The 57671-nt window shown below is 70.9% G+C and carries 49 protein-coding genes and 2 pseudogenes; 12 read left to right on the top strand and 39 right to left on the bottom strand.

All coding sequences use genetic code 11. The features are described 5' to 3' along the window. Positions 1–38 precede the first annotated feature (38 nt). Together ACQPY0_RS02105 and ACQPY0_RS02100 are read right to left on the bottom strand one after the other, a co-directional pair. A complete protein-coding gene (locus ACQPY0_RS02105; protein WP_432983746.1) occupies positions 39–338 on the bottom strand; it encodes a WXG100 family type VII secretion target in 300 nt (99 codons plus the stop codon). Positions 339–352: 14 nt separating this feature from the next. Beyond that, positions 353–676, bottom strand: coding sequence for a WXG100 family type VII secretion target (locus ACQPY0_RS02100; protein WP_432983743.1), 324 nt, complete (start codon positions 674–676; stop codon positions 353–355). Positions 677–800: 124 nt separating this feature from the next. Between ACQPY0_RS02100 and ACQPY0_RS02095 the strand changes: the two genes are divergently transcribed. Then, positions 801–1598 (top strand): DNA adenine methylase, encoded by a 798-nt coding sequence (locus ACQPY0_RS02095; protein WP_432983740.1) that lies wholly within the window; start codon positions 801–803, stop codon positions 1596–1598. On the opposite strand, the gene eccB is transcribed toward ACQPY0_RS02095, so the two are convergent. Beyond that, complete coding sequence (eccB, locus tag ACQPY0_RS02090) at positions 1592–2938, bottom strand: type VII secretion protein EccB (protein ID WP_432983737.1); 1347 nt, start codon at positions 2936–2938, stop codon at positions 1592–1594. The genes ACQPY0_RS02095 and eccB overlap by 7 nt on opposite strands. Positions 2939–3026: 88 nt before the next feature. Here eccB and eccE point away from each other — a divergent pair, with 88 nt between their 5' ends. From eccE to rarD, 3 genes and pseudogenes are all read left to right on the top strand, one after another. After that, complete coding sequence (gene eccE, locus ACQPY0_RS02085) at positions 3027–4859, top strand: type VII secretion protein EccE (protein ID WP_432983734.1); 1833 nt, start codon at positions 3027–3029, stop codon at positions 4857–4859. A 309-nt stretch (positions 4860–5168) separates the two neighbouring features. Next, positions 5169–5516, top strand: a pseudogene (locus tag ACQPY0_RS02080) (phage holin family protein); the annotation flags it as partial. A 235-nt stretch (positions 5517–5751) separates the two neighbouring features. Beyond that, complete coding sequence (rarD, locus tag ACQPY0_RS02075; RefSeq protein ID WP_432983731.1) at positions 5752–6690, top strand: EamA family transporter RarD; 939 nt, start codon at positions 5752–5754, stop codon at positions 6688–6690. Between the two features lie 9 nt (positions 6691–6699). On the opposite strand, the gene ACQPY0_RS02070 is transcribed toward rarD, so the two are convergent. The 21 genes and pseudogenes from ACQPY0_RS02070 to mqnC all read right to left on the bottom strand — a co-directional run bounded on the left by ACQPY0_RS02070 (position 6700) and on the right by mqnC (position 30222). Continuing rightward, positions 6700–7458, bottom strand: a complete 759-nt coding sequence (locus tag ACQPY0_RS02070; protein WP_432983728.1) for an anti-sigma factor family protein — start codon at positions 7456–7458, stop codon at positions 6700–6702. After that, a complete protein-coding gene (locus tag ACQPY0_RS02065; protein ID WP_432994930.1) occupies positions 7455–7949 on the bottom strand; it encodes a sigma-70 family RNA polymerase sigma factor in 495 nt (164 codons plus the stop codon). Before ACQPY0_RS02065 ends, ACQPY0_RS02070 begins: the two co-directional genes overlap by 4 nt. Positions 7950–8089: 140 nt before the next feature. Continuing rightward, positions 8090–8866 (bottom strand): IclR family transcriptional regulator, encoded by a 777-nt coding sequence (locus ACQPY0_RS02060; protein ID WP_432983725.1) that lies wholly within the window; start codon positions 8864–8866, stop codon positions 8090–8092. Positions 8867–9342: 476 nt separating this feature from the next. Continuing rightward, the gene (locus ACQPY0_RS02055; RefSeq protein ID WP_432983722.1) at positions 9343–10365 is read right to left on the bottom strand and encodes a polyprenyl synthetase family protein; all 1023 of its coding nucleotides are present in this window, start codon (positions 10363–10365) and stop codon (positions 9343–9345) included. A gap of 99 nt (positions 10366–10464) precedes the next feature. Beyond that, positions 10465–11949, bottom strand: coding sequence for an NADH-quinone oxidoreductase subunit NuoN (gene nuoN, locus ACQPY0_RS02050; protein WP_432994928.1), 1485 nt, complete (start codon positions 11947–11949; stop codon positions 10465–10467). A gap of 47 nt (positions 11950–11996) precedes the next feature. Then, positions 11997–13526, bottom strand: coding sequence for an NADH-quinone oxidoreductase subunit M (locus ACQPY0_RS02045; protein ID WP_432983719.1), 1530 nt, complete (start codon positions 13524–13526; stop codon positions 11997–11999). Then, positions 13523–15433 carry an NADH-quinone oxidoreductase subunit L gene (nuoL, locus tag ACQPY0_RS02040; RefSeq protein ID WP_432983716.1) on the bottom strand — a complete coding sequence of 637 codons (1911 nt, stop codon included), beginning with the start codon at positions 15431–15433 and terminating at the stop codon, positions 13523–13525. Before nuoL ends, ACQPY0_RS02045 begins: the two co-directional genes overlap by 4 nt. Before the next feature lie 10 nt (positions 15434–15443). Then, on the bottom strand, positions 15444–15743 hold the full coding sequence (gene nuoK / locus ACQPY0_RS02035) for an NADH-quinone oxidoreductase subunit NuoK (protein ID WP_350546253.1): 300 nt from the start codon (positions 15741–15743) through the stop codon (positions 15444–15446). After that, positions 15740–16507 (bottom strand): NADH-quinone oxidoreductase subunit J, encoded by a 768-nt coding sequence (locus ACQPY0_RS02030; protein WP_432994926.1) that lies wholly within the window; start codon positions 16505–16507, stop codon positions 15740–15742. Before ACQPY0_RS02030 ends, nuoK begins: the two co-directional genes overlap by 4 nt. An 8-nt stretch (positions 16508–16515) precedes the next feature. After that, the gene (gene nuoI, locus ACQPY0_RS02025) at positions 16516–17064 is read right to left on the bottom strand and encodes an NADH-quinone oxidoreductase subunit NuoI (protein ID WP_432983713.1); all 549 of its coding nucleotides are present in this window, start codon (positions 17062–17064) and stop codon (positions 16516–16518) included. Positions 17065–17141: 77 nt separating this feature from the next. Further along, a complete protein-coding gene (gene nuoH / locus ACQPY0_RS02020; protein WP_432983710.1) occupies positions 17142–18488 on the bottom strand; it encodes an NADH-quinone oxidoreductase subunit NuoH in 1347 nt (448 codons plus the stop codon). Then, entirely contained in the window at positions 18485–20953 is a 2469-nt protein-coding gene (locus ACQPY0_RS02015; protein WP_432983707.1) for an NADH-quinone oxidoreductase subunit G, read from the bottom strand. Before ACQPY0_RS02015 ends, nuoH begins: the two co-directional genes overlap by 4 nt. After that, positions 20953–22275, bottom strand: a complete 1323-nt coding sequence (nuoF, locus tag ACQPY0_RS02010) for an NADH-quinone oxidoreductase subunit NuoF (protein WP_432983704.1) — start codon at positions 22273–22275, stop codon at positions 20953–20955. Before nuoF ends, ACQPY0_RS02015 begins: the two co-directional genes overlap by 1 nt. A 5-nt stretch (positions 22276–22280) precedes the next feature. Continuing rightward, positions 22281–22970 (bottom strand): annotated as a pseudogene (gene nuoE / locus ACQPY0_RS02005) (NADH-quinone oxidoreductase subunit NuoE); the annotation flags it as partial. Beyond that, the gene (locus ACQPY0_RS02000; protein WP_432983701.1) at positions 22970–24286 is read right to left on the bottom strand and encodes an NADH-quinone oxidoreductase subunit D; all 1317 of its coding nucleotides are present in this window, start codon (positions 24284–24286) and stop codon (positions 22970–22972) included. The gene ACQPY0_RS02000 and the pseudogene nuoE, both read right to left, overlap by 1 nt. Continuing rightward, entirely contained in the window at positions 24283–24981 is a 699-nt protein-coding gene (locus ACQPY0_RS01995) for an NADH-quinone oxidoreductase subunit C (RefSeq protein ID WP_432983698.1), read from the bottom strand. The genes ACQPY0_RS02000 and ACQPY0_RS01995 overlap by 4 nt, the downstream gene beginning before the upstream one ends. Further along, a complete protein-coding gene (locus tag ACQPY0_RS01990; protein ID WP_432983695.1) occupies positions 24978–25649 on the bottom strand; it encodes a NuoB/complex I 20 kDa subunit family protein in 672 nt (223 codons plus the stop codon). Before ACQPY0_RS01990 ends, ACQPY0_RS01995 begins: the two co-directional genes overlap by 4 nt. A gap of 25 nt (positions 25650–25674) precedes the next feature. Further along, positions 25675–26040, bottom strand: coding sequence for an NADH-quinone oxidoreductase subunit A (locus ACQPY0_RS01985; RefSeq protein WP_432983692.1), 366 nt, complete (start codon positions 26038–26040; stop codon positions 25675–25677). 147 nt (positions 26041–26187) lie between these two features. After that, positions 26188–27456 (bottom strand): geranylgeranyl reductase family protein, encoded by a 1269-nt coding sequence (locus tag ACQPY0_RS01980; protein WP_432994924.1) that lies wholly within the window; start codon positions 27454–27456, stop codon positions 26188–26190. An 829-nt stretch (positions 27457–28285) separates the two neighbouring features. Then, the gene (locus ACQPY0_RS01975; protein ID WP_432983689.1) at positions 28286–28978 is read right to left on the bottom strand and encodes a demethylmenaquinone methyltransferase; all 693 of its coding nucleotides are present in this window, start codon (positions 28976–28978) and stop codon (positions 28286–28288) included. Then, a complete protein-coding gene (gene mqnC, locus ACQPY0_RS01970; protein ID WP_432983686.1) occupies positions 28975–30222 on the bottom strand; it encodes a cyclic dehypoxanthinyl futalosine synthase in 1248 nt (415 codons plus the stop codon). Before mqnC ends, ACQPY0_RS01975 begins: the two co-directional genes overlap by 4 nt. Positions 30223–30289: 67 nt before the next feature. On the opposite strand from mqnC, the gene ACQPY0_RS01965 reads away from it, so the two are divergent. After that, complete coding sequence (locus ACQPY0_RS01965) at positions 30290–31225, top strand: aldo/keto reductase (protein ID WP_432994922.1); 936 nt, start codon at positions 30290–30292, stop codon at positions 31223–31225. Here ACQPY0_RS01965 and ACQPY0_RS01960 read toward each other — a convergent pair. The 7 genes from ACQPY0_RS01960 to paaA form a co-directional block, all read right to left on the bottom strand. After that, entirely contained in the window at positions 31211–31903 is a 693-nt protein-coding gene (locus ACQPY0_RS01960; RefSeq protein WP_432983683.1) for an anti-sigma factor, read from the bottom strand. The two genes, ACQPY0_RS01965 and ACQPY0_RS01960, sit on opposite strands and share 15 nt — an antisense overlap. Then, a complete protein-coding gene (locus ACQPY0_RS01955) occupies positions 31900–32511 on the bottom strand; it encodes a sigma-70 family RNA polymerase sigma factor (RefSeq protein WP_432983680.1) in 612 nt (203 codons plus the stop codon). The genes ACQPY0_RS01960 and ACQPY0_RS01955 overlap by 4 nt, the downstream gene beginning before the upstream one ends. 67 nt (positions 32512–32578) lie before the next feature. Further along, the gene (gene paaE, locus ACQPY0_RS01950) at positions 32579–33703 is read right to left on the bottom strand and encodes a 1,2-phenylacetyl-CoA epoxidase subunit PaaE (RefSeq protein ID WP_432983677.1); all 1125 of its coding nucleotides are present in this window, start codon (positions 33701–33703) and stop codon (positions 32579–32581) included. Between the two features lie 4 nt (positions 33704–33707). Then, entirely contained in the window at positions 33708–34169 is a 462-nt protein-coding gene (gene paaD / locus ACQPY0_RS01945) for a 1,2-phenylacetyl-CoA epoxidase subunit PaaD (protein WP_432994920.1), read from the bottom strand. After that, on the bottom strand, positions 34163–34861 hold the full coding sequence (gene paaC, locus ACQPY0_RS01940) for a 1,2-phenylacetyl-CoA epoxidase subunit PaaC (protein ID WP_432983674.1): 699 nt from the start codon (positions 34859–34861) through the stop codon (positions 34163–34165). Before paaC ends, paaD begins: the two co-directional genes overlap by 7 nt. Then, entirely contained in the window at positions 34858–35136 is a 279-nt protein-coding gene (gene paaB, locus ACQPY0_RS01935) for a 1,2-phenylacetyl-CoA epoxidase subunit PaaB (RefSeq protein ID WP_432983671.1), read from the bottom strand. Before paaB ends, paaC begins: the two co-directional genes overlap by 4 nt. Then, positions 35129–36139 (bottom strand): 1,2-phenylacetyl-CoA epoxidase subunit PaaA, encoded by a 1011-nt coding sequence (gene paaA, locus ACQPY0_RS01930; protein ID WP_432983668.1) that lies wholly within the window; start codon positions 36137–36139, stop codon positions 35129–35131. The genes paaB and paaA overlap by 8 nt, the downstream gene beginning before the upstream one ends. A gap of 288 nt (positions 36140–36427) precedes the next feature. Here paaA and ACQPY0_RS01925 point away from each other — a divergent pair, with 288 nt between their 5' ends. After that, the gene (locus ACQPY0_RS01925; RefSeq protein WP_432983665.1) at positions 36428–37273 is read left to right on the top strand and encodes a hypothetical protein; all 846 of its coding nucleotides are present in this window, start codon (positions 36428–36430) and stop codon (positions 37271–37273) included. Positions 37274–37328: 55 nt separating this feature from the next. Here the strand turns inward: ACQPY0_RS01925 and ACQPY0_RS01920 are convergent, their stop codons facing one another. Continuing rightward, a complete protein-coding gene (locus ACQPY0_RS01920) occupies positions 37329–38177 on the bottom strand; it encodes a menaquinone biosynthetic enzyme MqnA/MqnD family protein (RefSeq protein WP_432983662.1) in 849 nt (282 codons plus the stop codon). Positions 38178–38252: 75 nt separating this feature from the next. On the opposite strand from ACQPY0_RS01920, the gene ACQPY0_RS01915 reads away from it, so the two are divergent. Together ACQPY0_RS01915 and ACQPY0_RS01910 are read left to right on the top strand one after the other, a co-directional pair. After that, entirely contained in the window at positions 38253–39116 is an 864-nt protein-coding gene (locus ACQPY0_RS01915; RefSeq protein WP_432983659.1) for a hypothetical protein, read from the top strand. Between the two features lie 64 nt (positions 39117–39180). Further along, positions 39181–39957, top strand: coding sequence for a VOC family protein (locus tag ACQPY0_RS01910; protein WP_432983656.1), 777 nt, complete (start codon positions 39181–39183; stop codon positions 39955–39957). A 228-nt stretch (positions 39958–40185) separates the two neighbouring features. Here the strand turns inward: ACQPY0_RS01910 and ACQPY0_RS01905 are convergent, their stop codons facing one another. The 4 genes from ACQPY0_RS01905 to ACQPY0_RS01890 form a co-directional block, all read right to left on the bottom strand. After that, positions 40186–40671, bottom strand: coding sequence for an N-acetyltransferase family protein (locus ACQPY0_RS01905; protein ID WP_432983653.1), 486 nt, complete (start codon positions 40669–40671; stop codon positions 40186–40188). A 12-nt stretch (positions 40672–40683) separates the two neighbouring features. Continuing rightward, positions 40684–41778: an FxsB family cyclophane-forming radical SAM/SPASM peptide maturase gene (locus tag ACQPY0_RS01900; RefSeq protein WP_432983650.1), complete on the bottom strand. Its 1095-nt coding sequence runs from the start codon at positions 41776–41778 to the stop codon at positions 40684–40686. A 208-nt stretch (positions 41779–41986) separates the two neighbouring features. Next, positions 41987–44653, bottom strand: coding sequence for a cyclophane-containing RiPP biosynthesis TPR protein HaaT (haaT, locus tag ACQPY0_RS01895; RefSeq protein WP_432983647.1), 2667 nt, complete (start codon positions 44651–44653; stop codon positions 41987–41989). 74 nt (positions 44654–44727) lie between these two features. After that, positions 44728–45969, bottom strand: a complete 1242-nt coding sequence (locus ACQPY0_RS01890; protein WP_432983644.1) for a hypothetical protein — start codon at positions 45967–45969, stop codon at positions 44728–44730. 311 nt (positions 45970–46280) lie between these two features. Here ACQPY0_RS01890 and ACQPY0_RS01885 point away from each other — a divergent pair, with 311 nt between their 5' ends. From ACQPY0_RS01885 to ACQPY0_RS01870, 4 genes are read left to right on the top strand one after another with little or no spacing between them, the layout of a single operon-like run. After that, complete coding sequence (locus ACQPY0_RS01885; protein ID WP_432983641.1) at positions 46281–47879, top strand: TIGR02677 family protein; 1599 nt, start codon at positions 46281–46283, stop codon at positions 47877–47879. Positions 47880–47893: 14 nt separating this feature from the next. Then, positions 47894–49216 carry a DUF2398 family protein gene (locus ACQPY0_RS01880; RefSeq protein WP_432983639.1) on the top strand — a complete coding sequence of 441 codons (1323 nt, stop codon included), beginning with the start codon at positions 47894–47896 and terminating at the stop codon, positions 49214–49216. 9 nt (positions 49217–49225) lie between these two features. Then, on the top strand, positions 49226–53260 hold the full coding sequence (locus tag ACQPY0_RS01875) for a TIGR02680 family protein (protein ID WP_432983636.1): 4035 nt from the start codon (positions 49226–49228) through the stop codon (positions 53258–53260). Next, on the top strand, positions 53235–54422 hold the full coding sequence (locus tag ACQPY0_RS01870) for a TIGR02679 domain-containing protein (protein ID WP_432983633.1): 1188 nt from the start codon (positions 53235–53237) through the stop codon (positions 54420–54422). Before ACQPY0_RS01875 ends, ACQPY0_RS01870 begins: the two co-directional genes overlap by 26 nt. A 29-nt stretch (positions 54423–54451) precedes the next feature. Here ACQPY0_RS01870 and ACQPY0_RS01865 read toward each other — a convergent pair whose 3' ends face one another. From ACQPY0_RS01865 to ACQPY0_RS01855, 3 genes are all read right to left on the bottom strand, one after another. Next, entirely contained in the window at positions 54452–56272 is a 1821-nt protein-coding gene (locus ACQPY0_RS01865; protein WP_432983630.1) for a hypothetical protein, read from the bottom strand. Between the two features lie 441 nt (positions 56273–56713). Further along, the gene (locus ACQPY0_RS01860) at positions 56714–56971 is read right to left on the bottom strand and encodes a hypothetical protein (RefSeq protein WP_432983627.1); all 258 of its coding nucleotides are present in this window, start codon (positions 56969–56971) and stop codon (positions 56714–56716) included. A gap of 87 nt (positions 56972–57058) precedes the next feature. Beyond that, a complete protein-coding gene (locus ACQPY0_RS01855; protein WP_432983624.1) occupies positions 57059–57523 on the bottom strand; it encodes a hypothetical protein in 465 nt (154 codons plus the stop codon). Between the last annotated feature and the right edge of the window lie 148 nt (positions 57524–57671).

Genomic DNA, 57671 nt, shown 5'->3' with positions numbered 1-57671 from the left:
CGCCACGAGTGGAAGGAGACGCCGCCGAAGAGGGAGTCTCAGCCGCTGCCCGGGAACAGATGCGTGTTGCGCGCCTCCGTCTCCTGGTAGCGAAGCATCGACTGCTCGACGCCCACCTTGATGTCGCGCAGCATCGCGGCCAGGTCGGTGCCCGCGCGCTCCCAATTCGTCTGCCGGATCGTGTAGGCGTCCTTGGCGTCGCCCTGCCAATTGGCGGTGAGGCGCTTGCCCAGCTGTGACACCTCGTCGAGGCGCGAGTGCAGCGTGTTGAGCGCGGTCTGGATGGAGTGGGTCGCGTGCTCCAGCGCGCCGAAATCGACTACCAGCGTGTCGTCCATGAGAGTCCTCCGGGTCAGCCGAGCGCGGACAGGTCGGTGGTGCCGGTGCGCCGGATCGCGCCGGCCGCCTCGGTGTCAGTGGCGCTGTAGTTCTGGCCCGCGGTCCGCAGGCCCTCGGACGTCTCCAGCAGATTGCGGTTGAGCACGTCCTGATCGTTCTTGAACGCGAGTTTGACCTGCTCGAACGAGCGGCCGCCGGCGCCCTGCCAGCCCGCACGGGTCACTTCCAGTTCTCGCATCAGCGTGTTGAGCATGCTCTGCAGTTCCCCGTTGACCTGCTCGAACCGCTGCGCCGCCGAGTTGAGCTCGGCTTGCTGGGCCTGTGTCGTCTGCGCCACCGGCGATCACCCCGTTTGCGTTAGTGGACGTTTCCGCGAACCGTATCGGCATTGAGCGATCCCCCACCAGACCCGATGCGCGCCTGTGGATAACTTCCGGCATTTCGCCTCTAGGATGTCCGGCATGGCGGAGGGCCGGTCGTTCATCAAGTGGGCGGGCGGCAAGACGCGCTATGCGGCACAGCTCGTCGCGGCGGCTCCGTCGTTCACGGGCCGATACTGGGAGCCCTTCATGGGCAGCGCCGCGGTCTTCTTCGAGCTGCGCCCGGCCAAGGCGGTGCTGTCGGACGCCAACCCCGAGCTCGTCGCCTGTTTCCAGGCCGTCGCCGCCGACCCGGAGGCGGTGATGGCGCGCCTGGACGCGATGGCGAACACGCCGGAGGAGTTTCAGCGGGTACGGTGCCAGGACCCGGTGACGCTGGGGGTCGTCGAGCGCGCGGCCCGCGTCGTGTACCTCAACAAGACCGCGTTCCGGGGACTCTGGCGGGTCAATCGCCACGGGGCGTTCAACGTTCCGTACGGGGCGTACGACCGGCCGTACTATCGGCGCGAGACGCTCCTCGAGGCCTCGCGGGCACTCGCCGGAGTCGATGTCCGCCTGTGCGACTTCGCCGATGCGCTGCGCGAGGCGGCGGCGGGCGACTGGGTGTTCCTCGACCCTCCGTATCTGCCGGAGGGCGGCTTCGCGGACTTCAAGCGGTACACCTCGGGGCAGTTCCGGGAGGCCGACCATCGGCGCCTGGCGGCCGAGATGCACGACGCCTCGCGGCGCGGGGTGCTGCTGACGATGACGAACAGCGACACCGACGCGACCCGGGCCATCTACGCGGGATTCCGCGTGACCCGCATGGCCACGCGGCGGGACATCAACCTGCGCGCCGCCGCCCGGGCCAGCTTCGACCTGGTGCTGAGCAACTACTGAACGGGCTGCAGGGCCGCCGCGGGGTCGAGCGCCGGGCCCGGGGGCAGCAGCGCCACCATTCGACTCGGTACGTCAACCGGCGCCCGCCCCCCGTATCCCAGCGCACCCAGCGCGTCCGGCACCGCAACGGTGTGGCGCCGGCCGAGGTCGGTGACCAGGGTCAGTACTCCCGTCTCGGTCCGGGCCAGGGCGCCCGTGCCCGGCGGGACCACGATCCGGTCGGCGAGCACCGCGCCCTCGGCGGTGGCCGAGGCCGTCTTCAGCGCGTGCCCGAGGTCGGGCAGTTTCGGGTCGAGCGTGATGGCACCGGCGGTGCACACGTCGTGCGGCTGAACGTCGAGCAGCTCCGGCGGTGAGGCCGGCAGCGCGCCGTCGCCGCCGGGGTCCGGAGCGAACGGCTTGACCTGGCGGCCCTGCACCAGCGCGGAGAACTCGGCGGGGCTCAGCGGCCGGAATTTGCCGCCGGCCTGCACGCTCTGCGTCTCGGGCGCCGCGAGCAGCAGCTGGGCCTGCAGGGGCGTGAGCGAGGCGAGCCCGTCGGCGGTGACCAGGAACGCGTCGGCGCGCGAGCCGGACGTCACGCTGTAGAGCTGGCCGATCTTTCCGGCCGGCACGGTCCTGCCCCGGTCCGCAACGGCGGGCGTGACGAGGTCTGTTCCCGACGGTACGGCGTGCAGCAGCGCCTGAGCCACCGCCACCTGCGGCCGGGCCGACCAGACCAGGGCCGGCAGTGTGGTGCCCGGCTGCCGGACGAGATGCTTGTAGCCGTGCCACAGCAGGTACGTCTGCTGGCCCGCCCCGGTCACCAGCAGCCCCCTGTCCCCCAGCGGCGTGCCGCCCGCGGGGCCCCCGCCCACGAACAGCGCCGAGCCCTCCGGCGTGGAGCACACCGCCCATGCCCCCGTGCGCAGCGCGGACGCGGCTGGCAGCGAGCTCGGCGCGCCCGGAATGCCCAGCGTCTCGCCGCGCGGCGCACCGGCCAGTGCCGATCGCGACACGACGACCGTCGGCGCGCCGGCCGAGTTGAGCACGAGCAGCGCGGACGCCTGGTTGAGAACGGGGTGGAGGACCTCGTCGCGGTACACGTACAGCGCTCCGGACTCCTGCTCGACGATGATCGCCTTGTCGTTGCGCCATTTGCCAGAACTGCCAGGGCGCAGCGCCGCGAAGACCGCCGCGCCACCGACACCGAGCGCGGCGAGCAGCACGCCGACCAGCGTCGCGCCCGCGACCCGGCGAAACGGCGGCCGGGCGGGGTCGGTGTCGCGCACGACAAGGGCGGAGACCACCCGCTGAACCACGAACTGGTACGAGTGCAGCTGGTCCTGCCGCGACGCCATCCGTCCCCCAAAAGTGTCGTACCGGCGCCCTACGATAAGCCCGCCAACTTCATTCGCGGGGGGCGATATGGTGACACGGACGCGACTGGTGTTCGCGCAGGTGGCGATCGCGATCGCGGTCGCCGCGTGGGCGGTCGGCCCGGTCTGGCTCGGCGTGGCGGCCCCGTTCGCCCTGCTGATCCTGGGCCTGGCGGTCGTCCGGCTGCGGCAGCGCCCGCTGACCCGCTGGCTCGGTGACGGCGTGCGCTACCTCGGCCGCCGCCGGAGCCTGCCCACCGGGGCCGGCGGCGCGGGCCTGCTCGCCCTGGTCCGCCCCGGCTCCGCCACCTCGACGCTCGACGTCGACGGCGCCGACGTGGGCGTGCTGGAGGACACCGACGGCCTGGCCGCGATCGTGCGCGTCGGCGACCTGTCCGGTCTGCTGGGCACGGCGCTGCCAGCCCTGCCACCCCTGAGCGCACTGCTGCCGGCGCCGGCCCGCGACGTGCCGGAGGTGCGCGTCCAGCTGCTGGTCAGCGCCGTGACCGCCCCGGCACCGTCGGCGACCCCGTCCGCCACGTCCTACCGCCAGCTCACCGACGGCCGCGTCCTGGCCCACCAGCGCGTCCTGGTCGCCGTGCGCGTCCGCCGCGCGGGCGGCTACCGGCGGGCGGATCTGGAGCAGTCGCTGATCGTCGCCGTGCGCCGCGCGTGCCGCCTGCTCACCGGGGCCGGCCTTCCGGCCCGCCCGCTGTCGGCGGCCTCGGCCCTGGCAGCGGTCGCTGAGGCCGCCCAGCACGACCCGACCCACCCGCTCCGCGAGACGTGGCGGGGCGTCCGCGTGGGTGGCCTGCACCAGGCGACGTTCCGGGTCCACCGCTGGCCGGACCAGGGGCCGCTGATGAGCCGGCTGCTGACCCTGCCCACGTCGGTCACCACGCTGTCGCTGGCCGCCCAGTCCCCGCCGCGGGACCCTGGCCACGCCTCGACCGCTGCCGGCGGGCACGGCTCAGGCGGGCACGGCTCAGGCGGGCACGGCGGGTTGGCGGTGCGGGCTGAGCTGGTTGTGCGGCTGGCAGCGCCGTCCGGGGCGGCGCTGGAGCAGGCGATCGTGGCGCTGGGGCGACTGGCGGCCGGCATCGAGGCCGAGGTCACGCGGCTGGACGGGGCGCAGTTGGACGGGCTGGCTGCCACGCTGCCGCTGGGTGGGGGCGCGGCGAGCGACGACGCCATGCTCGCGGGGCTGGTCAGCGGGCACGACGGGCTGGCGCTCGGGGGCGGGCGCGCGGTCAGCGTGGGCGCACCCCGGCTGGCGGCGGCCGAGCCGATGGTCGGGGGCGAGGGAGTCATGCTGGGCGTCAACCGGCGCGGAGAGCCGCTGGTCGTTCGGCTGTTCCGGGCCGAGCCGACCCGGGCAGCGCTGATCGGGGGAATGCGCTGCGCGCAGCTGGTGATCCTGCGGGCGCTGGCCACGGGCGCCCGGGTCGTCGTGCAGTCGGCCCGGCCGCACGATTGGCAGCCGTTCCAGCGCGCGCTGGGCACGTCCGAGGCGCTGACGGTCGTGCCGCCGGGGCGACTGGCCGACCCGCCGCCGGCCACGGCCACCCAGCCGCAGCTGCTGGTGATGGACGTGGGCCCCATCCCGGGGCGCGCGGTGCCCGTCCCGGAGAGCGCCTGGCGCACGGTCCTGTTCCTGCGCGACGACATGACGACCGCGGACGTCGATCTGCTGACCCGGTCCGACCTGGCACTGCTGCAGCCGCTGTCGCCGCACGAGGCGACGCTGGCCGGGGACGCGCTGGGGCTGGGCGACTCGCGCGGCTGGCTGACGCGGATCAGCCCGGAGATGCTCGGGGTGGTGATCAATCGCCAGACGGTCCGATGGACACAGATCTCGACCACACCGATCGAGCTCCAGCTGACCGGCGGCCCGACTCGCTGACCCTTCGCTCCCGGGGCCCACCGAGAACAGACCTGGACCGCCGAACGGCCACGAACGGCAGCCGCACCGAGAACCGGCCTGAACCGCCGGGCGAGCACGAACCTCAGCTCCGCTGAGAACAGTCGACGTGACGTCGAACGGGCGGAAATCGGGCCAAAACCGGCGCCTGGGGGTCGGACGGGAGTGGGTTGGTGCGGGGCCGGGTGGGGTGGTAGAGGCGTTCGGGGTGAGGTTTGGGGAGCTTAACCGCGGATTAAAGGGTGATAGCGGGGTGTTCCGGACTGGCGGGGGCGTGGCACGATCACCAGCATGGGAATCCTCATCCGGCTCGCCGTGAGTGCGTTCACGGTCTGGTTGGCCACGTTGGTGATCTCGGGGATCACCGTTGAGGGTGACACCGGCAAGAAGGTGCTCACGCTCGTCGCGGTGGCGGCGATCTTCGGTGTGGTCAACGCGGTGCTGCGGCCGATCATCAAGACGATCGGGTGCTTTGCGTACGTGCTGACGCTGGGGCTCATCTCGCTCGTCGTCAACGGGGCCCTGCTGCTGCTCACCAGCAAGATTGCCGAGGCGCTCGAGCTTCCGTTCCACGTCGACAAGTTTTTCCCGACGGCCGTGCTGGGGGCGCTGTTCATCGGCGTGGTCAGCTGGCTGCTCAACTTCTTCGTGCCCGACGGCAAGGACAAGAGTCGTAAGCGGGACCGGGACTACGACTACGACCGCCGGCAGCCGCCGCCCCGGCAGCAGTACGGCAACGGATACGAGCAGGGCTACGGCAACAACCAGGGGTATCGCGACTACCGGTGAGCGGTGGCGCGCCGGTGACGAAGACTACGGAGTGAGGGGCGAGCTGGGCGCTTGCCCCTTACCCGCAAGGCATACGGTGTAGGGCGTGGATTCGCTCCGCCGTGGCTATATCTCCGCGCTCACCGCCAACGTGCTGTGGGGCGTCTTTCCGCTGTACTTTCACGCGCTGCGACCCGCCGGGGCCGTCGAGGTGCTCGCCCACCGGATCGTGTGGTCGCTCGTATGCATGGCGCTCGTGCTCGCGGTCATCCGGCGGTGGCGGCGGGTCGGTGAGCTGGTGCGCAAGCCCAGGCTGATGGGCGGGATCGCGGTCGCCGCGGTGCTCATCGCCGTCAACTGGGCCGTGTACATCTTCGCGGTCAACACCGACCGGGTGGTGGAGTCCTCGCTGGGGTACTTCATCAATCCCCTGTTCGTCATCCTGCTCGGCGTGCTCGTCCTGCGCGAGCGCCTGCGGGCCCTGCAGTGGGTCGCGCTCGGCATCGGTGCCGTCGCGGTCGTGGTGCTCAGCGTCAACTACGGGCACCTGCCGTGGATCGCGCTCACGCTCGCCGCGTCCTTCGGCTGCTACGGGCTGGTCAAGAAGCGGCTCGGGCTGCCCGCGGCCGAGGGGCTGTTCCTGGAGTCGGGCGTTCTGACGCTGCCCGCGCTCGTGTACACCGGGTGGCTCACCGGCACGCACCAGGCGACCTTCGGCAGTGGGTCGGCGTGGCACTCGGTGATGCTGGCGGGCAGCGGTGTGCTGACCGCGGTACCGCTGCTGCTGTTCGCGGAGGCGGCCAACCGCGTGCCGCTGTCCGGGCTGGGGATTCTGCAGTACCTCACGCCGACGCTGCAGCTGCTGATCGGCGTCGCGGTGTTCGCCGAGCCGATGCCGGCCGAGCGGCTGGCGGGGTTCGCGATCGTGTGGTGCGCGCTGGCGATCTTCAGCTGGGACGCGTTGCGGGCGGCGCGCCGGGCCCGGGTCGCCAGGGACGCGGTGGCCGCCCCGCGGGAGCGGCCACCGGTCGGCGTGAGTGAGTAGAGGTCGCCGTCAGGCGGCGAACGCGAGCAACGGGGTGCCGTCGCCCTTGCGGATCTCGATGCGCTGGATGTTGTCGCGCGCGATGTGGCTGTGCGCGGTCAGCTGCATCTCGTCGCCGGAGCGGGCGCTCCAGGTGTTGATCTCCTCGGGGTCGCCGGTCTTGGGCACCACGACGAGCTTGTAGGTCCACTTCGCGTACTCGTCGCCCTGGCCCGCCTTGTAGGCGCACTTCATCCGCACGAGCGTGCCCTCGGGGTCCGGCGAGACGGCCAGCGACGCCGTGACCGGCACGGTCGCCGCGACCTCGCGCATGGCGTCGTAGTCGGGCTGCCCGACGCCGGCCGCGCGCACGCCGATGACCGCGAGGACGCCCAGGCAGGCGGCCACGAGCGCGGTCCCGACGCTCTGCCAGCGGCGGCGCCGGCGGGCGCTGCGCCGCGCGCTCTGCGCCCGGTCGAGCACCCGCGGCAGCAGAGGATCGACGGCGTTCCCATTGATGCGCGCCGGCGCGTCAGGGGCGACGGTGGGCCCGGCCCAGCGCTCGCCCGCGGGAGATTCGCCGGCGGCGAGATCGTCGTCGGCCAGGGCGATCTGCGCGGCGATCTCCGGGTCGAGCCGGCCCAGCAGGCCCGGCAGGTCGGAGAACCCCGCCACCTCCGCTCGGCACTGCGCACAGTCGGCGAGATGCCGCTCGTATGCCTCGTGCTCGGGCGGCGACAACGCCCCCAGCACGTAGACGGCCGAGTCATGGAGGTGCTCACACCTCATTGCGTCACCCCCAACTCCTCCAGGACGACCTTCAGCGAACGCAGTGCGTAGTAAGTCCGCGACTTGACCGTGCCGGCGGGCACGCCCAGGCGCTCCGCCGCCTCGGCGACGGACCGGCCCTCGTAGAAGCACTCCACCAGGACCTCGCGGTGCGGGCGGGAGAGCCGGGCGAGCGCCTCCGCGATCACCCAGGACTCGACCGCGCGCTCGGTCTCGTCGACCACCACCGGGGTCTCCGGCAGCTGGTCGGTGATGACCTCGCCCACCCTGGCCGAGCGTCTTCGCCACGCGTCGATCGCGAGATTGCGTGCGGTGGTGAAGAGCCACGCCCGGACCGAGCCACGGGCCGGGTCGAGCGCTTCGGGGTGTTGCCAGGCCCGCAGCAGGGTCTCCTGAACGAGATCCTCGGCTCGCTGGCGGTCGCCGCCGGTCAGTCGCAGGGTGTGGGCGAACAGCGCGTCGCCGTGCTCCGCGTGGAGCACCTTCAGCAGGTCAGCATCGTCTCTACTCACGCTTCGTCATGTTTCCGATCGCTTCCACCAGCTTCTACGCACTAATACGCAGAGAGGTTCAGGTGGCGGGCACATGTCACCGATGCGACAGCGCGCCCGAGGGGGCGAGCCCAACCTATCTACTCGGCGAGCACCGTGGCCAGGTGGTGGGCGGTGGCCAGCAGGCGGGTCCGCACGACCTTCGCCGAGGACATCAGCTCGGCCGGCGGCAGTGCGCACGCGAGGACGACCCGGCGGTCCGGGTCGCGGTCGTTGACGACCGGCACCGCGGCACACGCCAGGCCCTGGCGGAACTGGCCGATCTCGATCTGCATGCCGCGCCGCTCGCCGGCGGCGAGGTCGGAGTCCAGCGCCTCCGGCGACGTGAGCGTCGCCGAGGTGTAGGCGTGCATGCCGTACTCCTTGAGGAACCGCCACCGCTGGTCGGGGCTCATCGTGGCCAGCAGCGCCTTGCCCAGGGCCGTGGCGTGCGCGGCCTCGTCGTAGCCCGGGACCAGGTCGTCCTGGGGCGGCGTGCGCGGCCCCTCGGCCATGGCGGTCACCGCGACCCGGCCGCCGACGAAGCGGCCCAGGTAATGCGAGTAGCCGGTCTCGGCCGCCGCCCGGCGCAGCCGGTCGATGACGCCGCCCGGCCCGCGGAAGGCGAGCACGAGCTCCCGGTAGCGGTCGGCGATCTCGAGCCCGACCACGTAGGTGCCGTTCTCCCGGCGGATCACGTAGCCCTCGTAGGCCAAGGTCCGGACGAGGTGGTAGGTGGTGGCGACGGTGAAGTCACACCGTCGCGCGATCTGCTTCACGGTCAGACCGCGTGGCGACTGACCGACCGCCTCCAAGACTCGTAGGGCCCTCGAAACGCTTCGGATGAGATCCGAGGGTTCGGCTTGTGGATCTCGCACCGCCGCCCTCCCCAGCCGCAGCAGTAACTGGAGTAACACCATATGAAATCGGAGAGGGTCGGGGGAACAATCTGATCATTTGTCGTGCGAGGTGGGGGGATTTCGAGGGCCTGCACATAGCGATGAATGCACCATAGCGGACATGGTGATCGTGTTACTCATGCTGCGACACGCCGGACTAGCCGAGTAATGGCCAGAACTGGCCTGCTGAAGCCTGAGTAAGTAATCAAGTACTTTGTAAGTACTTAGGGACAAAGTGTGCAATGGACACTTCGGGGCGTCATCGTGCCGTCGCGACTTGTCGTCAGCCCGGGTACCGCGCCAGATGACATTGAGCAACGTGCACGGCGTGGGCAGGATCCGCCGTCAGCCCGCACTGCCAGCACAAAGACCGGCAGGGCCGTGAAAATCCCATGGCGAAGGGCCCGGCGCCGGGAAAAGTCACATTGACCGGCGTCGGTCCCGCGGGCGAACGGTCAGTTCGTGCGGTCCGCGATGAAGTCGCAGAGGGACTCCAGGGCCACCCGCGCCGGCACCTCAGGCAGGACGGCCAGCGTGGCCCGGGCGTTGTCGGCATAGCCGCGCACGGTCTCGCGGGCCTGCTTGAGCGCCGCCGACTCGCGCAGCAGGCCGAGGGCCTCTGCGTGCAGGGCGTCGTCGGTCACCGGGCCGGCGGCGAGGATGTCGCGCAGCCGCACGGAGGCCGCGTCGTCGTCGGAGGAGGCCAGCGCGTAGAGCACCGGCAGGGTCGGCACGCCCTCGCGCAGGTCGGTGCCGGGGGTCTTGCCGGACTGCAGCTCGTCGCTGGCGATGTCGATGAGGTCGTCGGAGAGCTGGAATGCGATGCCGAAGGTCTCGGCGAACGTGGCCAGCGCCTCGACCTGCTCCGGGGTGCAACCGCCGAACATCGCGCCGAAGCGGGCGCTGGTGGAGATCAGCGAGCCGGTCTTGTGCTCCAGGACGCGCAGGTAGTGCCGGATCGCGTCCTCGCCGTCCAGCGGGCCCGCGGTTTCGGCGATCTGACCGTGCACCAGGCGGGAGAAGGTGCTCGCCTGGATCTTGACGGCCTCGACGCCCAGCTCGGCGGCCAGCTCGGCGGCGCGGGAGAACAGGTAGTCGCCGACCAGGATGGCCAGCGCGTTGCCCCAGCGGGAGTTGGCGCTGGGCGCGCCGCGGCGCACCAGGGCCTCGTCCATGACGTCGTCGTGGTAGAGCGTCGCCAGGTGGGTCAGCTCGACGACCGCGCCGGCGGTGACGACCTCCGGGGCGCTCGGATCGCCGAACTGCGCCGCCAGGCCGACCAGCAGCGGCCGCACCCGCTTGCCGCCCGCGTCGACGAGGTGGCGGGCCGCCTCGGTGACCATCGGGTTGGCGCTGTGCACGGAGTCGATCAGCACCGCCTCGACGTCCCGCAGGATCGCCGACACGCTGCGCTCCAGCTCCGGATCGGCAAGGGTCAGGCCGACCGAGGCACTCGACTGCACGGTTCCCGTACTCACCACAGCTCCAACGATGCCATACGAACTTCCGACTCCCGATACAGGGACGTCCCCACGTGGCAAGCCACGGGGGACGTCACCGTCGGGTTGTTACACAGGCTAGCCGAGGAACTTCCCGGCGTTCTGCGTCACCTCGAGCAGTGCGCCCGGCGCCACGCCGAGGACCAGCGTCGCGACCGTGCCGATGACCAGCGCCGCCGCCGTCATGGCCCCCGGGATGGAGACCGCCGGGGTGGTCTCGCCCGGCTCGGACAGCCACATCATGACGACCACGCGCAGGTATGGGAAGGCGAGGATGGCGGAACTCACCACACCGGCGATCACCAGCCAGGTCTGGTGGCCGTCGACGCCCGCCGCGAACACGCCCACCTTGGCGGTGAAGCCACTGGTCAGCGGGAGGCCGGCGAAGGCCAGCAGGATGAAGGTGAACAGGGAGGCGTACAGTGGCGAGCGCCGCCCCAGCCCGGCCCAGCGCGACAGGTGGGTCGCCTCGCCGTCGGCGTCGCGCACCAGCGTGACCACGCCGAACGCGGCGAGCACGGTGAAGCCGTACGCCACCAGGTAGAACAGCGAGCTCGACAGGCCCTTCTCGTTGAGCGAGATCACGCCGATGAGCAGGTATCCGGCGTTGGCGATCGACGAGTAGGCGAGCAGGCGCTTGATGTCGGTCTGGGTGACCGCCAGGATCGCCCCGATGATCATCGTCAGCACCGCGACGGTGCCCAGGACCGGCTGGATCGTCAGCTCGGTGCGGTGGAAGCCGACGTAGACCAGGCGGAGCAGGCCGCCGAACGCGGCGACCTTGGTGCAGGCGGCCATGAGCGCGGTGACCGGCGTCGGGGCGCCCTGGTACACGTCCGGCGTCCACACGTGGAACGGCACGGCCGCGGCCTTGAACAGCAGGCCGATGGCGAGCATCGCCAGCCCGACGTACAGCAGGATGTCGTCGCTGCGATCGGCCTGGATCGCCGCGTCGATCGCCTTGAAGTCGACCTGGCCCGCGTATCCGTAGACCAGCGCGACGCCGAACAGGAAGAACGCCGAGGCGAAGGAGCCGAGCAGGAAGTACTTCATCGCGGCCTCCTGCGACAGCAGCCGCCGGCGGCGAGCCAGCGCGCACAGCAGGTACAGCGGCAGCGAGAAGACCTCGAGCGCGACGAACATCGTCAGCAGGTCGTTGGCCATGCTGAACAGCAGCATGCCGCCCAGGGCGAACATCGCCAGCGGGAAGACCTCGGTCGCCCCGCCGATGCGCTGGGCCTGCTCGCGGTCCCGGTCGGTGTTGGCCGTGACCGCCGCCTGGGCGACGAACGCGCCGCCCGGCTCCAGGGTCCGCTCGCCGATCAGCAGCAGCGCGACGATGCCGAGCACGATGATCGCGCCGGAGAGGAACAGGCCCGGCTTGTCGACCGCGACCGCGGTCGAGGCGGTGATCACCGGCTTGTCGCCCTGGCGGATCACCATGACCAGCGCGGCGACCAGGCCGGCCAGCGCCAGCGTGAGCTGGACGCTGTGCCGCACCCGCTTGGGCACGAAACCTTCGACGAGGACCCCGACGCAGGCGACGCCGAAGAGGATCAGCATCGGTGCGAGGGCCGCGTAGTCCAGGTGCGGCAGTTGGAGTTTGTCGTTCACTTGCCGGCCTCCACGGTACCCACGATGGGCTTCGGGTCGGTCTTGCCGACGTCCTGCATGGTCGCCTTCACCGCCGGGTTGATCACGTCGGTGAGCGGCTTCGGGTAGAAGCCCAGCAGGAGGATCAGGGCGATCAGCGGGGCGACCACGACCGCCTCACGGATGGACAGGTCGCGGCCCATGGCCTTGATCTCGGCGAACTTCGGGTTCGGGGTGCCCTGCGTGGTGCGCTGGATCATCCACAGCACGTAGCCGGCCGCCAGGATGATGCCGGCGGTGGCGATGATCGCGACCGTCTTGTTCACCGTGAACGTGCCGATGAGCACCAGGAACTCGGAGACGAACGGCGACGTGCCGGGCAGCGCCAGCGAGGCGAGACCGGCGATGAAGAACACCCCGGCCAGCACCGGCATCAGCTTGCCCGCGCCGCCGAAGTCGGTCACCAGCGCGCTGCCCCGGCGGGCCACCAGCATGCCGACGACCAGGAACAGCAGGCCGGTCGCGAGGCCGTGGTTGACCATGTACAGGACCGCGCCGGTGCCCGCCTGGGTGGTGAAGGCGAAGATTCCGACGCCGATGAAGCCGAAGTGCGCGATCGAGGTGTACGACACCAGGCGCTTGAGATCCTTCTGGCCGATCGCGACGAGGGCGCCGTAGATGATGCCGACCAGCGCGAGCGTGAGCCCGAGCCACGCGAAGTGCTTCGAGGCGTTCGGGAACAGCGGGATGCAGTACCGCAGAATCCCGAACGTGCCGACCTTGTCCAGGACGCCGACCAGCAGGGCCGCGGCCCCGGCGGGCGCGGCGCCACCGGCGTCGGGTAGCCACGTGTGGAACGGGAAGAACGGCGCCTTGATCGCGAAGGCGACGAAGAACCCGAGGAACAGCCAGCGCTCGGTGTTGGTGGAGAAGTCGGCGTTGACCAGCGTCTGCCAGTCGAACGTCTCCCCGCCCAGCACCCACAGCCCGACCAGCGCGGCCAGCATGAACAGGCCGCCGAGCAGGGAGTACAGGAAGAACTTCACCGCGGCGTACTGCTTGTGCTGCCCGCCGTAGGAGCCGATGAGGAAGTACATCGGCACGAGCATGACCTCGAAGAACACGTAGAACAGGAACACGTCCTGGGCGGCGAAGACGCCGATCATCGTGCACTCGAGCGCGAGCAGCAGCGCGAAGTACGCCGGCACCGAACGCTTGCTGTGCTCCGCGTCGTGCCAGGAGGCCAGGATGACCAGCGGCACGAGCAGGGCGATCAGGGCGATCATGACCAGCGCGATGCCGTCCACGGCGAACGTGAACTTGGCGCCCCACTGCGGGATCCAGGTCCAGGAGTCCTTGAGCTGGAAGCGATCGCCGTCCGGCTTGAACTGGGTCCACAGGCCCACGCCGAGCGCCAGGATCACGACCGACCAGACCAGCGCGACGCGCTTGGCCAGTTCGGGCTTGTCCTTGGGCAACAGCGCGACCCCCGCCGCGCCGACGAGCGGCGCGGCCGTGAGGACGGTCAGGTATGGGAAGTGGCTCATCCGAACCTCACCGCAAGCGTAGCGGCCAGCACGAGCACCGCACCTCCGAGGATGGACAGGGCGTAGGAGCGCACGAACCCGGTCTGGGACCGGCGCAGTCGGCCCGACCCGCCTCCGACGCCCGCGGCGAGGCCGTTGACCAGCCCGTCGATGCCGCGGTTGTCGAGGTAGACCAGGGCGCGGGTCAGGTAGCGGCCGGGCGCCTCGAACACGATCTCGTTGAACGAGTCGGTGTAGAGGTTCCGGCGGGCGGCGGTGACCAGCGGACCGGCCGGCTGCTCCTCCAGGGCGGTGCCCCGGTTGAACATGAAGATCGCGAGCAGCGCGCCGGCCGCCGTCAGCAGCAGCGACAGCGTCGTGATCAGCCAGGGGGCCAGGACCGCCTCGTGCTCGGCGTGCTCGCTGCCGTAGACCGGGGTCAGCCAGTCGGGGACCGAGGTCTTGAGCAGGATGCCGGCGAAGACCGAGCCGACCGCCAACAGGATCAGCGGGATGGTCATGATCTTCGGCGACTCGTGCGGGTGCTTGATGTCGTCGGTCCAGCGCTTCGGGCCGTGGAAGGTCAGCCAGAACAGCCGCGTCATGTAGAAGGCGGTCAGGCCGGCACCGAGCATCGCGGCGCCGCCGAAGAGCCAGCCCTGCCAGCCCTCGCGCTCGAACGCCGCCTCGATGATCGGCTCCTTGGTGAAGAAGCCGGAGAGGCCCGGGAAGCCGATGATCGCAAGCCAGCCCAGGCCGAACGTGGCCCAGGTGATCGGCATGAGCCGCCACAGCCCGCCGAAGCGGCGGATGTCGGTCTGGTCGTGCATGCCGTGCATCACCGAGCCGGCCCCGAGGAACATGCCGGCCTTGAAGAAGCCGTGGGCGAGCAGGTGGATCAGGGCGAGCGCGTAGGCCGCCCCGCCGAGCCCGACGCCGAGGAACATGTATCCGATCTGGCTCACCGTCGACCAGGCCAGCACCCGCTTGATGTCGTCCTTGGCGCAGCCGATGATGCAGCCGATCAGCAGCGTCAGCGCGCCGACGGCGACGACCACGGTCTGGGCGTCGGGCGAGGCGTCGAAGATCGGGTGGGAGCGGGCGATGAGGTACACGCCCGCGGTCACCATCGTGGCCGCGTGGATCAGGGCCGAGACCGGGGTCGGGCCCTCCATCGCGTCGGGGAGCCAGGCCTGCAGCGGGAACTGGCCGGACTTGCCGGCCGCGCCGAGCAGCAGCAGGAGCGCGATCGCGAGGACCGCCCCGCTGCTCAGGCCGTGCACGCCGTTGAACACCTCGGCGTAGTCCACGGTGCCGAGGTGGGCGAACATCAGGAAGATGGCGATCGCGAAGCCCGCGTCACCGACGCGGTTCATCAGGAACGCCTTCTTGCCGGCGGTCGCCGCGCTCGGGCGCAGGTACCAGAAGGAGATCAGCAGGTAGGAGGCGAGACCCACGCCCTCCCAGCCGAAGTACAGCATCACGTAGTTGTTGCCGAGGACCAGCAGCAGCATCGCGGCGATGAACAGGTTGAAGTACCCGAAGAACTTCCGCCGCCCCGGGTCGTGCTCCATGTAGCCCACCGCGTAGAGGTGGATCAGGGAGCCGACGCCGGTGATGAGCAGGACGAACATCGCCGACAGCGGGTCGAAGAGCAGGCCCAGGTCGACGTGGAAGCTCCCGACGCCGATGTAGTCCCAGAGCTTGAGCTCGACGCCGGAGCGGTTCTCCAGGCCGCGGAGCGTGAAGAAGTACGTCAGCCCGAGGACGAACGACGCGGCGACGCTCAGCACGCCGAGCCAGTGACCCCAGCGATCGGCCCGCCGGCCGAGCAGCAGCAGCACGGCCGCGCTCGCCAGCGGGATCGTGGGCAGCAGCCAGAACGAGCCCAGCCACCCGGTCGCCGCCGAGAAGGCGATTGGTTCCACCACCCGCTCCTTAGTACTTCAGCAGGTTCGCGTCGTCGACGCTGGCCGAGCGCCGAGTCCGGAAGATCGACATGATGATCGCCAGGCCGACGACGACCTCGGCCGCCGCCACGACCATGACGAAGAACGCCATGATCTGCCCGTCGAGCGTGCCGTTGATCCGGCTGAACGTGACCAGCGCGAGGTTGGCCGAGTTCAGCATCAACTCGATGCACATGAACAGCACGATCGCGTTGCGGCGGACGAGCACGCCCACCGCGCCGATCGTGAACAGGATCGCCGCGAGGACGATGTAGTACGTGGGAGTCACTTCTCGGTCCCCTTCGGTGCGACGTCGGCGGACGTCAACTCCCGGGTCGGCAGAATCTTGGAGATGCTGCGGTCGGACGGCGTGCCGTCGGGCAGCCGGGCCGGGGTCGCCACCGAGTCCGAGCCGGCGAAGACGCCGGGGCCGGGCTTCGGCGCCGGGTAGTTGCCCGGGCGGAAGCGCGCCAGCATGCGCTCGGGCTGGCTGATCTTGTCTTCCTTGCGCTTCTCGATGTGCGCCAGGATCATCGCGCCCACCGCCGCGGTGATGAGCAGCGCGGACGTGACCTCGAAGACCCAGACGTACTTGGTGAACAGCAGCCGCGAGATAGCGACCACGTTGCCGGGCGCGTTCGCCTCGGCCAGGCCCTGCGGCTCGACGCCGCCGAGCGCGCGGTAGAGCCCGATGCCCAGCAGCAACGCAAGGCCGATGCCCAGCGCGCTCGCCGCCATCCGCTGCCCGCGCAAGGTCTCGATCAGCGAGTCCGAGGAGTCGCGGCCGACGAGCATCAGCACGAACAGGAACAGCATCATGATGGCGCCGGTGTAGACGATGATCTGCACCATGCCGATGAACGGACCGGCCTGCAGGACGTAGAACACGCCCAGCGACAGCATCGTGATGATCAGCGACAGGGCCGAGTGCACCGCGTTGCGGGCCCAGACCATGCCGATCGCGCCGAGCACGGCCAGCGGGGCGAGAATCCAGAAGGTGACGGCCTCGCCGCCCTTCACCTCGCCGGCCGAGGCCAGCGTCTGCAGCGCCAGGGTTCCGGTCATGAGTGAACCCCCTTGTACCGTTCAGCGCCGGCGGAGGTGCCGGGGTTCTCCAGCGCGCCGACGTAATAGTCCTTCTCGGTGTCGCCCAGGCGCATGTCGTGCGGCGGGCGCTCCATGCCGGGCAGCAGCGGCGCGAGCAGCTGCTCCTTCGTGAAGATCAGGTCGCGGCGGTTGTCACGGGCCAGCTCGTACTCGTTGCTCATGGTGAGCGACCGGGTCGGGCAGGCCTCGATACACAGCCCGCAGAAGATGCAGCGGGCGTAGTTGATCTGGTACGTCTGGGCGTAGCGCTCGCCCGGCGAGAACCGCGCGTCCTCGGTGTTGTCGGCACCCTCGACGTAGATCGCGTCCGCCGGGCAGGCCCAGGCGCACAGCTCGCAGCCGATGCACTTCTCCAGGCCGTCCGGCCAGCGGTTGAGGATGTGCCGGCCGTGGTACCGCGGGGCCGGCGGCTTGCGCTGCTCCGGGTATTCCTCGGTGACCACCTTCTTGAACATGTGCGAGAAGGTGACCCCGAACCCCTTGAGGGTTCCACCAATACTCATGCCGACGCTCCGCTTCGCTCCGCGCCGGCCTGAGCCAGCGGCAGCAACAGGATTCGCTCGCTTCGCTCGCTCATTGCTCAGCTCTCCTTGCCGGTCGGGACGGTTTCCCGCTCGACGATCACGCGCTTGGCCCGCGGGCTGGGCGGCACCTCGAGGTTGAGGGGCGGCAGCGGGAAGCCGTTGGCGCCGCCGACTCGGCCGCCCGGGTGCGCCTTCGGCAGGTCGACCGCGGCGCCGCGGCGCGAGCGCATCAGCAGCAACAGTGTCACCGCCAGCAGGACCATGACCACGATTCCCACGATCACGCCGACGCGGGCGCCCGTGCTGACGTCGTTCTTCTGCAGCACCCGGATGCCGGAGAGGGCCAGGATCCAGACCAGGTTGGCCGGCAGGAGGACCTTCCAGCCGAAGCGCATGAACTGGTCGTAGCGCAGCCGGGGCAGGGTGCCGCGGAGCCAGACGAAGACGAACAGCAGCAGCAGTACCTTGATGGTGAACCAGAGCACCGGCCACCATCCGTGGTTCGCGCCGTCCCACAGGGAGATCGGCCACGGGGCGCGCCAGCCGCCGAGGAAGAGCGTCGCGCACAGGCCCGAGACGGTGACCATGTTGATGTACTCGGCGAGGAAGAACAGCGCGAACTTCAGCGACGAGTACTCCGTGTGGAAGCCGCCGACCAGCTCGGACTCGGCCTCGGGGAGGTCGAAGGGCGCCCGGTTGGTCTCGCCGACCGCGGCGGTGAAGTAGATCAGGAAGCTCGGGATGAGCAGGATCGCGTACCAGGCCGGCAGGTGCCAGGTCATCCCGAACACCTCGGCGGTGCCGTTGCCGGCCTGCGCCGCGACGATCTGCGAGGTCGACATGCTGCCCGAGACCAGGAAGACCGAGACGATCGACAGGCCCATCGCGACCTCGTAGGAGATCATCTGGGCGCTCGAGCGCAGGCCGCCGAGCAGCGGGTACGTCGAGCCGGAGGCCCAGCCGCCGAGCACGATGCCGTAGATGCCCATCGAGGAGCAGGCGAGCACCAGCAGGACCGCCACCGGGATGTCGGTCAGCTGCAGCGGCGTGTGGTTGCCGAAGACCGACACCACCGGGCCGAACGGGATGACCGAGAACGCCGTGAACGCGCAGACCGTCGAGACGACCGGCGCGAAGAAGAAGACCACCTTGTCCGCCAGGCGCGGCATGATGTCTTCCTTGAACGCGAGCTTCAGGCCGTCGGCGAGCGACTGGAGCAGACCGAACGGGCCGTTACGGTTCGGGCCCGGCCGGACCTGCATACGGGCGACGACGCGGCGCTCGTACCAGATGGCGAAGAGCGTCATGACGACCAGGAACGCGAAGATCACGACGACCTTGGCGATCACCAGCCACCAGGTGTCCTTGCCGAACTCGTCGAGGTTCCCTGCAGCGAGTGTCATCTTGCACTACCCCCAGTGCTGATCTCGACCAGCGCGCCCTCCGTCACGCCGAGCGTGCGGCGCAGGGTCGAGCCCGGTGAGTTCGTCGGAATCCACACGACCCCGTCGACCATGTCGGTGACGAGCGCCGGCAGGGTGATCGCGCCCCGCTCGGTGCCGACCGTCACCGCGTCCCCGTCCACCACGCCGAGGTCGGCCGCGGTGCTCTTGGAGATCCGGACCACGGCGGGGCGGGCGGTCCCGGCCAGGTGGCCGTCCCCGTCCTGCAGCGAGCCGCCGTCGATCAGATGGTGCCAGGAGGCAAGGATCGCCTGGCCGCTGCCCGGCCGGGCGGGCTCGCCCGCGGCCACGTCCGGCGCGGTCCCGCGCTCCAGGCTCGGGTTGCCCGCACCGACGGTGCCGGCCGAGACCGTGCCCGGCAGCGGCAGCTGGGCCAGGGCGGCCAGCTGCGTCCGGGCGCCGGCGACGTCGGCGACGCCGAGCTGCACCCCGAGCTCGCGGCCCAGCGTGTCCAGCACGCGGCCGTCGCTCATGGCCTGGGTCTTGAGCACGGTGCCGAACGGGCGGACCCGGCCCTCCCAGTTGACGTACGAGCCGGACTTCTCCACCGCCGGGGCGATCGGGAAGACCACGTCGGCGCGCTTGGACACCGCGCTCATCCGCAGCTCCAGGCTGACCAGGAAGCCGACCTTGTCCAGGGCCTCCTCGGCCGCGATCGGGTCGGCCAGGTCGGCCGGGTCCACGCCGCCGACGACCAGCGCGCCGAGCCGGCCCTCGCGGGCGGCGGCGATGATGCCGTCGGTGTCGCGGCCGGAGGCGCTGGGCAGTACGCCCGCGTCCAGGCCCCAGGCGGTCGCCACCTCGGCGCGCGCGGCCGGGTCGAAGACCTGGCGGCCGCCCGGCAGCAGGGTCGGCAGCACGCCGGCCTCGACCGCGCCCCGGTCGCCCGCGCGGCGCGGGACCCAGGCGAGGCGGGCGCCGGTGCTCTCGGCCAGCCGGGCCGCGGCGGACAGGCCGCCCGGCACGCTCGCCAGGCGCTCGCCGACGAAGAGGATCGCGCCCTCCTCCGACAGCGCGTCACGCAGCTGCTCGGAGGCGCCGAGCACCTCCGCCTCACCGCCGGGCGCGGTCAGGATGACCGTGGCGCCGAGCTTGGAGTATCCGCGGCTGACGAACGGGGCGACCGCGTAGCTGGGCAGCTTCCGCTTGAGGTACGCCTTGCGCGCGCGCAGGAAGATGATCGGGCACTCTTCCTCGGGCTCCAGCCCGACGAAGACGACCGCGGGGGCGCGCTCGATGTCGGCGTAGGTGATCTCGGCCTGCCCGACGACGTGGGAGCCGAGGAACTCGGTCTCCTCCGCCGACAGCGGCCGGGCGCGGAAGTCGATGTCGTTGGTCGACAGCGCCACGCGGGCGAACTTCGAATACGCGTAGGCGTCCTCGACCGTCAGGCGCCCCCCGGCCAGGACCCCGACGCCGCCGTTGTCCTTCGCCGCCGCCAGCCCGGCCGCGGCGACCGAGATGGCCTCGGGCCAGCTGGCCGTGCGCAGCTCGCCGGTCTTGCGGTCGCGCACCAGCGGGGTGGTCAGCCGGTCGGTGGCCGTGACGTACTGGAACGCGAAGCGCCCCTTGTCGCAGTTCCACTCCTCGTTGACCGCCGGGTCGTCGCCGGCGAGGCGGCGCATGACCTTGCCCCGGCGGTGGTCGGCGCGCTGGTCACAGCCCGCGGCGCAGTGCTCGCAGGTGTTGGGCGTCGACACCAGGTCGAACGGCCGGGCCCGGAAGCGGTACTGCGAGCTGGTGAGCGCCCCGACGGGGCAGATCTGGATCGTGTTGCCGGAGAAGTAGCTGTTGAAGGGCGCGTCGTCCTCGGGCGACTCCGGGTTGCCCCGGAACACGCCGATCTGCTCGTTGGACGAGCGCTCCATCAGGTCGATGAACTTGTCGCCGGCGATCTCGTCGGAGAAGCGCGTGCAGCGCTGGCAGAGCACGCACCGCTCGCGGTCGAGCAGCACCTGGGTGCTGATCGGCAGCGGCTTGGGGTACTCCCGCTTGTGCTCGACGAACCGCGACTCGGCCTGGCCGTTGCTCATCGCCTGGTTCTGCAGCGGGCACTCGCCGCCCTTGTCGCAGACCGGGCAGTCGAGCGGGTGGTTGATCAGGAGGAACTCCATGATTCCCTCCTGGGCCTTCTTGGCCACCGGGGAGGTCATCTGGGTCTTCACGACCATGCCCTCGGCCACCGGCTGAGTGCAGGAGGCCACCGGCTTGCGCTGCCCCTCGATGTCCACCAGGCACTGGCGGCAGGCGCCGGCCGGGGCGAGCAGCGGGTGGTCGCAGAAGCGCGGGATCGAGATGCCCACCTGCTCGGCAGCCCGGATCACGAGCGCGCCCTTCGGGGCCTCGACCTCGATGCCGTCGATCGTGAGCTTCACGGTTTCGACGTTTGGTACGACGTCCGTCATCAGTGAGCTCCTACCAGCTCGCCATGGAACATCGGCGCCTTGCGGCCCTCGATGTAGTCCAGGTAGTCCTGCTTGAAGTACTTGATCGAGGACGTCACCGGGCTGGTCGCGCCGTCGCCGAGCGCGCAGAACGAGCGGCCCAGCAGGTTGTCGCAGGCGTCCAGCAGGGTGTCGAGGTCCTGGTGGGTGCCCTGGCCGGCCAGGATGCGGTGCAGGATGCGGACCATCCAGTAGTTGCCCTCGCGGCACGGGGTGCACTTGCCGCAGGACTCGTGGTGGTAGAAGGCGATCCAGCGATACGTCGCGTAGACGATGTCGTCCTGGTTGGAGAAGACCTGCACGGCGGTGGTGCCGAGCATCGTGCCGACCCCTGCCATGCCCTCGAAGTCCATCGGCGTGTCGAGGTGCTCGTCGGTGAGCATCGGCGTCGAGGAGCCGCCCGGCGTCCAGAACTTGAGCGTGTGCCCGGGCTGCATGCCGCCGGCCAGGTCGATGAGCTGCCGCAGCGTGACGCCGAGGCCGCACTCGTACTGCCCGGGGTGGTTGACCCGGCCGGAGATCGAGTAGATCTTCGGGCCCGGGGACTTCTCGCTGCCCATGCTGCGGAACCAGGCGGCGCCGCCCAGGACGATGTAGGGCACGCTGGCGATCGTCTCGACGTTGTTGACGACCGTCGGGGAGGCGTAGAGGCCGTGCGTGGCCGGGAAGGGCGGGCGCAGCCGGGGCTGGCCGCGGTAACCCTCCAGCGAGTCCAGCAGCGCCGTCTCCTCGCCGCAGATGTAGGCGCCGGCGCCGCTGTGCACGACCAGGTCCAGGTCGAAGCCGCTGCCGAGGATATTCCGGCCGAGGTAGCCCTTGGCGTAGGCCTGCTGGACCGCCGCCCGCAGGCGCCGGGCCGCGTGGACCGCCTCGCCGCGGATGTAGATCGCGGCGAAGTTGGCCCGGATCGCGTAGGAGGCGATGATGACGCCCTCGACCAGCGCGTGCGGATCGGCCATCATCAGCGGCAGGTCCTTGCAGGTGCCCGGCTCACCCTCGTCGGCGTTGACCACGAGGTAGTGCGGCTTGCCGTCGTTCTGCGGGATGAAGCCCCACTTCATGCCGGTCGGGAAGCCGGCGCCGCCGCGGCCGCGCAGTCCGGAGTCCTTGATCAGCTGGATCAGGTCGTCCGGGTGGGCCTTGAGCGCCTTGCGCAGGCCGGTGTAGCCGTCGAGGCGCTCGTAGACGCCGATCTTCCACGCGTCCGGCGAGAGCCAGCGCTTGGTGAGCACCGGCGTGAGCTTCGACAGCGCCTCCTGCGAGGGCTGGTAGTCGACGGTCATGACTTCGCCTCGTCCTTCTTCGCGATGGGCGTCTCCGGGTCGAAGCCCGGCACCGCGATCCCGAAGCGATCCGCGAGCCGGTTGCCGGCGAGCGTGGGCTCCCCGGCCGGCCCGTCGGCGATGACCTCGTCGCCCCGGTCGTCGGCGAAGCCCGCGAGCTGCACCGCCATCTCCTTGAGCGTGCAGAGCCGGGTGCCGCGTGAGGGCTGCGGGCGCTCGTCGTTCTGCAGCTGCTTGACCAGGTTCAGCGCGCTGTCCTCGGTGACCTGGTCGAAGAACTCGTAGTTGACCGTCATCACCGGCGCGTAGTCGCAGGCCGCGAGGCACTCGGCGTGCTCGAGCGTGATCTTGCCGTCGGTCGTCGTCTCGTCGTGCCCGACGCCGAGATAGTCGCTCAGCGCTTGATAGGCCTTGTCGCCGCCGAGCACGCCGCACATCGTGTTGGTGCAGACGCTCACCAGCCAGTCGCCGGTCGGCTTGCGCTTGTACATGGTGTAGAACGTCGCGACCGCGCCGACCTGGGCCTTGGTGATCCCCAGGATCTCGGCGCAGAACGCGATGCCGTCGGGGGAGACGAAGCCCTCCTCCGACTGCACCAGGTGCAGCAGGGGCAGCAGCGCCGAGCGCGAGCGACCCTCGGGGTAACGCGCGATGATCGCACGCGCGCGCTCGCGCGTGACCTCACTGAACACCATTAACGATCACACCCACCCATGACGGGGTCGAGCGAGGCGCCGCCCACGATGACGTCGGCGAGCAGACCGCCCTCCGCCATCGCCGGGATCGCCTGCAGGTTGACGAAGCTGGGCTCGCGGTAGTGCACCCGGAACGGGCGCGTGCCACCGTCGGAGACCGCGTGCACGCCGAGCTCGCCGCGGGGCGCCTCGATCGGCACGTAGACCTGGCCGGCCGGCACCCGGAAGCCCTCGGTCACCAGCTTGAAGTGGTGGATCAGGGCCTCCATCGACTGGCCCATGATCTTCGCGACGTGCTCGAGCGAGTTGCCCAGGCCGTCGCCGCCGATCGCGAGCTGGGCCGGCCACGCGATCTTCTTGTCGGCGATCATGATCGGGCCCGGCTCGAGCCGGTCCATCGCCTGCTGGATGATCCGCAGCGACTCGCGCATCTCGTTGAGGCGCACCTTGTAGCGGCCCCACGCGTCGGCGGTCGGCTCGGTGGGCACCTCGAAGTCGTAGGTCTCGTAACCGCAGTACGGCTGCTGCTTGCGGATGTCCCAGCCCAGCCCGGCGGAGCGCAGCACCGGCCCGGTGATGCCCAGGGCCAGGCAGCCCGTCACGTCGAGCACCGCGACGCCCTGCGTCCGCTCGCGCCAGATCGTGTTGCCGGACAGCAGGTCCTCGTACATGTCGATGCGGTCCGGCATCCAGCCGAGCAGCTCGCGGATCTTGACCGACGCCTCGTCCGGCAGGTCCTGCGCGAGGCCGCCCGGGCGCACGTACGCCATGTTCATCCGCAGGCCGGAAACCATCTCGAAGATGTCGAGGATGTACTCGCGCTCGCGGAAGCCGTAGATCATCATCGACAGGGCGCCGAGCTCCATGCCGTTCGTGGCGAGCCAGACGAGGTGCGAGGAGATCCGGTTGAGCTCCATCATCAGGACGCGGATCGTCTTGGCGCGCTCGGTGATCTGGTCCTCGATGCCGAGCAGCTTCTCGACCGCCATGCAGTAGCCGGCCTCGTTGAAGATCGGCGCCAGGTAGTCCATGCGGGTCACGAACGTCGTGCCCTGGGTCCAGTTGCGGAACTCCAGGTTCTTCTCGATGCCCGTGTGGAGATATCCGACGACGGTCCTCGCCTCGGTGACGGTCTCGCCCTCGAGCTCGAGCACCAGGCGCAGCACCCCGTGGGTGGACGGGTGCTGGGGGCCCATGTTGACGACGATGCGCTCTTCCGAGCCGGCCTCGTTGACGACCGTGTCCCAGTCCCCGCCGGTGACGGTGAAGACCTTGCCCTCGGTGGTCTCGCGGGAGGCGGCGTAGTCGGTGCTCACAGGTAACTCCTCCGCTGGTCCGGCGGCGGGATCTCCGCACCCTTGTACTCGACCGGCACGCCGCCGAGCGGGTAGTCCTTCCGCTGCGGGAAGCCCTCCCAGTCGTCCGGCATGAGGATCCGGGTCAGGTTCGGGTGGCCGTCGAAGATGATGCCGAACATGTCGTAGGTCTCCCGCTCCTGCCAGTCGGCGGTCGGGTAGACCTGGGTGACGCTCGGCAGGTGCGGGTCCTCGGCGGTGACCGCGCACTCCAGGCGGATGCGCCGGCGGAACGTCATCGACGTCAGGTGGTACACCGTGTGCAGCCGGCGGCCGTCAGAGCCGAGGTAGTCCACGCCCGACACCGAGGAGCACAGCTCGTAGCGCAGCGCGGGCTCGTCGCGCATCGCCTGGCAGACCTCGGCGATGCGCTCCGGCACGATGTACAGCGTGAGCTCGCCCCGGTCGACCACGATCCGCTCGATCGCGTCGTCGAAGCCCGGGTAGGCCTCCTCGAGCGCGTCGACGACCTCGTCGAAGTCGCCGCCGAACGGCCGCGGCGAGTCGAGCTCGGCCGCGCGCCGGCGGCGCAGGCCGCCGAAGCCCGAGGTGTCGCCGGTGCCCTGGACGCCGAACATGCCGCGACCGGCCTCGCTTGCGGGCGGGGTCTGGGCCGCCGCGCCGAGCTGGGCGCCGACCGGCTCTACATCAGTCACTTCGCACCTCCGGACAGGTTCGCCCGCTCTTCCATCCACTTCTGGATGCGCAGCTGCTCCTCGCGGCCCGCGGCGGCGGCCTTGGTCCACTCGGCGCGCTTGGCCTTGTCGAAGCGGTAGCTCGACGGCATCGCGCCCGGCGCCACCACCGGCGCACCGTCGCGCTCGACCCGGGCCTCGATCATCCGGCGGCGCCGGTCACCCAGCGGCTCGGCCATGACCTTCTCGTGCAGGCGCAGGATGGCGTCGATGAGCATCTCCGGCCGCGGCGGGCAGCCCGGAAGGTACATGTCCACGGGCACGATGTGGTCCACGCCCTGGACGATCGCGTAGTTGTTGAACATGCCGCCGCTGGAGGCGCAGACGCCCATGGAGAGCACCCACTTGGGCTCCGGCATCTGGTCGTAGATCTGGCGCAGGACCGGGGCCATCTTCTGGCTCACCCGGCCGGCGACGATCATCAGGTCGGCCTGGCGGGGGCTGGCCCGGAAGACCTCCATGCCGAAGCGCGCCAGGTCGTAGCGCGCCGCGCCGGTGGCCATCATCTCGATGGCGCAGCAGGCCAGGCCGAACGTCGCGGGCCAGAAGCTCGCCTTGCGCGACCAGTTGACCAGCTTCTCGACGGTCGTCAGCAGGACGCCGGTCGGTACCTTTTCCTCGATGCCCATGGTTTAGCCCTCGATGTCCATTGGCTCAGTCCCAATCCAGCCCGCCGCGGCGCCAGACATAGGCGAACGCGACGAACACGGTGACGATGAACAGCACCATCTCCACGAACCCGAACAGGCCGAGCGCGTCGAAGTTCACGGCCCACGGGTACAGGAAGATGATCTCGATGTCGAAGACGATGAACAGCATCGCGGTCAGGTAGAACTTGACCGGGAAGCGTCCGCCGCCGACGGGCTGCGGGGTCGGCTCGATGCCGCACTCGTAGGCGTCGAGCTTCGCCTTGTTGAACCGGCGCGGCCCGACGAACGGCGCGACCGCCACCGAGAACAGTGCGAAGAGGGCGGCGAGGGCGAAAAGGCCCAGAATCGGTACGTACGGCGCGAGCGACATCGTGCTGCTCCGTCCTTTCGGCGAACCCGCGGGGCGGTCAGCTCCGGGGACCACTCAAGCTGTATGCGGTTTAACACTATTCGGTAATATCCGGACGGCTTCGTCCGGGGGCACCCCAAATGTGGCCTTGGCCAGTGCGTTTAGGGTCTAGGCGGCTGGTGCGAGGCGGGTCATCGCGTTGATCACACGGTCCATCGCGTCCCCACCTCGCGGGTCCGTAAGGTTGGCGAGGAGCTTCAGCACGAACCGCATGAGGGTCGGGTGTGGCATGCCGTGCTTGGTGGCGATCCGCATCACCTGCGGATTGCCGATGAGCTTGACGAACACGTTGCCGAGCCGGTAGTAACCGCCGTAGCGGGCCTTGAGCTCGGTGGGGTAGTTGGCGAGCACCCGCTCGCGCGCGGTGCCCTGCGGACGGGCCAGCGCCTGGATGGCGATCTCCGCCGCCAGCTCGCCGGACTCCATGGCGTAGGCGATCCCCTCGCCGTTGAAGGGGTTGACCATGCCGCCGGTGTCGCCGACGAGGAGCACGCCCCGGGAGTAGTGCGGCACCCGGTTGAACCCCATCGGCAGCGCCGCCCCCTGGGCCTTGCCGTCGGCGTTGGCCGGGTCGGACAGGCCCCAGTCGGCCGGTGTGTTGTCCAGCCAGTCGGCGAGCAGCGTCTTGTAGTTGGTCTTGCCGTAGGCGACGCTGCTGTTGAGCACGCCGAGGCCCACGTTGACCCGGCCGTCGCCGAGCCCGAAGATCCAGCCGTAACCCGGCAGCAGCTTGTCGCCGGACTCCCGGCTGCGCAGCTCCAGCCACGACTCCAGGTAGTCGTCGTCGTGCCGGGTCTCGCTGCGGAAGTATTGCCGGACCGCCACGCCCATGGGCCGGTCGTCGCGCTTGGCGATGCCCAGCGCGAGCGCGAACCGCCCGGAGACGCCGTCGGCGGCGATGACCAGCGGGGCGCGATACTCCAGCGGCTCCCGGTCCGGCCCCGTCGCCGTCACGCCGACCACGCGCCCGGTCCGGTCGAGGATCGGCCCGGTCACGTTGGTGCCGCTGCGCAGCTCGGCGCCGGCGTCGGTCGCCGCGGTGGCGAGCAGGTGGTCGAAGTCCATACGGGTGCGGGTCAGCCCGTAGTCCGGGAAGCTCGCGAGATCGGGCCAGTCCAGCTCGAGCCGGACCCCGCCACCGATGACGCGCAGGCCGCGGTTGCGCAGCCAGCCCTTGTCCTCGGTGTCGACGCCCATCTTGATCAGCTGCTTGACCGCGCGGGGTGTGAGCCCGTCGCCGCACACCTTCTCGCGCGGGAACTCGGTCTTCTCCAGCAGCAGAACCTTGAGCCCGTGGCGAGCGAGATGGAACGCCGCGGACGATCCGCCCGGCCCGGCGCCGACGACGACGACATCCGCGTCTTTCCCGATGTCGATCACGGCCGTCACACCTCCCTGCCCGTTCATACGCTCGTTCTTTCCCGGTTCGTTTCCTGGTTCGATCTCGTTCGTGAAAGTCTTCACAAAGTCGCCCGTGGAGCAGTCTAGAACCGTGAAGTGCTCTCCTGTCGGTAAGGCGACCCTAATTTTTCACCCGTACGGAGTGATCCTTGACCGCTCCGCCCGACACGGTCGCCACCGCCCACAGGCATAGCTTGTACGTCAACCCAGGGTTACCGCAGCGTTCTTCTGTGTAACATTGCAGTTCGCTCTACACCATCCAGTCCGGCGCCGGGGTCCGATTTGCGCTCTCCGCGCAACCGGTCCCGACGCCCCTTCAAAACGTGGCGCACACCACGCCGAACGACACCCGGCACGAGCGGCAGAGCGCGACGCGAACTGCCCAAGCCAGACAGGCGAGGCCGGGCGACAGGACGCAACTCGCGAACGTCGGAAGGGCAGCGCGAGGCCAGGCGCGAACGGGATGGACGTAGCCAGAGCACCCACGGGCCCGCCGGCCGACCGGTTCGGAGTGGCGTCCCTGACCGGTGCGGCACAGGCCGATGCCCTGGGCCTTCCGCCGGCCACGGGACGGCCGGTGCGCGGAGCCTTCATGTCCTCACTCTCGTCCTCGCACGAGCGCGCCGGGATGTCCGCCACCTCGGACGCTCGAGGTCGCGGCGCAGTGCGGGCGACTTGGAGCGACCGAAGTCAGGCGTGGGTAGGGCGCCTGTTACCGGGCGCTCTTGTCGCGAATGACCGCAGGCAGGTCAAGATCGCGCCGCGGGCGAGCGGGGAACGGTCAGCGGCGAAGAGACGGCAGGTGTCAGACGCGGAAGCCGCGGTGCAGGGCGACCACGCCGCCGGTCAGGTTGCGCCACGCGACCTTGCGCCAGCCGTGCGCCGCGATCCGGGCCGCCAGGCCTTCCTGGTCGGGCCAGGCACGGATGGACTCGGCGAGGTACACGTAGGCGTCCGGGTTGCTCGACACGCGCTTGGCGACCTGGGGAATCGCGCCCACCAGGTAGCCCTGGTAGACGGAGCGGAACGGCCGCCACGTCGGGGTCGAGAACTCGCACACGACCAGGCGGCCGCCCGGCTTCGTCACGCGGGCCATCTCCGCCAGGGCGGCGTCGGTGTCGGCGATGTTGCGCAGGGCGAAGGAGATCGTGACGGCGTCGAAGGTCTTGTCCGCGAAGGGCAGGTGCAGGGCGTCGGCGGCCAGCAGGGGGACGTCCGGGCGCTTCGCCCGGCCGGCCTGGAGCATGCCGACGGAGAGGTCGGCGCCCACCGCGTAAGCCTCCGAGCGGCCCAGCTCCAGGGTCGACACACCCGTGCCGGCGCCGAGGTCCAGGACCTTCTCGCCGGGCTTGAGGCCCAGGGCCAGGCGGGTCTCGCGGCGCCACATGCGGTCGCGGCCGCCGGAGAGCACCGTGTTGGTCAGGTCGTAACGGCGGGCGACGCCGTCGAACATCGCCGCGACCTCGTGCGGCTGCTTGTCCAGGGAGGCCCGGGTCATGAGTTCACCGGAGCCGGAGCCGGAGTCAGGGGAAGCGCACGGCCCGTGCCGCCGCCGGGGATGGCGATGGACGAGAAGTGGGACTGGACGCGCTCGTCGGTCGGGTCGTCGGCCTCGGTCCAGTGGACTTTCATGTGCCGATACTGCGTGTCGCGCTGCGCCGGGATGCGGTCGGCGCCGCGGATGATCTCCACCAGCTCGGTCAGGCGCGAGCGGTGCCGGGCGCCGGCGGAGGAGATGACGTTCTCCTCCAGCATGATCGAGCCCAGGTCGTCGACGCCGAGGTGGAGGGAGACCTGGCCGACGTCCTTGCCCGTGGTGAGCCAGGACGACTGCAGGTGCGGGATGTTGTCGAAGAACAGCCGGGCGACGGCGACCAGGCGCAGATACTCCAGGCTGGTCGCCTGCGTCCGCCCCTTGAGGTGGTTGTTCTCCGGCTGGTAGGTCCACGGGATGAAGGAGCGGAACCCGCCGACCGTGCCGGCGAGGTCGGCCTCGACGGAGTAGCCGTTGGCGACCGCCAGGTCCTGCACGTCCCGGATCAGCCGCAGGTGCTCGATGCGCTCGGCGTTGGTCTCGCCGGTGCCCATCATCATCGTCGCGGTCGAGGAGATGCCGAGCCGGTGCGCGACCGCCATGACCTCCAGCCAGCGGGCGCCGGACTCCTTGAGCGGGGCGATCGCCTTGCGCGGGCGCTCGGGCAGCATCTCGGCCCCGGCGCCGGCGATGGAGGCGAGGCCGGCCGCCTTGATCCGGGTGACGGCCTCCTCGATCGACACGCCGGAGACCTTGGCCATGTGCAGGACCTCGGACGGGCCGATCGAGTGGATGACCAGGCCCGGGAACGCGTCGCGGACGGCGGAGAAGAGCTCCTCGTAGTACTCCACGCCGTAGTCCGGGTGGTGGCCGCCCTGCAGCATCACCTGCGTGGCGCCGAGGTCGGCCGCCTCCGCGCAGCGGCGCAGGATCTCCTCGGTGCCGTGCGTCCAGCCCTCCTCGTGCTTCGGCGCGCGGTAGAAGGCGCAGAACTTGCACGCGGTGACGCACACGTTCGTGTAGTTGATGTTGCGATCGATGATGTAGGTGACGATGTTGTCCGGGTAACGGCGGCGCCGCACGGTGTCGGCGGCCTCGCCCAGCGCGTGGAAGGGCGCGTCCGTGTAGAGCAACAGCGCCTCGTCCGGGCCGATGCGCCCGCCGTCCGCGCCGCGCTGCAGAATCTCGCTGATCACCGCAGTCGTCACCCCCTGAGCGTACCCAGCACCCGGTCGGCGTCGAGCGGGCGTGCCTAGGATCACGAGAGTGACTGACATGCGCTACCGGCGCCTCGGGCGCTCAGGCCTCACCGTCTCCGTGGTCGGCATCGGCTGCAACCAGTTCGGCCGGATCGACGCCGCCGCCGCTGCGGAGGTCGTCGCGGCCGCACTCGACCACGGCATCACGCTCTTCGACACGGCCGACATCTACGGCGCCACGCCCGGCTCCTCCGAGGAAGCGCTCGGCGCGGCCCTGGCCAAGCACCGCGGGGACGTGATCATCGCCACCAAGTTCGGCATGGACGCTCGCGGGGCCAACGGCCCGGACTGGGGCGCTCGCGGCTCCCGGCGATACATCGTCCGCGCCGCCGAGGCCTCGCTGCGCCGCCTCGGCACCGACTACATCGACCTGTACCAGCTGCACCAGCCCGACCCGCAGACCCCGATCGAGGAGACGCTCGCCGCCCTCGACGACCTGGTCCGCTCGGGCAAGGTGCGCTACATCGGCCACTCCAACTTCGCCGGCTGGCAGGCCGCCGACGCTGCCTGGACCGCCGAGGTCAACCGCCTGACCCCGTTCGTCAGCGCCCAGAACCGCTACTCCCTGCTGGACCGCTCGGTCGAGGCGGAACTGGTCCCGGCCCTGGAGCGCTTCGGCCTGGGCCTGCTGCCGTTCTTCCCGCTGGAGATGGGGCTGCTCACCGGCAAGTACCGCCGCGGCGACGCCCCGCCCGCGGGCACCCGGCTGGCCCGCGCGGGCATGGAGCGCGTCCTGGCCGATGCCCCCTGGGACCGTATCGAGCGCCTGGCCGCCTTCGCCGAGGAGCGCGGCCTCGACCTGCTGACCGTCGCCGTCGGCGGCCTGGCCGCGAAGCCCGCGGTGGCCAGCGTGATCGCCGGCGCCACGAAGCGCGAGCAGGTCGAGGCCAACGTCGCCGCGGCGGGCTGGGTGCCCACCGCCGACGACCTGGCCGCCCTAGCGGATATCTAGTTTTCCGACCACCTCGGTCGGCGTTTTCGACCCGCCCTTCGGCTCCTTGCTCACGCCGAAGGTCGGGGCCAGTCCGCGGATGTAGAAGCGGCCGGTGCCCGACTCCGTCAAGGCGACGGGGCGGGGCGCGGCGTCGATCATCCACAGTTGGTACGAACCGTCGGGCGTGCGCAGCCCACTCAGCACGGCGACACCCGCGTCGTGGGACGGGGAGACGATCATGGTGATCCGGCCGCCCTCGACCTCCTGGCTGACCAGGTGGGCGTCGGCGGCCGCCAGCACCGCGTCGATCTGCGAGCTCTGCGACGCGAAGTGATCCCGGGTGACCGCCCAGGTCCCGGCGCTCGCCGCGGCGGCGAGGACGACGGCCGCCGCGGCGGAGACGGCCCAGCGCCGCACCCGGTTGCGGTCCGCGCGCCCGCTGCCGGTCGGGGGCCGCTTCGGCCGCTCCTGGGGTGTACTGCCGATGCGCGCCAGCACCGCGTCCCGCATGCGCGCGGGTGGCGGCTCGGCGACCGCCGCGGCGAGCCACCCGGCGGTCTCGCGCAGCTCGGCGACCTCGGCCGCGCAGGCGGTGCAGTCGCGCAGGTGCCGCTCGAACGCGACCCGCTCCAGGTCGTCGACGGCGTCGAGGGCGTACGCGCCCACGAGCGCGTGAATGTCCACCGGCGCGCTCATGACAGCGTCACCCCCAGGCAGTCGCGCATGCGGATGAGACCGTCGCGCATCCGGGTCTTGATCGTCGGCAGGGCGGCGCCGAGCAGGTCCGCCACCTCCCGGTAGCTGTTGCCGCCGTAGTACGCCAGCGTGATCGCCTCGCGCTGCAGCTCGGTCAGGCTGTCGAGGCAGCGGCGCACCTGCTGCTGCTCGATGCGGGCGGTCGCGGCCTCGACCACCTCGTCGTAGGGCGTCCCGGGGCTGATCGCGGCGACCCGGCGGACCCGCTCGACGCCGGCCTGCTCGGAGCGGACCCGGTCGACGGCCCGGCGGTGGGCGATGGTGAAGACCCAGGCGGTGGCGGAGCCGCGGGCGGGGTCGTAGCGGTCGGCCGTGCGCCAGACCTCGACCATCACCTCCTGGGCGACCTCCTCGGACTGGGCCGGGTCGCGCAGGACCCGGCGGACCAGCCCGTAGACGCGGGCCGACACCAGGTCGTAGAGCTCGGCGAAGGCCCGCTCGTCCCCGCGGGCCACCCGGGCCAGCAACTCGTTGGCGTCGGGCGGCCGCACCCCGGGCGGCGGCACCGCGACCAGCCGCTGCGTCGGCAGCTCCTGTTCCGGTCTCATGTCGCTCATTCGGAGCGGCCCCGCGACCGGATGGGTGGGCTTTTCGGGCACCAGCCTGTGATCCGCGTCATGCGTCGAAGTCGACCACGACCCGGTCCGTGATCGGCATCGCCTGACAGGTCAGGACATATCCGGCGGCGAGCTCGCCGGGCTCCAGCGCGAAGTTGCGGGCCATCTCGACCCGGCCCTCGATGACCTTGGCCCGGCAGGTCGAGCAGACGCCGCCCTTGCACGCATACGGCAGCTCGGGCCGGGCCCGCAGCGCCGCGTCGAGGATCCGTTCGTCGTGGGCCATCGTGAAGGTCGTCGCGCGCCCGTCGAGCATGATGCTGACCTCGGCGCGCTCCTCGGGGCCGGCGTCCGCCGGGGGCGCGGCCGATCGGGCCGCCGGCGGGGCGTCGTCGACATGGAACAGCTCGGTGTGTACGGCGGAATCCTCGACGCCCCGCACGCTCAGCGCCACCTTGGCGTCCAGCACCATGCCCTGCGGCCCGCACAGGAACCACTCGTCGACCGACCCGGCCGGCAGCAGCGCGTCGAGGACGGCACCGATGCGCGCCTCGTCGAGGCGGCCGGACAGCAGCGGCGACTCCTGCGCCTCGCGGGACAGCACGTGGATGACGTGCAGCCGCTGCGGATGCCGGTCCTTGAGGTCCGCCAGCTCCTCGGCGAACATCACCGAAACGGCGGCGCGGTTGCCGTACACCAGCGTGAATCGGCTCTTCGCCTCGGTCGCGAGCGCCGTGGCGGCGAGGGAGAGCACGGGCGTGATCCCCGACCCGGCCACGATCGCCGCATAGTGCCGGGTGCGCTGCGGGTCGAACGCGGTCGTGAAGTGCCCGAGCGGGGGCAGCACGTCGACCTCGTCGCCGGGGGCGAGCCCGGACAGCGCGTAGGTCGAGAACGCCCCGCCGACGACCCGCTTGATGCCGACCCGCAGCTCACCCTCGTCGCGCAGGCGGGACGGGGTGGAGCAGATCGAGTACGACCGGCGGATCTCCTCCCCCGACTCGTCCCGCCGCCGGACCGTCAGATGCTGGCCGGCCCGGAACGCGAACAGCTCGCGCAGCGCCGGCGGCACCTCGAAGGTCACCGCGACCGCGTCCTCGGTCAGGCGCTCGACGTCGACGACGGCGAGGCGGTGGAACATCGGGCGGCGCTTCGCCGGCCGCCGGATCTCGGAGACGGTCATGCCCTCAGATCGCCTTCACCCGCTCGAACGGTTCACGACACGCCCGGCAGCGCCACAGCGCCTTGCAGGCGGTGGCGCCGAACCGGGACAGCTCCTCGGTCTGCGGCGACCCGCAGCGCGGGCAGCGCACGGACAGCGTCAGCGAGACCGCCCGGGCCGGGCTCGGCGGCGTGATCCCGGCGGCGGCGAGCTTCTCGCGCCCGGCCGGCGTGATCCAGTCGCTCGTCCACGGCTCGGTGAGCGTGGTGTCGACGGCGACGTCGGGATACCCGTCGGCGTGCAGGGCGGCGGCGATGTCAGCGCGGATCGTGTCCATGGCGGGGCAGCCGGAGTACGTCGGGGTGATCGTGACCGTCACGCGCCCGCCCCGCTCGGCGACATCGCGCAGGATGCCGAGTTCCTCGATGGTCACGACGCGCAGCTCCGGGTCCCGGACCGCGGCGACCGTCTCGCGCGCGCTCACCAGGCCGCCCCCGGGTGGGCACGGTGCAGGACCTGCATCTCGGCGAGCAGCTTGGACAATGCCTCCGTGTGTACGCCGCGCCGCCCGCCCGAGGGCGCCCAGCCGTCGGAGGGCCGGGTCAGGGTCGCCTCGTGCAGTACCGCCGAAATCTCCGCCAGCCAGGCATCGCGCAGTTCCGCGGCCGCCCCCTCGAACAGCTCGTGCGTGTAGGGCCACAGCGCGTCGAGCGCCGCCTGCATCCGCCGGTGCGACTCCTGCGTGCCGTCGCCGAGGCGCACGGTCCACAGCGCCGCGTGCTCGGCGTGGTAGGCGGACTCCTTGCGGGCCTTGGCCCCGATGCCGGCCAGCCGCACGTCGTCGCCGGCGGCCAGGCGGTCGTAGCGCAGCCGCTGGTACACCGCGAGGAACAGCAGCTTGCCGATCGTCACCGCGAAGTCGCCGTTGTCCAGCTCGACCAGCAGCGCGTTGCGGAACCCGCGGTCGTCGCGCAGGAACGCCAGGTCGTCCTCGGTTTTCCCCAGAGACTCGGCGGCGTAGGCGAGCAGGAGCCGCGCCGCGCCGAGCTGGTCGAGGGCGATGTTGGCCAGCGCGACGTCCTCCTCCATCTCGGGCGCGCGGGAGCACCACTCGCCGAGGCGCTGGGCCGCGATGAGCGCGTCGTCGCCGAGTTCGAGCGCGGTGTCGAACGTGCTCATATGTGCTCGGCGCCTTCGGGGACGGAGTAGAAGGTCGGGTGGCGGTACACCTTGTCGGCGGCCGGGGCGAAGAAGGCGTCCTTCTCGTCGGGGCTGCTCGCGGTGATCGCGCTCGCCGGCACGACCCAGATCGACACCCCCTCCTGGCGGCGGGTGTAGACGTCGCGGGCGTTGCGCAGCGCCATCTCGGCGTCGGGGGCGTGCAGGGAGCCGACGTGCGCGTGCGACAGCCCGCGGCGGGGCCGGACGAACACCTCCCAGAGCGGCTCAGACATGTTGCTTCTCCGCATATGCCTTGGCGGCCTCGCGCACCCAGGCCCCCTCCTCATAGGCGCGGCGGCGGTGGGCCATGCGCTGGCGGTTGCAGGGGCCCTCGCCCTTGATCACGCGCATGAGCTCGTCATAGTCCGGCTGCGTGAAGTCGTACGCCCCCCGCTCCTCGTTCCACCTCAGGTCCGGGTCGGGCAGGCGCAGTTTCAGTATTCGTATTTGTTGTGCGCACATGTCCACGAACCGCTGCCGCAGCTCGTCGTTCGAGAAGCGCTTGATCTTCCAGGCCATCGAGCGCTCGGAGTGCGTCGAGTCGCCGTCCGGCGGCCCGAACATGGCCAGCGACGGATACCACCAGCGATCGATCGCGTCCTGCGCCATCGCCCGCTGCGCCTCGGTGCCGTTCGCGAGCGTGTGCAGGATCTCGTACCCCTGCCGCTGGTGGAACGACTCCTCCTTGCAGATGCGGATCATGGCCCGCGCGTAGGGCCCGTAGGAGCAGCGGCACAGCGGGACCTGGTTGACGATCGCGGCCCCGTCCACCAGCCACCCGATCGCGCCGATGTCGGCCCAGGTCAGGGTCGGATAATTGAAGATGGAGCTGTACTTCTGCCGCCCGTCGACCAGCATCTCGACCAGCTCCTCGCGGGACACGCCGAGCGTCTCGGCGGCCGCGTAGAGATACAGCCCGTGCCCGGCCTCGTCCTGCACCTTCGCCAGCAGGATCGCCTTGCGCTTGAGCGTGGGCGCGCGCGAGATCCAGTTTCCCTCGGGCTGCATGCCGATGATCTCGGAGTGCGCGTGCTGGGCGATCTGGCGGATCAACGTCTTGCGATACGCATCCGGCATCCAGTCACGTGGCTCGACCTTCTGGTCGGCCGCCACGATCGCGTCAAAGTACTCCTGCAGGCTCTCGTTCTGATCCAGCTCTCGCTCGCCGGCGGCGCGAAGCTCCTGCTCAGCGCGGTCGACCTGCTCCAGGAGAGGGCCGAAGTCGTTGCCGTACACCCCTCAAGTGTTACAGCAACCGACAGCCGCGGCAAGAAGGTGTCACATCGCGCTGACGCAACTACCAGGGACTTTTGAGCGCGTCCGGGCTGCGGCTCACACAGTTGGAAGAGAGGATGACCGAAGACCTCACACACGTCGGGTGAGCCCCCCTCGCTGCCTTCCGACGTGTTAACGCCGGGAACACCTGTTCATGACCGGCGGCCGATGGGATGGGTTTGTCGACCGCCAGGGAGGGACCACCGACCCATGCGCAAGCGTGTCGGACTGACCGCCTTCGTAACATTCGTGGCCGCGCTGCTCGTCGGCGTACCGTTCGTCTGGGGCAGTGACCTGCTGGGAGTGGGCTCCGACTCGGCGGCCCCCGCGGCTCCCGCTCCGGACGACAGCGACGACGACGCGAGCGAGGCCCCGACCCGCAAGGCGGCACCCGCGGCCCCGACGGCCTCGACGCTCCCACCTGCGCTGCTGCACCCGGCCCCGGTCACGGTCGACGCGACGGGCTTCTGGTCCTGGACGGTCCTGGACCGCCGCACCGGCGCGATGGCCGGCTCCGGCAACGCGGGCAGCACCCAGCGCGCCGCCTCGATGATCAAGGCCTGGCTGGCGTCGGACTACCTGCGCCGCAACCCCAACCCCAGCAAGTCGAACCTGTCCCAGCTCAGCATCATGATCCGCAACAGCGACAACAACGCCGCCTCGTACTTCTGGGGCCTGGACGGCAAGTCCGCCAGCATCACGCGCCTGATCCGCACGTGCGGCCTGACCGACTCGAAGGCGTACATCGACTGGGCGTCCACCCTGGTCTCGGCCCGCGACGCGGCGCGCATGGGAGCCTGCATCGGCGACGGGCGAGCGGCCGGCCCGAAGTGGACGGACTGGGTCCTCAACGAGATGCGCAACGTCGCGAAGGACCAGAAGTTCGGAATCACGCCCGCACTGCCGGCCGCGGAGCAGACATCAACGGCGGTGAAGAACGGCTGGATCGCCCGCAGCGACGGAAAATGGCACGTGAACTGCATGGCGATCGGCACGGACTGGGTTCTGAGCGTGCTGACGGTGTACCCGGCCGCCAAAGGCCAAATCTACGGCGAGAACATCTGCTCCAGCGTGACCCGCCAGCTCCAGGCCTGACCGACCGCCTTCCCGACATTCTGTTGGCGCTGCGCGAGTCGCAAGGGGCGTGCGGTCAGCCCTCGAAGAAGGCCGGGCCACCCGCCGGCAGCGGCGGCACCGTGCCCCGCTCCGCCGCACGCCGGGCGAACTCGCGGACCCCGGCCACCTGCCGCTCGCCGAGGGAGAAGTCCAGCACCCGGAAGTACGTGGCCAGGGTCTCCGCCGACAGCGTCTCCCACCTCGCCGCCGCCGTGGCGACCTCGTCCAGCTCCGTCAGGCACAGCTCGCGCGAGCGCAGGAACGCCTCGTGCACGTCCTTGACGAGGCCCGGGTGCGCCGCGGCGAAGTCGCGGCGCACCGCCCAGGCCGCGAAGACCATCGGCAGGCCGGTCCAGTCGCGCCAGGCCTGGCCCAGGTCCGTGACCTGCCAGCCGTGCTGCGGGGCGTCATGCATCGCGCGCAGGGCCACGTCACCGATGATCACGGCGGCGTCGGCCTCGTCCAGCATGCGGGCCAGGTCCGGGGGGCTGTTGAAGTACTCGGGGCGGACACCCGTGTGGGATTCCAGGTACATCTGGGCGAGCAGCACGCCGGTGCGGGAGGTGGCGCCGAGCGCGACGCGGCGGCCGTCCAGCTCGGCCGGCGGCACGGTCGAGACCAGGTTCACCGACAGGACCGGGCCGTCGCTACCGACCGCGAGGTCCGGCAGGAGCAGCAGCTCCGGGGCGTTGCGCAAGTACTCCACCAGCGAGATCGGCCCGATGTCCAGGTCCCCGGCGACCAGGGCCGCGTTGAGCCGCTCCGGCGAGTCCTTGAACAGGTCGACGTCGATCAGCGCGCCGGACCGCATCAGGCCCCAGTAGATGGGCAGACAGTTGAGGAACTGGATGTGGCCGACGCGGGGCCGCTGCAGTGCAGGCACAACGCCCATGTTGCCCCAACGCGGGGGCGCCACACGGACGGGGGCGGCTATTGTCACAGCCGATACCCTCGTGAGATGCGACGCCCCCTCGCTGTGCTCGCGTTCGCGCTGCTCGTCATGCCCGGCTGCTCAAGCCCTGACAAATCCGGGAAGTCGGACGGCGACGACCATCTCCGCACCGCGGTCGGCGCGACGGAGTCCACCGCCGCCGAGCCGAGCGCCGCCGCGAGTGTGAGCCCCGCGCCGAGCGGTCCCCTGTTCAACCCCACGCAGCCGGTGACCATGAACGTCAAGGGCTACTGGTCTTGGGCGTACTACGACCACAAGACGGACCAGATGTACGGCTCCCAGCCCTACACCACGAGCGACACCGCCTCGATGACCAAGGCCTGGGTAGCCGCGGACTGGCTGCGCCGCCAGGCCGAGTCGGGCAAGCAGCCCAGCAGCACCGCGATGGCCGAGCTCAGCCGCATGATCCGCGACTCGGAGACGGAGAACACGTTCAAGTACCACGTGCAGAACGGCAACCTGAACTCGATCAAGCGCATGATCTCGCTGTGCGGGCTCGCCGAGACCAAGGGCACGCAGAACTCGTGGAGCCTGACCCAGATGTCGGCCCGCGACGTCGCGCGCCTGGCCAAGTGCATCGGCGACGGGCGCGCGGCCGGGCCGAAGTGGACCGGCTGGCTGCTCAACGAGATGCGCAACGTGCGCGGACCGGGGCGCTTCGGGCCGATCGAGGTCCTGCCGGCCGACGTGCAGAAGACGACCGCGATCAAGAACGGCTGGCTGGCCCGCGACGACGGCAAGTGGCACATCGCATGCATGGCGCTCGGCGACGGCTGGAGCCTGGGCATCATGGCGCACTACCCGAGCTCGCTGGGCAAGGACTACGGCGTGAAGACGTGCCGCGAGGTGACGAAACAATTGCTGACGTAGCAATGAGCCAATATGTATCCCTTCAGACGATCTAGAACGTCTGACGTTTGATTACCCTGCATCCGTGCGAGTACGAGGGTATGCCCCCGCCACCCCCTGCTGGTCGGTGCTGACCAGCCCCGATCCGGCCCGGACCGCCGAGTTCTACTGCGGCCTGTTCGGCTGGACCACAACACAGTCCGAGGACGGCGCCACGCTGTTCCTGCTCCGCGACCTGGTCGTCGCCGGCGTGGCCCCGTCGTCGGCGGAGCGGGCGGCGTGGCTGACGTACATCGCGACGGACGACGCCGAGGCGACGGCCGCCCAGGTCGCGGCCGCCGGCGGCACGGTCCTGCAGCCCCCGGCCGACCTGGCGACCCGCGGCCGCGCGACCCTCCTCGCCGACCCGGCGGGCGCGGTCTTCGGCGCCTGGCAGAAGCTCCGGTTCGCGGGCGCCCAGGTCCACGACGAGCCCGGCTCGATCTGCTGGAGCGAAACGGTAACCTGGGACATCAGGGCCACGGCCGAGTTCTACGGCTCGGTCTTCGGCTGGACCGACCAGAAGGGCACCTCCGCGGACACGATCCACGAGTACCACGAGTGGATCTCCTTCAACCGGGTCGTCGGCGGCATCAGCGAGATGGACGAGAACTACCCACCCGGCACCCCGCACCACTGGCGCACAATCTTCTCGATCGACGACTGCGCGGGCTTCATCACCCGCGCACGCGACCTGGGCGGCCAGGTCCCGGCCGGCCCGGTCGACGCGGGCATCGGCCACGCCGCCCACGTCCTCGACCCCACGGGCGGCGCCTTCCTGGTCATCGAGGTCCTGCCAGAGCTACGCGCCCTGATGGGCTGACCGGCAACTCGCCGCCCAGGCGACCTTGAGCTGCTCGTCGCCGAAGTCGGCGACGAGCTTCAGCGCGCCTCCGAGCGCCCCGATGTATCGCGCTCCGCTTGCGCAACTCGACCAGCCGCGTCGACCATCGCACGGCCCGCTCCAGGTGCCCGGTCTCCCGCCACCGTCTGACGCCGCTCATCCCCGGCCCCCACTGATGTCCTGCGGGGACGCTAGCTCATGGGCGACTCAGGCGAGTGGGTCGGAAACGGCGGACGCGACCCGATAGTTGACCTTTCCCGCAAATTCTTCGAACCCGAGGCGCCGATAGAAGGCGCGTGCGTCGTCGTTGTCCCGGTCGGTCATCCACTCCACCCGGCTACACCCCGGCCGGGCTGCGGCGATCGCTTGCATCTCACGCATGAGCCGCGTTCCGGTACCCAGCCGCCTGCCGTCCGGCTGGACATACAGCTCCTTGAGGAACAGCGAATGCGCCGATCCCGCCGCCGGCCACAGAAAGGAGTACGCCGCCAACCCGATCACCTCGCCGTCAATGACCGCGAGCACGCAGTACGCGAGCGGCGGCGTGCCGAACAGCGCGGCCTCGACCTGCGCCAGCCGCTCCTCGAACGGCTGGATCGACGTGGCGCCGTAGTGCCGCTCGATCTCCTCGATCATCGCGGCGACGGTCTTGGCGTCACTCGGCTCGGCGTTGCGGACGACGACGTGCTGCACGGTGCTCCTCCTTCAGGCCGGAAGCGTGGCTTGGACGTGCCGGATGAGGTAGGCGAGATCCTGACAGTAGACCGACGGATTGCGATATCCACGCTCGGCGCTCAGTCGGTGCGGCAGATAGCCGCCACCGCAGACGGACACCAGTGGACAGCGCTGGCACTCCTCCGCCAGCGCCGCCGCACCGGCCTGCCGTTGCCGGATCGCCGGATGCCGGACCACGTCGTCGAAGGTGTGATCGAACACGTTGAGGCCGAGCTCGGCGGCACCCGGAGCAGCGGCCTTGAGCGTGTCGACGTTCTCGATCGAGCCGTCGGACTCGACCACGACGATGCCGGACGGTGCAAGGCCAAGCGACTCGACAGAGCCCTTCGCACCGAGGCTCAGCGCCACAATGTCTTCGAGCATTCGCACCGAGTGTGTGTAGGAGTCGGCGCCGATCCAGGCGTCGTAGACGCGGCTCAGCCACCGGCCGTACTCGGGCTCGTCGGGATCGGTGCGCCATGGTGGGGAGTCGTGCGTGGCGTGAGGCAGGTTGAAGTCGACGATCGGCGGGCCGAGTGACGCGAGGTAGTCGTGAACCTCGACGGGGTCATCATGGAGATCCACGACGGCCAGGATGCCGGCGAACAGGTGAGACTGTTCACGGAGCAACTCGATTCCGCGCACTGCCGCATCCGCGGTGGACCGGCCGCGGTGGCTGAGCCGATGGCGGTTGTTCGCCGCCGGCGGTCCGTCAAGGCTCACGCCGACCCGGACACCGAACCGGTCGAAAAGGCTGAGCCACTCGTCGTCGATCAGCATGCCATTGGTCTGGAGCTCGAAGCTGACGAACGGCACCCGGTCACGAAGGATCTCCAGAACGGCGCCGAGGTGGCGCGGCCTGGCGAGCAGCGGCTCACCGCCGTGCAGCACGACGTCGACATGGTCGAGGTTGTGCGCGGTGACGTGCTCGGCGATCCGCTGCGCGACGGCGCGGGTCACGTCGGTGCTCATCCGCACAGGCAGGCCACGCCAGGACTGGTCCGGTCCCTGGAAGACGTAGCAGTAGTCGCAGTTGATGTTGCAGCGGTTGACCACCTTGAGGATGAAGGTCCGCAGCGGTGGCATACCGGCCTCCGCGGCTGCTCAGGGGTGCTCGGGAATCGACGCCGTGTGAGCGGCTCGAACGGCTTCTGGCCTGACCCGCTCGGCCGCGATCCGGGCGCGGACCCTCCGCAGCACCGTGGTGAGCACGGGCCGCCTGGTTGACGTGGTCGCCTGCTGCATGACCGCCCCCTTCACTCTCGTACAGTGACGATACCGAGACGAAGCGAAGTCACGCATGCCGATTTCCGAGCCGCTGGTAGAGCACTCGGGCGGCCCCGTGGAACTCGGCGGCTTGCTCCGGTCGCCCTCGCGCCTGTTCGCAGATCGCGAGGCCGTCCAGCGCATGAGCCTCCTGCAGCGGCACGCCCAGCTCCCGCGCGAGGGACAGCGCACGCTCGTATCGATCCTTGGCCCGGTCAAGCTCGCCGGCGTCGAGATGCAGGGCGCCGACGTGGTTGTGCACCTCGAGCTGACCGGTGCGATCGCCGAGTTCGGCATACCACGCCGCAGCGCTGTCCAGCGCCCGCGTCGCGGCGGCAAGGTCGCCGTCGAAACGGCGCAAAACACCCAGCTCGACGGTGGCTGCGGCCAGACCGCCACGGCTCTCCAGCTCGGCATACATGGCGACTGCCCGCTCCTGCGCCTTGATCGCCGCGGCCCGGTCTCCTCGAAGCCGGTGGAGCACGCCCAGGTGCCGGATGGCGTTCGCCTCGCCGAATCGGTCGCCGAGTTCGGCGTACTTGCCCAAGGCTTCCTGGTGCACCACCTTCGCGCCGTCGAGGTCGCCCTGCAGACGGCGGGCAACGCCCAACTCGTTGAGCGCGTACGCCTGGTGTACCGCATCGCCGATCTCTTTGTAGATGGCCAGCGCTTCGCGGGCGTGGCGTTCGGCGTCGGCGTGGTCGCCGGTCAGAGCCCGGACCAGGCCAAGGTCCCGTAGCGCGTTCGCCTCGCCGTAGCGGTCGCCGATGCGCCGGTAGATATCCAGTGCCTCGGTCGACGCCTCGGCCGAGGCAGCGAGGGCGCCGGTCATCCTTCGCACCATCCCCAGGTCGGCCAGCGCGTTGGCCTGCCCCAGCAGATCACCGGTCGTGCGGCAGATGATCAGCGCCTCGGTCTGGGCCCGCGCCGCCCGGTCGTACTCAGCGGTGAGGTAGTGGACGATCCCGAGCTGGTTGAGCACGAACGCCTGGCCGTCGAGATTGCCGGTGTCGCGGTAGGTGCCCAGCGACTCATCGAGGGTATCTACGGCCGTGCGGTACCGGGCCATGAGACGGTGCACCATGCCGAGGTTCGCCAACGCGTTGGCCTCCGCGGGTCGGTCCCCGGCCCGGCGGGCCGCGGTGATCGCGGTGCGGTGCAGGTCGGCCGCCTGATCCCAGGGGCCGGCGTGACGCAGGTATGGCGCCATTGCCGCGGCGAGGCCGACAACCAGGGAGTGTCGTCCTCGCCGGCCGCACTCCTCGACGCAGGCCAGGACGTTGGCGCGCTCGGCCTCGAGCCAGGCTGAAGCGGCAGCCAGCGAGTCGAATCGGGTGGTCGTGGCGGTGACGCCGCGGCCGATGTAGGTGTTCGCTGCGCCGATGGTCGTCAGGTAGTGGTCTGCGAGGCGTTCGATCGACATCGTCCCGTCCTGCTCGTCGTCATCGGCGAGGCTGCGTCCATAGTCCCGGACGAGGTCATGGAATCGGTACCGTCCGTGCTCGGTCTCATCCAGCAGGTGATCCTCGTAGAGGGCTTCGATCTCCTGCCTGGCCTGCGCCACCGGTACGGCGCCGAGGGCCGCGGCGGCCTCTTCGTCGACGTCGAGGCCGGGAAACCGGCTGAGCCGACGGAAGAACCGCTGCCGCTCGGGCGGCAGGTCCTGGTACGACAGGTCGAACGCCGCCGCGACGTCGCGCTCACCGGTCCGCAACTCCGACAGCCGGTGCTGCGCCACGAGCAGGCGGTCCCTGAGGTGTTCGAAGGTCCAGGAGGGATGGTGCCGTAGGCGCGCCGCCAGCAGCGAGATCGCCAGCGGCAACGAGCCGCAGGCGCTGACGAGTGCGGTCACCGCCGAGGCATCGTGGCGCCCACGGCCGGCAAGTCGAATGAAGAGCGCTGCGGCGTCCGCCGCCGCCAGTGCGCGCATCTGAAGATTTGCGCCCTCCGCGGCGAGCCTGCGGCGGCTGGTGACGAGCACGAGGCTACCGGGCGTCCCGGGCAGAAGGTGCTCGACCTGGGCGTAGGTGGCGGCGTTGTCGAGAATGAGGAGGATGCGCCGGTCGGCGACCCGGGTGCGCCACATCGCCGCGCGGGCCTCGGTCACCGCCCACAGGTCATCGCCGTTGGGCACTTTCTGCGGCGCAACACCATCGGCGAGCAACAGGGATGCGAGAGCCTCGGCGGGCCGGACCGGCTCTCGTCCGGGTGTATGCCCGTTGAGGTTGAGGAACAGCTGACCGTCCGAGAACCGCGGTGCGAGCAGATGACCGACGTGAATGGCGAACGCGGTTTTCCCGACGCCGGGCATGCCGTCGATCGTGCGGACCGGCATGGTCGGCTCGGCGGTCGCCACATCGTCGAAGATCTGGTCGATCTCGTCCTGGCGGTTGGTGAAGCCGACGATGTCCCGTGGCAGGGTCCGCAGGACCGCCGCCGAGCCGACCGACGGCGCTGGCGACTCCGGCGCCACGGATTGCCGGTCGGTGGAGACGGCGGGCAGTACGCCCGCAAGTACCACGGCGACGACGGCGAGCAGCGCGAACGACGGCCACGGATACCGCTGTACCAACGACAGCCAGCCGGGCCACTGCTGCTGCTCGGAGGCAGCGTTGGTGACCAGGCCGACCATCAACGTCACAGCGGCGACACCGGCAGCAACCAGTGCTGCCATCGTTACGCGGCGCAACTTCACGACCAGCACCGTAATGCACATCGACAAACAACACTATGATCCTGCTGTCGGATGAAATCGCCGCCGACGCGGTTCTACGTGCGGAACCCGGCGGCGTCGAGGGTCTTGAGCAGGGTTGGGCGGCGGCGGTGGCGTTCGCGGAAGTCGGTCAGGTAGGCGGTGAACCGGTCGTCCTGTCCGGTCGCTCGGCAGGCCGCCTGCAAGGCTGAGAGCAGTGGTAGCGCCCGGCGGTACCGCTGCTTGTCGCTGGTGTCGCCGACCTGCTCCTCGATGAGGTTCTGGTACGGCTCGATCACCTCGCGGGGCTCGGTCGCGCTTCGCCGCTCGAGCAGGTCGAGCCAGCGGTGCCGGCCGAGCCGGTCGGCGTTGGCCCGGGCGACCGTCCAGGCTTCGCCGTGGGCGCCGACCGCTGTCAGAACGTCGACCAGTTCGGGCGCGTAGAGTGGCTTCTCGGCGACGCGTTGTCGGAGCCGCTCGACCGCTGCGGGGGATGGGTCGGGGGCGCTGGTCTGCACCGCGGTGCTCTCCCAGGCCCGGAAGGCCTCGAGCGTCGGGTGCCGGTCGAACTCTGCCTGCCGAACCGACAGCGCGGCTTCGCTGTCGCCCTGTTCGAGCAGCAACGCCACCAGCGTGTCGCGGAGTTGGTCGGCGCGCGGCCAGCCGGCTTTCTCCGCCAGCCCGCGCCGAGCCCAGGCGATCGCCTCCACCGGCCGGCCCGCCGCACGCAGCGCGTCGACGATCCGCGCGTACTGCACGGCGCTGGTCAGATGCTCGGCCAGGACCTGGACGTGCCGGTCGATGTCGCCGGACACCTCGGCGAGCTGCTCGCGCAGGTCCCGAACCGCGAACAGCGCCGTCCACGACTCGGGATCCGCCGTCGCGGCGCGATCGGCGACCAGCCGCTCCACCTCCGCCAGCCCGGCCGCGCCGAGCGCGGGGGCGAAGTCGCGCAGCACGATCCGCGGCCAGCCCGGGCCGTCGCACTCGAGTTTCACCAGCCAGCCGGCCAGCCGCCTGGGGTTCTGGGGTGCTGCGATGCAGGCGCGCGCGTACAGGTTCATGATCTGCTGCAGGTCGTCGCCGATGACACCGGACGAGTCGTCCATGTACATCAGCGCGGTCGTCATCCGCTCGACCGCCCGGCGCAGCACGGGGGCCACCGACGCTGCGGCGCCGGCGTCGATCAGCGCCGTGCAGCGGTCGGCCAGATCGGCGGCGGCCTGCGAATATTCACGCCGGCCCCGGTACGGATGCGTGCGGCGATCGCGACGGAGCCGATCGACCAGTCCGGTCAGATCTTCGATGCCATCGTCCATGCCGTATCAACGCCTCCCGGGTGCTGGGCGACGTCGGAAGCCTCGCCGAAGAAAAATAGCCGCGGCCGGTGCCGGTGTCCTGGCCGGCGGCACGGTCGTCGCCAACTACAGCCAGATCGGCCTGTCGTGGTCCGCTCGACCGGCCCGGCGTTCGAGACCGCGGTTTCGGGTGCGGGCGTGGACGCCGTCGTCCCGAGCCGGCCGCGCGTCCGACCGGCCTCAGCAGTACAACCAATTCTTACGGGTTATCGTGCTGGTTTCTCACGAACGTCCCGACTAGGTTTGGCGAGTCGATTTTTCGAGGAGGCCCGATGGCGCAGCCGAACCCGCCATCGTTCGGACTGGACGACTTCAGTCTGGACGACCGGATGCGGCTCTTCAGCTACGTCACGGCGGACAACCGAGCGGCCTACCTGTGGGTCCTGCGGTCCCTCGACGCCGCCCGCTCCAGCTATCAGGTCGTCCTGCACACGTCCGAGGTGGCAACCGCCATGGCGGGCCTGGCGGCGAACTATCCCGACTGTCCGGATCCTGCCGATCTGGAGCTCCCGCGACTGCTCGACGCATTGGTCGACTGGGGTGTGCTGGACCGAGGGCAGGACGGCGCTCGCGCGGCAACGCTGGCGGAGTATCGGAATCGTCACTCAGTGTATCAGTTCACCGAGGCCGGTTACCGCGCGCATCGGGCCGTCGAGTCGGTGCTCGCCGCGGGTATCGGTGACAGCGCCCTCTCCCGGCTGGTCTTCGCTGATCTGCTCGCCGACCTCAAGGCGCTGGCCGTGGCCAACGCCGACGGGGACGCGGAAGAGGTCTACCGCAAACTCAGCCGGCTCGACCGGGCACTCGCGGACATCGCCGAGCGCGCGGCCCGTTTCTACCACATGCTCGGCGACCTCGGGCGCACCCCGGACGTCCGGCCCGAGGCGTTCCTGGCCCACAAGGATGCGCTGCTCACGCACCTGCGGGATTTCCACGACGAACTCCAGCGATACACGCCGCGGCTGCGCGAAGCGGTCCTGGAAGTGGAGGCCACCGGCCTGGACCGCCTGGTGGAGGCGGCCGCCGAGGCGGACGAGCGGCTGTTCGCCACGCCGGCCGAGCGGCTGGACGACTGGCGGCGCCGCTGGGCCGGCCTCCGCTCCTGGCTCGCGCCCCCGGGCGACGGCGCGCTCAGCGAGGCCGACCGGCTCGCCGGTGCGACGGTCGCGGCGATCGGTGACGTGCTGGCGCTGCTTCGCCGGGTCACCGAAGCGCGCCGCGGCGGGGTCAGCCGCGAGTCGCAGCTGCGTCATCTCGCCACCTGGTTCACCTGCGTCGGCTCCGTCGACGTCGCACACGCCCTCTACGACGTGGTCTTCGGTCTCGGCGCACCCCGCCACGTCGGCGTCGCCCATGCCGACCCGGAACTCGTCCCGACCCGCATGTCGTGGTGGGAGGCGCCACCGGTCGAGCTGTCCCGCACGCTCGTGCAGTTCGGCCGGGCCCCCGGCCAGGGTAACGGCCGACCGGCGAGACTCGACCGTTCTCACGGGCAGCGTGACCGGCTGAGGGAACAGCAGCTCGCCGAGGAACGCCGCAGCGTGGCGGCCGCGGCACGGCTCATCGAGCAGCATTCGGGCGATCACCTCCCCGCCGAGGCGGAGCCCCTCGACGAACCGCAGACCGCGGTGCTGCGACGCCTGCTCGATGTGGCGCTGGCGGCCCGGGCGGCCGGACGCGCCGACTCGCCCCTGGCCGCGGCGGCCTACGGGGTGCGGCTCACGCTCACGCCCACCCCTGGCCGCTTCAGCACCGTGGTGACAACAACGGGCCGGCTGCACCTGGATGGATTCGCGCTGAGTGTGACACCGGCCGAGCACACGGTGGCCAAGCGGGCCGAACCGGCGTCCGAGCTGGCTGGTGTGGCGTGAGGTTCGCGACGGACGTGTCCGATCTTGACCTGGCGGACTACCAGCGGGTGGTACGGCTCGTCCTGCGTCACCCGCTGATCACCGCGACGTATCCGGACGAGCGGGCGCTCATCCGGGTCCGGCGGTTCGCCGCGGAGTTGCGCCGCGACCTCGCGGAGGCGTTCGGTTACCGGCTGGAGCTGCACGGGTCGACCGCCCGGCTCGTGCGGACCGCCGACCAGCTCGCCACCGACCGGCCGGCCACGACTCGCAACGGCCGCCCGTTCGACCGGCAGCGCTACGCGTACCTCACGCTGTGCTTGGCGGCACTGGGCCGGGCCGGCCTTCAGACCACGGTGAGCGAACTCGCCGACGCCGTGTCCGCCGACGCGAACCGGATCGGCGGCCTCGGGCTCGATCCGGACTCGGGCGCCGACCGCCGCGCGTTCGTCGACGCGGTGACCTGGCTGGAGGAGCGCGGAGTGCTGCGGCTGGCCGACGGGTCGACCTCGTCGTGGGCCAGCGACCCCACAGCCGGTGAGGCGCTCTACGACATCGCCCGCGACGCGCTCGTCGCCCTCTTCCACCCGCCGCGGGTGTTGCAGCACGTCAACACCGTGACCGCGCTCCTGAACCGCTCGGCGACCACGAGCGGCAACGCCGAGCGGCGGGCGGCGGCCCAGGCCGCGCGTCGAGCCGTCGCCGAGTCGCCGATCGTGTACTTCAGCGACGTCGACACCGCCGTCGCGAACCATCTGCGCGGCACGGCGCTGGCCGCCGACCTGCACCGGCTGACCGGCCTGCGGGTGGAGCGACGCGCGGAGGGCGTGTTGCTCGTCGACACGCTCGGGTTCTCCGCGGAACGGTTCCCGGGCACCGGTTCCGTGGCGCAGGCCGCGGTACTGCTCGCGGTCGACCTGGCCGAGCGGGCGACGGACCCCGACGGCCGCCGGGTCAGGCGGATACCGGCGCCCGATCCTCGCGAGCGGCAGGCCGCGCTTGTGGCGGCCGCGGACGCCGGATTGCCGGCGGCAGTCAGGATTTTCGCGGGTGATCCGGAGCAGATCGCCGACCCGGACGGGGCGGGCGGCGTTGAGGACACCGCGACCGAGCCCGCACGGCTGCCGTTCGTCACCGACAGTTTCCTGCGCGAGGCCGTCGCGACGATCCTCCAGCGATACGGCTCGGCCTTCGGCGCCGCGTGGCACGGCGACCCCGATCGGCTCCGCGTCGAAGCGGTCGAGCTGCTGACCAGATTCGGTGCGGTGACGCCGGTGCCGGGCGGTGTGCTGGTCCGGCCCTTGGTCGGACGATACCGCGCGACGGTGGCCCAGGTGCGCCAGCGGACCCTCTTCTAGGAAGACGCGATGACCCGATTCACCCCGACCCGCGCTGGGATCATCAATCTGTGGGACTACCGCGACGAGGAGTTCGTCTTCGTCGACGGCTGGCTGGTGCTGCGCGGCCCGAACGGCTCCGGCAAGACCAAGGCCCTGGAGGTGCTGTTCCCGTTCGTGCTCGACGGGCGGATCGAGCCGCGCCGGCTCAACCCGTTCGCGGGCGAGGACCGCACGATGAAGTCGAACCTGCTCTACCGAGGGCAGGAGAGCGCTCACGGGTACGTCTGGATGGAGTTCGGTAACGGCTCCTCGTTCGTGACGATCGGCATCGGCCTACGCGCGCATCGGCACAACGATCGGGTCACGCGGTGGCACTTCGTCGCCGACGGCCGCGTCGGGGTGGATCTGTCGCTGCTGGACGCCGAGGACCGGCCGGTGCCCCGCAAGGACCTCGTCGAGCAGTTGGGCGCTGACGCGGTACGCGACTCGGCCGAGGAGTATCGCCAGCTGGTCGACGCCAGGCTGTTCGGCCTCGGCTCGGCCCGCTACGAGCAACTGCTCGACCTGGTGCTGACGCTGCGCAAGCCGCAGCTGGCGAAGGACCTCAACCCGATGGAGCTGTCCCGCACCCTCCAGCGGGGCCTGCGACCCGTCGAGGACCACCTGCTCACCGAGGCCGCTCGGTCGTTCGACGACATGGAGGCGGTGGCGCGCACCCTGGAGGGCCTGGTCGCGGCGGACACGGCCACGTCGGCGTTCCTCGGCGTGTACGCCACGTACTTGCGCACCCATGCCCGCGCCGCCGCCGACGCGCTGACCGCCCGGCGGGCCGACGCCGAACGGCGCGGCGAGGATCTGGCCGTGGCTTCCTCGGCCGCGGCGGCTGCCGAGGAAGCGACGCGGACCGCGCACCAGACACTTCAGGAGGCCGAGCCCGAGCCCGGCCGGTTGCGGGCACACCTCGACCGGTTGAAGAGCTCCGCCGCGTACCGGTCCCACGAGCAGCTCGCCGACCTCGAACGGCACGTGCTCGACCTCGACGGCGCGGCCCGTGATGCCCAGGCCGCGGTGCGCGCCGAGGAGAACACCGAGCAGCGCCGGCGCGGCGAACGGGAACAGGCCGCGGTCGCCGCCCGCGATGCCCAGGCGCAGGTGAGCCGGCTCGCCGGCGAGGTCGCCGGCGACGCTCAGCTGGCCGGCATCGACTGGGGCGACGGCGCCGCCGACGTCGACGGACTGCCGGCCCGGCTCGCGGCCCGGTCAACCGCCCGCCGTGACGACCTGCGCGCCGTGCGGGAGCACGTCGACCGGCTGGCCCAGGCCGACCGCGACCACGAGCGGGCCGCTGAGGCCGACCGAGCCGCCCGGGCAGCGTTGGACGACGCCGGGATCGCCGAGTCCCGGGCCGCCGGCGCGCTGGAGACCGCACACACCGAGCTGGTGGGCGAACTGCGCGCATGGGCTGCGCAGCGGGCCGCGCTGCTGACGAAGCTGACCGTGCCGGACCTGGTGGAGGCGCTCATCGACGCCGTCGACCAGGTGCCACTCAGAGATGTCTACGCCGACGCCGTGGCGGCGGCGCTCGCCGCCCGCCGGGACACCCTGGCCGCGCTGGCCGTGGAGCGCGCCACGGTCGAGTCCGAGCACGCCGAACTCACCGCCGAGCGTGAGCGGATCGCCGCCGAGCATGACGATGCTCCGCCGTCGTCCGCGACCCGCCCGGCCGGCCGCGACGGGCGCCCCGGCGCGCCGCTGTGGCAGCTGGTCCGCTTCGCCGACCACGTGTCCGAGGCCGACGCGGCCGGCATCGAGGCGGCGCTGCACGCGGCCGGGCTCCTCGACGCCTGGCTGTACCCGTCCGCCGCCGACACCGCCGGCGCGCTCAGCGCCGGCGTCGAGGACGCGTACCTCAACGCCGGGCCACCGGTCGACGGCGCCAGCCTGGCCGACGTGCTCGTCCCGGAGGCCCAGGAGCATGTGGCGTCCGAACAGATCGCCGCGATCCTGGCCTCGATCACGCTCGGCGACCTGTCCACCCGTTCGGGTGTCGACACCGCCGGGCGGTGGGCCCAGGCGCACGGCGCCGGCCGGCTGACCAAGGAACGGTGCGAGTACATCGGGGCCACCGCACGTGGCGCACGCCGCGCCGCACGGCTCGCCGACTGCGACCGGCGGCTGCGCCTTCTCGAAACCGACCTGACCCGGCTCGACGAGGCGCGCGCCGCGCTGCTCGCGGTCATCGACGAGGCCGACCGCGCCGGCAAAGCCCTGCCGACTCTCGACCGGCTGCGGGCGGCCCGGCGCACTCACGACCAGGCGGCGGCCGCGCTTGCGGTCCGCCGGGAAGCGGCCGTGGAGGCGGCCGGACGGCTGGATGCCGCTGTCGCCGTCCGGGCGGCCGCGGGAGCCGCGCTGCAACGGGTGGTCGCCGAGCGTTCGCTGCCCGTTGCGCAACTCGACGCCGTCGCCGACGCCGTCGCCCGGTTCGAACGCGCCGGGCTGCGCCTGGAGAACGCCTACCAGGCCGCGGCCACCGCCGCCGACCGGTCCGCCGAGGCCGGCGACCGCCACCTGGAGGCCGTCGAACGCCTGGACGCCGCGCGGACTGCGGCCACCGGCGCCGCCCGCCGGCACCTGGAAAAGGACGAGGAGCTGCGAACCCTGCGTGACGCCATCGGCGCCGAGGCGAAGCAGATCCTGGCGGAGGTCGCCAAGGCCGGCGAGGACATCGCCGCCGCCGAGGCGAAGCTGGTCGCGGCCCGCGACGCCTACACCGACGCCGTCCAGCAGCGGTCCGCGACGCAGGCCAGGGTCGAACTCGGCCGGCAGGCCGTCGCGACCGCGCTGCGCGAGGCCCAGCAGGAAGCGCTGCGCCTACGGCCGTATGCGCGGCCCGACCTTCTCGGGTTGATCCGCTGCCCGGCCGACCTGCTGTGGCCGGCCGTCGATGCCGCCGATCATGAACTCGACCCGGCCGTCGTCGCCCTGCACGACGCGGTGCTCGCCGCCACCCGCGAACTGACCCCGACCGAGTCCTCGCTCAAGCAGAGCGCCACCCGCCTCACCACGGCGCTCGCCGAGCTCCAGGCGCAGCTGCCGGCCGCCGGCCTCGACCACCGGCCGGAGTGGGACACCGACGACGGTGTCATCGTCGTACGGGTCGCCGACGAGCAGGGCCTCAGTCCGGTCGCGCGCTTCGCCGAGCGGATCGCGGCCGATCGTCGCGACCAGGAGCAACTGCTCACCGACGCCGAACAGCGCGTCTTCGAGGACGCACTGCTGGGGCAGCTCGCGGGGCAGATCCACCGGCGCACGATCGAGGCGCGCGACCTCGTCACCGCGATGGACACCCAGATGCGGGCCAGACGCATGTCCTCCGGCCTCACCGTCGGCGTGGGCTGGCGGCTCTCCGACGATCTCGACGTCGAACAGCGCGAGATCTGCAAGCTCCTGGAGCGCGACCCGGCCCGGCTCGGCCCGGCCCAGCTTTCCGCGATGCGCCGGCACTTCGCCGGGCGGATCAAGCTCGCCCGGTCCGCCGCCCCGGAGAAGCCCTACCGGGAACTGCTGGCCGACGTCCTCGACTACCGGCAGTGGAGGGAGTTCGCGTTCACACTGCATCGGCCGGGCGGTACCGCGGAGCCGCTGACCCGCGCACGGCACAGCCAGCTCTCCGGGGGCGAGCAGTCGGTTTCGCTGCACCTGCCGCTGTTCGCCGCCGCGAACGCCCTGTTCGGCTCGGCCCGGCCCGACGCGCCCCGCCTGCTCGGCCTCGACGAAGCGTTCGCCGGCGTCGACGACAACGGTCGCGGCGAGTTGATGTCGCTGGCCAAGCAGTTCGACCTGGACCTGTTCATGACCGGCTATGACCTGTGGGCCACCCATCCGGCCGTGACCGGTGCCGCCCACTACGACCTGTCGCACTCCGCGGTTCACCACACGGTCTCGGCCGTGCTGCTCGTGTGGGACGGCGCGATGAACATCGCCGACTTCGATGGCACCCTCGCGCGTGCCTCGGGCTCACCGGAGACCCGCCATGCACCCGCACTCACCACCGACTGACCTGCTGACCGCGCCGGGCTGGCAACGTCTGCTCGCCGCGGCGCGCCGGAGCCTCGAGCGCACGGGCGGCAGCCTCGAGGGCACGGTTTCCGTGGCCGCACCGACCGACGACGAACGGCTGGTGGTCATCGGCATCACCGGGATTTATCGGCCAGCCGGCGTCGCCCGGCTGACGGTACGCCTGGCGGACCTCGATGCGCACTTGCGGGCCACCCACGCAAACCCGCTCGCCGCCGTCCTCGGCCCGCTGCGCGACCGGCCGGGCGAGCGCAAGCACGCGGAGGTCAAACGTGATGCCCTGCTGTCGGCCGCGGCCGACAGTCGCCACGCCTCGTCGCCCTGGTACGAGCAGTGGTTGGAAGCCATGCGCCGCGACGGCACCCTGACCCGGATCGTCCGCAGCGGTATCGACTTCCCGGCGATCGTCACGGTGCTCGACGCCCTGCCGGCCGACGAGGAGCCGATGCCGGCATTCGCGGAGCGGCTCCTCGGCGATACCAAGGCGCTCGCCGACGGACCGGTACGCGGACTGATCCTGCGCGCACTGGCGGTCTGGCACCAGGTGCCGATGCCCGCCGGCGCCGAGGAGGAGCGGGCCCTGTGGGACCTCGCCGGCGTGGTGCCGGACGATCTCGCCAGTCAGGTACTGGTGCTCAACGTCCCGGCCGACGGCGGCCTGCTCGGCTCGTGGCTGACCGACGCGGCCGCCGCTGGGGTCCCGGTGCGCGTCACCCTTCATCAGCTACGGCTGGCCCCCATCACCATCAACTGCGCAGAGCTGTTCGTCTGTGAGAATCCGGCGGTACTGCGGGCCGCGGTCGCCCACACGTCGCGCCCGCTCATCTGCACCGAGGGCGTGCCGTCAACCGCCGTTCACGCGCTGCTGCGAGCGGCCGGGCCGGACACAGTGATCCGGTGGCGCAACGACCTCGACTGGACAGGCGTACGGCTCACCGCTGCCGCGCTCGCCCGTTACCCGACGGCCGTATCGTGGCGGATGGACGCCGCAACCTACGGGGCCCACGCCGCGACGGGCGTGCCACTGCTCGGCCCGCCGGCCGCAACCCCATGGGAGCCGGCGCTCGCCCTCAGGATGGCCGAAACCGGGCGCGCTGTCATGGAGGAGCGACTCCTCCCGCTGCTGCTGCACGACCTGTCCTGACCTCAGCGCGGCCAACCGCAGTCGTTGCCTCAGCGGGTCGTCATCCAGGCGCGCAGGTTGCCGACGAGCAGGACGCATGCTGCGAGGATCAGCACGGCAGCCGCTCCGGCCCGCCAGTTACGGACGACGACCTCGATGGCGCCCAGGACGGCGAACACGGCGGCGCCGGCCACGGCCGCTGTTGCCGCGAACCGCACCAGCCGGCCGCGGGCGGCCGCCTCGATCGCGAGCATGAGAGCCATCAGGCCGGCGAACGACCAGAGAACTCCGATGGGTGGGCTGATCACGACCAGCGCGACCCCGGCCAGCAGAACCGATACCGATGCTGCCGACCATATCGCCAGAAACCGCCGGCGTGGGGCGTCGGCGGCGAGCGGAAGAGCGCGGCGGCGCAGATGGGCGTGTGGAGCGTCGATGGGCGGCTGGGTTCTCGCGCGGGCGATCGCATCGAGTTCCTCGCGCAGCGCGGTCTGCTCGGTGTGCAGCCGCGCGATGGTCTCCCGGCCGTTGCCGGTCTTGTCGCAGCGCTGGGTCTTGTCCGCACCGGCACCGCTCGCGTAGGCCGACCTGGCCCGATCGCTGGCACGCGACTCCCGCAGCGTCTGCCGGTGGATGTCGATCTCGGCGGCAATCTCGGCAAGGCGTCGTTCCAGCCGTCGAGCACGGCCCTCCCGCAACGCGGCACCGTGCTCGACGGTCGGGTACTCCGCGTCGAGGCCGGCCCACGCCACCGGGTTCGCCCAGCCCGGCCGGACCGTGCCAGCGCGCTCGTACCGGGGCCCGGCCGGTGCCCGCTCGCCGCCGAAGTGGTCCCGCGTGTCCAGCCCCCACAACCCTCGGTAGTCGCGGATCCAGGGAGTGTCGTCGTCAACCAACACCGGATGCCAGGCCCGGCGCTCGCCCACACCGATGCCCGGGCCATCGCCGCGGTGGTAGTCGATGAACGGGATACCGGCGGGCGTCTCCGGCATGTCCCTGGCCCAGGGCAGCAGAGCCCGGGCCACCCGCCGCCACGCGGCCGCAAGGCGGTTCGGCCACTCCAGGGCGACGGTCGTCACGTATTCACCGGGTAGGTAGGCACCGGCGTGCGATCCGGCCCCCGCGTACACCACCGGATGCGTGCCGACGAACTCGATGTCCGGATCGTCCCAGCGTCTGCGCAGGTCGTCGCCGACCTCGTCATGGGCCGAGAACGCCACCCAGGCCGGGCGCAACGAGCCGCTGAGTGTCTCACCGAGGAAGATCGTCACCTGTTCCCAGTCGGCCTCGTGGTCGTTGACCCCGCTGAACGTCGAGCGCCAATCGTTCATCGGGTAGAAGTACCAGTACTGCAGGGCGACGTAGCCGCCGTCCCGGAACACTCTCGCGTAGTAGGGATGATCGTTCGCCGGCATGCGCGTGACGTACAGTCGATGCGCCGCCGCCCGGGTGCCGCCGGGGACCGTCCCCCGCAGGAGAAGCGACAAGCGGAGCCCGGCATCGACGAGCCGCGCGAACAGCCCGACGGCGGCGAAGCGGCTGCTCGGCCGGAACGACGGCTGCGCTTCCTCGCGGCGCCACCGCCGATACTCGGCACCATGCATCGGGTGGTCGACTAGGCGCAGGTACAGGCCGTCCCCGGCGAACCGCTCCCCCTCCGCGGCCAGCCGCTCCAGCGTCAGCTCACCGGGCCGGGCCAGGCATTCGTCGCGCCGTTCACCCGGGCGCCGACGCCAAAGACCGGCCTGGCCGACGTACGCGCCAACGGCGGTCGGCAGGAACAGTTCCCCGGCCGTGTAGCGAATCACCGGCTCGTACGCGCGCAGAAGGGCAAGATCACCCTCGGCCGGCACCGCGTCATCCACGCCCATGAATCGAGGTCCCCTCCCCGCGGTGGTCTCGGGGCACCCCGCTACCCACGACCAGAAGGTTCATCCGTCCGGGATCGGCCGCTTGCGGGCCGCAGTGAGGTAGGCACCGCGAGCACCGGCCAGATCCCGCTCAACGAAATCGAACGACCCCGCGTCGGACCCATGCGCGACATCGTCGCCACAGGACACGCTCGAACACGCCGAACCGGACGGCGCACTTCCTATGCGCGGAATCCAGCGCCGGCGAGCCTCTTGATCAAAGTCGGCCCGCGGCGAGACCGGTCACCGACGTCGGGCCGCTTGCAGGGCCGAGAGCAGCGGCATCGCCCGACCTACCGGAACCGGCGTCGCCACCGCACCGGCGTCGACGAGCGCGGCGCAGCGCTCGGCCAGCTCGCAGGCCGCCTGCGAGTGCTCACGGCGCCCCGATACGGATGAGCGTCAACGCCGCCGGCTGTCGGTCTGTTTCGGATGGCCCGTGCCGGCCCGGGTGATCCACAGTGTCCGGGCGTCGTCGTCGATGGCATACCAGATCCGGCCGCCGCCAGTGACCTCGTACTGCCACTGCTCCAGCGCCGAACCGCCGACCTTCACGACGCCAAGGGCACCTTTCAGCGGATGCTGCCGTTGGTCGATGCGGCGCGGGTCGCTGATCACTGCCACCCACGCCCGATCGAGGTTCTCCACGGCCACGGTCAACAGCCGCTGCCATCCCTGGTATGCCTGCCGGTCAGCGGGCACGCACCAGCCACGGCTGCGGGCGAGGTATCTCCTCACCGCGCCCACTCACGCCGCCTCCGGCACCGGCCGGTCGATGATAGGACCGTCACCGTCGAACGGCCCCTGCAACTCTCGAGCGAGACGGGGGTCGGACCACGCCTCGGCGGTCGAACGCCACGACACCAGATTCCTCGCGAACGGCATCAGCAGACCGGTGTCGGCACCCGCGACAAGATCGGCCAGCAACTCCTCCACACAGGCGACTCGCTCCGCAGGTGGTAGCCACGTCAACCAGGGGAGCTCCTCGGCCAGCAACTCCTCGGCCAATGCACGGTCCCGCCGCGCCAGCGTCGCGAACGAGCGCGCGGCGATCCGCAGCCCGGTCGCAGTTGCCTCAAATCGCTCGGCCCGCATGAGGACGAGATTCTCCTCGTCGCGACGCTCCAGGACCACGTCAGCGTCGGCCAGCGCGGGGAGCACCCGTGAGGGCCCGCGCAGGAACGCGCTGTACTGAAATGTCTGCACTGCCATACGACCACTATATCTGCACTAGTTCAGATCATCGACGGTCGCCGGGGAAACCTCGACGAATCCGACAGGTGGACCAGTCACGCCTTGATCGTCGGCTCGACGGTGCTCGACTGGCGCGCACCCCTGTCGCGCCGGTTCTACCCGGCCA

It is taken from the genome of Dactylosporangium sp. CA-233914 (genome assembly GCF_050942935.1).
In the GTDB taxonomy this organism is placed as follows: domain Bacteria; phylum Actinomycetota; class Actinomycetes; order Mycobacteriales; family Micromonosporaceae; genus Dactylosporangium.
Note: the sequence above shows the minus strand (reverse complement) of the source record. Positions and strands in the feature narration are given on the sequence as shown.

Bases quoted from the DNA above. Each gene is read 5' to 3' on its own strand.
- ACQPY0_RS01955 (WP_432983680.1), bottom strand. From the start codon at position 32,511: ATGAGACCGGAACAGGAGCTGCCGACGCAGCGGCTGGTCGCGGTGCCG.
- nuoF (WP_432983704.1), bottom strand. From the start codon at position 22,275: ATGACCGTCGACTACCAGCCCTCGCAGGAGGCGCTGTCGAAGCTCACG.
- ACQPY0_RS01900 (WP_432983650.1), bottom strand. From the start codon at position 41,778: ATGCCACCGCTGCGGACCTTCATCCTCAAGGTGGTCAACCGCTGCAAC.
- ACQPY0_RS02070 (WP_432983728.1), bottom strand. From the start codon at position 7,458: ATGAGGTGTGAGCACCTCCATGACTCGGCCGTCTACGTGCTGGGGGCG.
- ACQPY0_RS01965 (WP_432994922.1), top strand. From the start codon at position 30,290: ATGCGCTACCGGCGCCTCGGGCGCTCAGGCCTCACCGTCTCCGTGGTC.
- ACQPY0_RS01975 (WP_432983689.1), bottom strand. From the start codon at position 28,978: ATGACCCGGGCCTCCCTGGACAAGCAGCCGCACGAGGTCGCGGCGATG.
- ACQPY0_RS02105 (WP_432983746.1), bottom strand. From the start codon at position 338: ATGGACGACACGCTGGTAGTCGATTTCGGCGCGCTGGAGCACGCGACC.
- ACQPY0_RS01875 (WP_432983636.1), top strand. From the start codon at position 49,226: ATGACCCGATTCACCCCGACCCGCGCTGGGATCATCAATCTGTGGGAC.
- ACQPY0_RS01865 (WP_432983630.1), bottom strand. From the start codon at position 56,272: ATGGGCGTGGATGACGCGGTGCCGGCCGAGGGTGATCTTGCCCTTCTG.
- ACQPY0_RS02095 (WP_432983740.1), top strand. From the start codon at position 801: ATGGCGGAGGGCCGGTCGTTCATCAAGTGGGCGGGCGGCAAGACGCGC.
- paaC (WP_432983674.1), bottom strand. From the start codon at position 34,861: ATGAGCACGTTCGACACCGCGCTCGAACTCGGCGACGACGCGCTCATC.
- ACQPY0_RS01890 (WP_432983644.1), bottom strand. From the start codon at position 45,969: ATGGACGATGGCATCGAAGATCTGACCGGACTGGTCGATCGGCTCCGT.
- ACQPY0_RS02015 (WP_432983707.1), bottom strand. From the start codon at position 20,953: ATGACGGACGTCGTACCAAACGTCGAAACCGTGAAGCTCACGATCGAC.
- ACQPY0_RS01990 (WP_432983695.1), bottom strand. From the start codon at position 25,649: ATGGGCATCGAGGAAAAGGTACCGACCGGCGTCCTGCTGACGACCGTC.
- eccB (WP_432983737.1), bottom strand. From the start codon at position 2,938: ATGGCGTCGCGGCAGGACCAGCTGCACTCGTACCAGTTCGTGGTTCAG.
- ACQPY0_RS01915 (WP_432983659.1), top strand. From the start codon at position 38,253: ATGCGACGCCCCCTCGCTGTGCTCGCGTTCGCGCTGCTCGTCATGCCC.
- nuoI (WP_432983713.1), bottom strand. From the start codon at position 17,064: ATGAGTATTGGTGGAACCCTCAAGGGGTTCGGGGTCACCTTCTCGCAC.
- ACQPY0_RS01870 (WP_432983633.1), top strand. From the start codon at position 53,235: ATGCACCCGCACTCACCACCGACTGACCTGCTGACCGCGCCGGGCTGG.
- ACQPY0_RS02045 (WP_432983719.1), bottom strand. From the start codon at position 13,526: ATGAGCCACTTCCCATACCTGACCGTCCTCACGGCCGCGCCGCTCGTC.
- ACQPY0_RS01960 (WP_432983683.1), bottom strand. From the start codon at position 31,903: ATGAGCGCGCCGGTGGACATTCACGCGCTCGTGGGCGCGTACGCCCTC.
- ACQPY0_RS01855 (WP_432983624.1), bottom strand. From the start codon at position 57,523: ATGGCAGTGCAGACATTTCAGTACAGCGCGTTCCTGCGCGGGCCCTCA.
- ACQPY0_RS01885 (WP_432983641.1), top strand. From the start codon at position 46,281: ATGGCGCAGCCGAACCCGCCATCGTTCGGACTGGACGACTTCAGTCTG.
- ACQPY0_RS01985 (WP_432983692.1), bottom strand. From the start codon at position 26,040: ATGTCGCTCGCGCCGTACGTACCGATTCTGGGCCTTTTCGCCCTCGCC.
- paaB (WP_432983671.1), bottom strand. From the start codon at position 35,136: ATGTCTGAGCCGCTCTGGGAGGTGTTCGTCCGGCCCCGCCGCGGGCTG.
- nuoH (WP_432983710.1), bottom strand. From the start codon at position 18,488: ATGACACTCGCTGCAGGGAACCTCGACGAGTTCGGCAAGGACACCTGG.
- nuoN (WP_432994928.1), bottom strand. From the start codon at position 11,949: ATGCTGATCCTCTTCGGCGTCGCCTGCGTCGGGGTCCTCGTCGAAGGT.
- paaE (WP_432983677.1), bottom strand. From the start codon at position 33,703: ATGACCGTCTCCGAGATCCGGCGGCCGGCGAAGCGCCGCCCGATGTTC.